Below are 57,061 nucleotides of genomic sequence, written 5' to 3'. Positions count from 1 at the left end.
TTCTTCGGCAACCAGCTGGGCCGGGTACTGCCCGAGCTCGGTGCGGAGCGGTACCTGGTCTCGCTCTTCTTCGCGGTGGCCTTCTACGCCTCCGTCCTGGTCCACGAACTCGCCCATACCGTGGTGGCGCTCCACTACCGGCTGCCTGTCCGCCGCATCCAGTTGCAGTTCTTCGGCGGGGTCTCCGAGATCGAGAAGGAATCGGAGACCCCCGGCAGAGAGTTCGTCCTCGCCTTCGTAGGCCCGCTGCTCTCCCTGGTGCTCGCCGGTGTCTGTTACGCGGGCATGCTCACGGTCGAGAGCGGAACCGTTCCGGGTGTGCTGCTCACCGGCCTCATGCTCTCCAACCTTCTCGTCGCCGTGTTCAACCTGCTGCCCGGCCTGCCGCTGGACGGCGGACGAATGCTCCGAGCCGTCATCTGGCAGCTCACCGGCAGGCCCATGACCGGCACTGTCGCCGCCGCCTGGACGGGCCGAGGGCTGGCCCTCACCGTGCTCATCGGCCTGCCGCTGGCCACCCACACCACCGGGCTGACCGAACGCGAGTCCTTCACCGGGGTCGACTCCCTCATCGACGGCCTGCTGGCGGCTGTCCTCGCCGCGATCATCTGGACGGGCGCGGGCAACAGCCTGCGGATGGCCCGGCTCCGCGAGCGGCTGCCCGCGCTCCAGGCCCGGGTCCTCAGCCGCCGGGGCGTTCCGGTGGCCGCCGGGACGCCGCTCTCCGAGGCGCTGCGCCGGGCCAACGAGGCGGGCGCACGGGCTCTGGTCGTCGTCGGCCCCGACGGTGAACCCCTCTCCCTCGTGCGGGAGTCAGGCATCGCCGGTGTGCCGGAGCACCGCCGTCCGTGGGTGCCGGTGGGCACGCTGGCCCAGGAACTCACCGAGGGCATGCGGGTCCCCGCCGATCTCGCCGGCGAGGCACTGCTGGACCGCCTGCGGGCCACTCCGGTCTCCGAGTACCTCGTGGTCGAGACGACCGGGGAGATCTACGGCGTGCTGTCCGCTGCCGATGTGGAGCGGGCCTTCCTGGACGCCATGGCGAAGCGGCCCGCCGGCCGCACGTCGGACTGAGCCGCCTCGATTACGGTCCGACGTGTCTGCTGGACTACGCTGGCGCACATGTCCGAACCGACCGGTGCCGCGCGCCGCCGCGGGCCCTTCCAGGTCGGGGACCAGGTTCAGCTCACCGACCCGAAGGGCCGCCACTACACCTTCACGCTCGAAGCCGGGAAGAGCTTTCACACCCACAAGGGTGCCTTCCCGCACGACGAGCTGATCGGTGCCCCTGAAGGAACCGTCGTCCGTACCACCGGAAACGTCGCTTACCTCGCGCTGCGCCCCCTGCTCCCCGACTACGTCCTTTCCATGCCCCGTGGCGCTGCCGTCGTCTACCCCAAGGACGCGGGGCAGATCCTCGCCATGGCCGACATCTTCCCCGGCGCCCGTGTCGTCGAGGCAGGAGTCGGCTCCGGCTCGCTGAGCACCTTCCTGCTGAGGGCCATCGGCGAACAGGGGATGCTGCACTCCTACGAGCGGCGCGCAGACTTCGCCGACATCGCCCGGTCCAATGTCGAGCGATACTTCGGCAGCCCTCACCCCGCCTGGCAGCTCACCGTGGGTGACCTGCAGGACAATCTCAGCGACCCTGACGTCGACCGCGTCATCCTGGACATGCTGGCCCCCTGGGAGTGCCTGGACGCCGTTTCCAAGGCCCTCGTCCCCGGCGGGATGGTGTGCGCCTACGTGGCCACCACGACCCAGCTCGCCCGCACGGTGGAGACGATCCGGGAGCACGGCACCTTCACCGAGCCGACGGCATGGGAGACCATGGTCCGGACCTGGCACGTTGAAGGGCTTGCAGTGCGCCCGGACCACCGGATGATCGGTCACACCGGCTTCCTGCTCACCGCCCGGCGCCTGGCGGATGGAGTGGAACCGCCCCTGCGTCGCCGCCGCCCCGCCCCCGGGGCGTACGGCGACGACTACACCGGGCCGGGATCGGGCAGCGGGCGCGGCTGACCGCCCGCCCCCGTAACGAGAAGACCGGCCGGGTTCCGCTGCGCAGGGGACCCGGCCGTTCTCCCCGGTTGTGAGATATGACACGATGCGGCCATCCCCGCTTCGCCGGCTCTCACAGGAGAACTCTCGCGTGCAGCCCACGGCAGGCCCCGACCTCGCGCCCACCCCCACCCGAGCGGTGCACTGGATAGTCACTGCTGCCGCCCTGGCCGTCGTGGCCGGCGGTGCGGCCCTGGTCCAGCCCCCTGATGCCACGGCCAGCCCGGCCGCCGCCTCCGGCGGCCCGAACCCGGAGGCCGCCGCCTATCCGCTGGACTGCCCGGACGGTATCGCGGTGACCGACCGGGCGGTGGGGGATCTCGACGGGGACGGCCGCCCGGAGACGTTCGCGGCCGTCCGCTGCGACACCGGAACGGGCACCCCGCCCAGCGGGCTCTACGTGCTCACCGGCCCGCCGGCCGGCGAAGGGCCGCCGCGGGTGGCGGAGGTTCTGGTCGACCCTGAGGACGGCATGACTGTCCAGCAGCTCACCGTGGAGAACGGCAGCGTTTCGGTCGTATTGCTCGGCTACTCCTCACCGGAGGTGCCCCGCTGCTGCCCCGACCAGGAAGGGCGGGCGAGCTGGCACTGGGAGAACGGCGGGCTGGTCCGCACCCAGGCCACTCCCATGACCACGGCTGACGCCTGAACCGCGGCCGGCCCGCGGACCCGGCAACCGGCGTCCGCGGTCACTCGGCGTCCGGGCCGTAGACCTCCGCCCCGTCCGAGACGCGGCGCACATGGATGCAGTCGCCCGGGCACTCCTTGGCGGACGCCGCGACGTCGCGCAGCAGGGGCAGCGGAACAGGGGCAGCGGCGCCCGGCGCGGTCAGCAGATCCGCTTCCTCGCCGGCCGGGACGGGCGGCTTCACGTAGGCCAGCCCGTCGATATCGAGCTCGAAGACCTCCGGGGCGTACTGGGCGCAGATCCCGTCACCGGTACACAGATCCTGATCGATCCAGACCTCGAGATCTTCGGGGGCTTTGTCCTGCACGGTCATCCTGCCTGCCGTTCCTCTTGCGTACGCTTCCAAAGAGAGCCATACCCGACGGGTGTTGACCGCTTACGACCATACAACCGACAGCTTTCCGATGCCGCTGGGTGGGTATTCCCCTGGCGGAGGGAGTGCGCAAGGGTGAAGATCGGACACAGCCTGACAGTCATTGTTGATCTAGGGGTTTCGAAGGACATCGCTCCAGGTAGGGTCTGGAAGCGTCCAGCTCCCCTTGGAGGAGGTGAGGACCGTGGCATCCCACGATGACGACATGAACCGCGGCATCCGACCCGGTCGGGGGTCCGACGACCCGGCCCGGCAGGTTGCTGAACTTGAGCAGGAGATCACCGCCCTGCGCCGAAAGCTGGCGGACTCTCCGCGGCACACTCGGATCCTCGAGGAGCGGATCGTCGAGCTGCAGACCAATCTGGCCGGTGTCTCCGCACAGAACGAGCGGCTCGCCGGAACCCTCCGCGAGGCCCGGGACCAGATCGTGGCCCTCAAGGAGGAAGTCGACCGGCTCGCCCAGCCGCCGGCCGGCTTCGGTGTCTTCCTGCACGCCAACGACGACGGCACGGCGGACATCTTCACCGGAGGCCGCAAACTCCGGGTCAATGTCAGTCCAGGTATCGAGACGGAGGAGCTCCGGCGCGGCCAGGAGGTGCTCCTCAACGAAGCGCTGAACGTCGTCCAGGCCATGGAGTTCGAGAGTGCCGGCGAGATCGTCACCCTCAAGGAAATCCTGGAGGACGGCGACCGTGCCCTGGTGGTCGGGCACACCGACGAGGAGCGGGTGGTGCGGCTCGCCGAGCCGCTCATGGACGCCACGCTGCGCGCCGGTGACGCTCTGCTCCTGGAACCCCGGTCCGGTTACGTCTATGAGGTCATCCCCAAGAGCGAGGTCGAGGAGCTCGTCCTCGAAGAGGTCCCCGACATCGACTACACCCGGATCGGCGGCCTCGGTGGGCAGATCGAGCTGATCCGTGACGCCGTCGAGCTCCCCTATCTGCACCCCGATCTCTTCAAGGAGCACGAGCTGCGTCCGCCCAAGGGCGTCCTGCTCTACGGGCCGCCCGGCTGCGGCAAGACACTGATTGCCAAGGCCGTCGCCAACTCCCTGGCGAAGAAGGTGGCGGAGGTCACCGGCAAGCCGGCGGGCAAGAGCTTCTTCCTCAATATCAAGGGTCCGGAGCTGCTCAACAAGTACGTCGGCGAGACTGAGCGGCACATCCGCCTGGTCTTCCAGCGGGCCAGGGAGAAGGCGAGCGAGGGCACTCCGGTCATCGTCTTCTTCGACGAGATGGACTCCCTCTTCCGTACCCGCGGCTCGGGCGTCAGCTCGGACGTGGAGAACACCATCGTTCCGCAGCTGCTTTCCGAGATCGACGGCGTGGAGGGCCTGGAGAACGTCATCGTCATCGGCGCCTCGAACCGCGAGGACATGATCGACCCGGCGATCCTGCGGCCGGGCCGGCTCGACGTGAAGATCAAGATCGAGCGTCCGGACGCCGAGGCGGCAAAGGACATCTTCTCCAAGTACCTCACCCCCAGGCTCCCGCTGCACGCCGATGACCTGTCGGAGCACCAGGGGAGCCGGGAGGCCGCGGTCGGCGGGATGATCCAGTCCGTCGTCGAGCAGATGTACGCCGAGAGCGAGGAGAACCGCTTCCTGGAGGTCACCTATGCCAATGGTGACAAGGAGGTCCTGTACTTCAAGGACTTCAACTCCGGAGCCATGATCCAGAACATCGTCGACCGGGCGAAGAAGATGGCCATCAAGGCCTTCCTCGACCAGAACCAGAAAGGGCTGCGGGTCGCCCACCTGCTCGCCGCCTGTGTCGATGAGTTCAAGGAGAACGAGGACCTGCCGAACACCACCAACCCCGACGACTGGGCACGCATCTCCGGGAAGAAGGGCGAGCGGATCGTCTTCATCCGGACGCTCGTCACCGGCAAGCAGGGCGCCGACACCGGTCGGTCGATCGATACCGTGGCGAACACCGGTCAGTACCTGTAAGTGCGAAAGGTCCGGCTGCGGAGCACGCGAAGGGCGGGCTCCGCAGCCGGACGCACTCCCGAACCGTCCACAGGAAACCCGCAGCGCGCTGCCTGTCGCAGCCCGTGCCGCTTAGGCTCGAGGGCACAGCCGGCCGACAAGGGAGCGCTGCCGGGCAAGGAGGGCCGCATGACTGTACGGCGAGTGATGGGCATCGAGACGGAATACGGCGTCTCCGTGCCCGGCCATCCGAACGCCAACGCCATGCTCACCTCGTCCCAGGTCGTGAACGCCTACGCGGCCGCGATGCAGCGGGCCAGGCGGGCCCGCTGGGACTTCGAGGAGGAGAACCCGCTGCGGGACGCCCGCGGATTCGACCTCGCCCGGGAGGGAGCCGACGCCAGCCAGCTCACCGACGAGGACATCGGGCTGGCCAACGTCATCCTGACCAATGGTGCGCGGCTCTACGTCGACCATGCGCACCCGGAGTACAGCGCACCCGAGACCACCAACCCGATGGACGCGCTGCGGTGGGACAAGGCGGGTGAGCGGATCATGGCCGAGGCCGCCCGGCGCGCCGCACAGGTCCCCGGCACCCACCCCATCCACCTTTACAAGAACAACACCGACAACAAGGGCGCCTCCTACGGCACGCACGAGAACTACCTGATGAAGCGGGAGACGCCGTTCTCCGAGATCGTGCGCCATCTGACCCCGTTCTTCGTCTCCCGTCAGGTCGTCTGCGGGGCAGGCCGGGTCGGAATCGGGCAGGACGGCAGCGAGCACGGGTTCCAGATCAGCCAGCGCGCGGACTATTTCGAGGTCGAGGTCGGTCTGGAGACGACCCTCAAGCGACCGATCATCAACACCCGCGACGAGCCGCACTCGGATGCCGAGAAATACCGCAGGTTGCATGTGATCATCGGCGACGCGAATCTCTCGGAGATCTCCACCTACCTCAAGCTCGGCACCACCGCCCTGGTCCTGTCGATGATCGAGGACGGCTTCATCGCGGTGGACCTGGCGGTGGACCAGCCGGTGCGCACCCTGCACAGGGTCAGTCACGACGCCACGCTGAGTGAGCTGATCACCCTGCGCAGCGGTCGCACGCTCACCGCGGTGCAGTTGCAGATGGAGTACTGCGAGCTGGCGCGCAAGTACGTGGAGGAGCGCTGGGGCGCCGACGCCGACGCCCAGACCACCGATGTCCTTGCCCGCTGGGAGGACGTGCTCGGCCGGCTGGAGACCGACCCCGCGAGTCTGTCGGGGGAGCTCGACTGGGTGGCCAAACGGGAGCTGATGGAGGGCTACCGCAGGCGTGACGGTCTCGGCTGGGATGCTGCCCGGCTCCACCTGGTGGACCTGCAGTACGCCGACGTGCGGCCGGAGAAAGGCCTGTACAACCGTCTCGTGGCCCGCGGAAGCATGACCCGGCTGCTGGACGAGGAAGATGTCCGCCGGGCACGGAGCAGCCCTCCGGAGGACACCCGGGCATATTTCCGGGGCCGCTGCCTGGAGCGGTACGCGGACGATGTCGCCGCCGCGTCCTGGGACTCCGTGATCTTCGACCTCCCTGGCCGCGACTCCCTGCAGCGGGTTCCGACCATGGATCCGCTGCGCGGTACACGTGAGCACGTCAAGGATCTGCTCGACCGGTGCGAGTCGGCGGAAGATCTTCTCCGGGCTCTCTCGGGAGGCTGATTCCCCCAGGATCAGGGAATGATCGAGGTGACTCCGGAACGTGGGAGAAACGGAAGGGCCGATGTCAGCCCCTGCTAGTAGGGTCTGATTCTGTACACCGAACTGTGCGGGGTGAGGTACATGGCGACCAAGGACACCGGCGGCGGCCAGCAGAAGGCGTCGCGCACCACCGAGGAAGTCGAGGAGCAGACGGAGGACGCCGAGGCCACCGAGGAGCTCAAGGAGCGCCAGGAGGCGCTCAACGACGACGTGGACTCCGTCCTCGACGAGATCGACGAGGTCCTGGAGGCCAACGCCGAGGACTTCGTCCGGGGGTTCGTCCAGAAGGGCGGCGAGTAGCCGCCGGGCTCCGCAGGGGGTTCCCGCCGGGCAGTCCGCAGCGGTGCGGCCGGCGGGGCCTCCCGGTGCCGCGCGGGCCGGTGACACCGGCCCGCCGTCCCTTTCCGGCCGCAAGTGGATCATCTCCGGCCGTAGGTGGATCACCGCTGCCTGCCGGGTAGGGTCCGTCACGTACTCTGCTTCGGCCCACGGCTTGCCGGGGACCGGGTCGGCCATGATCCAGCGGGCCGTTCTCATCATCTGGAGGGAAATCTGTGGTAGCCAATTCCCAGGGCCAGGGGCGACTCCCGGCTGCTTTCCTCACCCCGGGCTCCGCCTCGTTCCTGGACTTCCTGACCGCGCACGTGCCGGAGCAACTCCCCGGCAACCGGGCCCTGCCGCCGGTGAAGGGGGCTGTCGAGGCCCCGCACGGCACGACGATCGTCGCGGCCACCTTCCCAGGAGGTGTGGTGCTGGCGGGTGACCGGCGGGCCACCATGGGCAACATCATCGCGCAGCGGGACATCGAGAAAGTGTTCCCGGCCGACGAGTACTCGGCCGTCGGGATCGCCGGCACCGCGGGCCTCGCGGTGGAGATGGTCAAGCTCTTCCAGCTGGAGCTGGAGCACTTCGAGAAGGTCGAGGGCGCCACGCTCTCCCTCGAGGGCAAGGCGAACCGGCTGTCCACGATGATTCGCGGCAACCTGGGCATGGCCATGCAGGGGCTGGCGGTCGTCCCGCTGTTCGCCGGGTACGACCTGGTTCGTGGGACGGGCCGGATCTTCTCCTACGACGTGCTGGGCGGCCGGTCGGAGGAGTACGGCTTCACCGCGGTCGGTTCCGGCTCGGTGTTCGCCCGTGGCGCGCTGAAGAAGCTGCACCGCTCGGATCTGACGGAGGAGCAGACCGCCACCGTGGTCGTGCAGGCCCTCTACGACGCGGCTGACGACGACTCCGCCACCGGAGGGCCGGACGTGGCGCGGCGGATCTACCCCATCGTCGCGGTGATCACCGAGGAGGGGTACCGGCGACTCTCCGAGTCGGAAGTCTCCGGGATCGCCCGGACGGTGCTCGACGGCCGCCTGCAGTTGCCCAACGGGCCGCAGGCCCCGCTTCACTAGGCTCGGCACAGCGGTCCGGGTATAGCGGATACCCGGACCACAACGGACAGGAAGGGACGGACAGCCGGTGACGACACCGTTCTATGTGTCACCCCAGCAGGCGATGGCGGACCGCGCGGAGTATGCCCGGAAGGGCATCGCGCGGGGGCGCAGCGTCGTGGTGCTGCAGTATGCCGACGGCATCGTGTTCGTGGCCGAGAACCCGTCCCGGGCGCTGCACAAGGTGAGCGAGATCTACGACCGCATCGCCTTCGCGGCCGTGGGCAAGTACAACGAGTTCGAGAACCTGCGGATCGGCGGGGTCCGGTACGCCGACCTGCGCGGTTACACCTACGACCGGGACGACGTCACGGCCCGGGGCCTGGCCAACGTGTATGCCCAGACGCTGGGCACGATCTTCTCCAGCGCGGCGGAGAAGCCCTACGAGGTCGAGCTCATCGTCGCCGAGGTCGGGGATGCCCCCGAGGACGACCAGATCTACCGTCTTCCGCACGATGGCTCGATCGTTGACGAACACGGCTCGGTCGCGGTGGGCGGCAGCTCCGACCAGATCAGCAGTTACCTCGATGAGCGTCACGAGGACGGCATCACCCTGGCCCAGGCTCTCAAGCTGGCAGTCGCCTCTCTCGCCCGGGACAACAACGGCGGAGAGCGCGAGCTGACCGCTGACCAGCTCGAGGTGGCGGTGCTGGACCGCACGCGCCCCCAGAAGCGCAAGTTCAAACGCATCCTGGGTGGGCAGCTGTCCCGGTTGCTCGACGGCGGCACCACTGCTCCGGACGCGGACGGTGACGGCGAGCCGTCCGTCAAGGAAGCGGCGGAGACGAGCGGCGGCTCCGAGGGCCCGTCGGATCCCGGCCCGTCGGCGAAGTCCGGCGGGCGGCCGGAGAAGGAGCAGCCGGAGAAGCCCGACCGCCCGGAGTAGAAGCCCGGCGCTGGAGGGCAGCTGCCGGGCACCCGGGGTGTGCTCACCGTTCCACGCGGTGTGTCCGAATCGGGGGGCCGGTCCGAAAATGATCGAAACGCGGGCCTCGCCGCCGGTTTCAGAAGGTCCTCCCAGGCGTAATGTTCACTCATGGACCGCCGAATTTTCGGGCTGGAGAACGAGTACGGCGTCACCTGCACGTTCCGTGGACAGCGCAGGCTGTCTCCGGACGAGGTGGCGCGGTACCTCTTCCGCCGAGTCGTCTCCTGGGGCCGCAGCAGCAACGTGTTCCTGCGGAACGGCGCCCGGCTGTATCTGGACGTCGGCTCGCATCCGGAGTACGCGACTCCGGAGTGTGACGATGTCATCGAGCTCATCACCCACGACAAGGCGGGCGAGCGGATCCTGGAAGGGCTGCTCGTCGACGCGGAGCGAAGGCTGCACGAGGAAGGCATCGCGGGCGATGTCTATCTGTTCAAGAACAACACCGACTCCGCCGGCAACTCCTACGGCTGCCATGAGAACTACCTGGTGGCGCGGCACGGGGAGTTCTCCCGGCTCGCCGACGTGCTGATCCCCTTCCTGGTCACCCGGCAGCTGATCTGCGGGGCCGGCAAGGTGCTGCAGACGCCCCGTGGCGCGGTGTTCTGTGTGAGTCAGCGGGCCGAGCACATCTGGGAAGGGGTCAGCTCGGCCACCACCCGCTCCCGGCCCATCATCAACACCAGGGACGAACCGCACGCGGACGCGGAGCGGTACCGACGGCTCCACGTCATCGTCGGCGACTCCAACATGTCCGAGACCACCATGCTCCTGAAGGTCGGCGCCACCGACCTGGTGCTGCGCATGATCGAGGCCGGCACCGTGATGCGGGACCTCACCCTGGAGAACCCGATCCGGGCCATCCGTGAGGTCAGCCATGACATGACGGGGCAGCGCAAAGTACGTCTGGCCACCGGCCGGGAGGCCTCCGCCCTGGAGGTGCAGCAGGAGTACTACGAGAAGGCCCTGGACTTCTGTGAGCGCCGGGGGATGCGCACCGGCCTGACCGAGCAGGTCCTCGAGCTCTGGGGCCGGGCGCTGCAGTCCATTGCGGAGCAGGAGCTCGACAAGATCAACACCGAGATCGACTGGGTGATGAAGTACCAGTTGATCGAGCGGTACCGGGCGAAGCACAACATGGCCATGTCCAACCCCAGGGTTGCCCAGATAGACCTGGCCTATCACGACATCCACCGCCGTCGCGGCCTCTACTACCTGCTCGAACGCAAGGGCCAGGCGCAGCGTGTCTGCAGCGATCTCAAGATCTTCCAGGGCAAGTCCGTCCCTCCGCAGACCACCCGCGCCAGGCTGCGTGGCGATTTCATTCGCCGGGCGCAGGAACAGCGCCGCGACTTCACCGTCGACTGGGTCCACCTCAAGCTCAACGACCAGGCCCAGCGGACGGTGCTGTGCAAGGACCCGTTCCGGTCGGTGGACGAGCGGGTGGAGAAGCTGATCGCCGGCATGTGACGGCTGCCGGGCGCTCGTCCCCGGTCCGAAAACCCCCGGTGCCGGGGCCGGGGGCTCCGTGAGCCGAGGCTTTAGGGTGGTGCGGACAAGCGGGTCCCCCCCGGCCGTCCCTACCGCGAGTTGGACTGATGATCCCCACGAAGAAGGCACGTCGCGCCGTCGCGCTGCTTGCAGTTCCTGCCCTCCTGCTCACCGCGGCCTGCGGTGGGGACAACTCCGACGACGACGCAGGTTCGTCCGACGCGGCCGTCTCCTTCCCCCTGGCCACGGTCTCGGGCTCGTTCGGCGAGGAGCCGGACATCGAGGTCGAAGACGACGCGGAGGAGAGCGAGGAGACTGTCGTCACCGTCCTGGAGGAGGGTGACGGGCCGGAGGTCGGTGAGGGCGACTTCATGCGGCTCAGCGTCTTCGCCAGCGGGCTGGATGAGGATGAGGCCCTGGTCAACACCTGGCAGCCCATCACACCGCCCGTCGAGGAAGGCGCCGAGGAGGAGCCCGCGGAGGAGGAGGACCGGGAGCCGGTGTACGCGGCCGTGCAGGCGGGGACCGAGGAGATCCTCCCGCTGTCCGTCACCGACCCGCTGACCGGCATGGCCGAGGGCAGCCGGGTGGTTGTGCAGGGCAGTGCGCTGGAGCTCATCGGGCCGCAGGCCGACCAGCTCGGTTTCGGCCCCGGAGACAGCGTGGTCTTCGTCTACGACATCGTCACGGTCATCGACGCGCAGGGGAGTGCGGAGGGCGAGCAGGCCGCTTCGGAGGAGGGAATGCCCGAGGTCGAGGCCGGCGAAGCCGAGTCCGCCGGGATCACCATCCCCGAGGGTGCGGACGCTCCCACCGAGCTTCAGCAGCAGGTGCTCGTCCAGGGCGATGGTCCCGAGGTCGCTGCCGAGCAGCAGCTGATCGCCCAGTACACGGGTGTCACCTGGGAGGACGGCGAAGAGTTCGACGCCTCCTGGGACAGGGGCGGTGCCGCCAAGTTCGTCATCGGTGTCGGCCAGGTCGTGCCCGGCTGGGACGAGGCGCTGGTCGGGAAGAACGTCGGTGACCGGGTCCTGCTGGTCCTCCCGCCGGACATGGCGTACGGCGGGCAGGAGGACCACGAGCTCGCCGAGAACACCCTGGTCTTCGTCGTTGATATTCTTGACGCGATCTGACTGCTCTTCGCCGTTCCTGCCGCCGTGCCCCCGCGTGACCTGCAAGACTGGCCCCGCTGTCAGCAATTCCGTCATAGGAGCAATCTCGTGAACATCGAAAAGCCCGAGGTCGACTTCCCGGGCGGCGAGCCGCCGGCCGAGCTGGAGAGCAAGGACCTGTGGGAGGGCGACGGACCCGTCGCCGAGCCCGGGGCTACCGTCGCGGTGCACTACGTCGGTGTCTCCTTCAGCACCGGTGAGGAGTTCGACGCCAGCTGGAACCGTGGTCAGCCGCTGCGCTTCCAGCTGGGTGCCGGCCAGGTCATCCAGGGCTGGGACCAGGGTGTGCAGGGTATGCGGGTCGGCGGCCGTCGCCGGCTGACCATTCCGCCCCACCTGGCCTACGGGGACCGTGGCGCCGGCGGTGCGATCAAGCCGGGCGAGACACTGATCTTTGTCTGCGACCTCGTCTCGGTCTGAGTGCCACCCGGTCTGCCGTAACGGGCAGGGCCGCCGCGGGCCCGCCTCCGCAGGAGGCGGGCCCGCGGCTTTGCTCCCGGTGCCGGGAGGGGTACGGTCGGTCGGCGAGAGTGAAACACGAGAGGGCGGGGCGTGGATGGCCATTGCCAAGGCCGAGCGGCTGATGAACCTGGCACTGTGCCTGCTCGGAACTGGACGCCCGCTGAGCAAGAGGGAGCTGCGGACCTCCATCGAGGCGTACATCGAGGCGGGCAGCGAGGACGCGTTCAACCGGATGTTCGAGCGTGACAAGGACGACCTGCGCGAACTCGGCATGATCATCGAGACGGTGGAAGGCCTCGACGGAGAGGTCGGCTACGTCGCCCGCCGTGCCTCCAACCGGCTCCCGCCGGTGGCACTGGACGCGGCGGAAGCCGCCGCCCTGGGGTTGGCCGCCCGGGTGTGGCAGCAGGCCCGGCTGGCCGGAGCCGCCAGCGGAGCCCTGCAGAAGCTGCGGGCAGCAGGCATGCCGGTCGCCGAACGCGGCCAGGAGCCCTACAGCACCTTGGAGCCGCGCATCCCCGCGGGTGAGGCAGCCTTCGAGCCGCTCATGATCGCCTGCCGGGACCGGCGCCCGGTTGTTTTCGACTACCGCCGCTCCGATGCCGCCCGGTCCGGCACCCGGCAGGTCGAGCCGTGGGCCCTGGAGTGCTGGCGCGGCCACTGGTATCTGGCCGGCTGGGACCGCGACCGGGGAGCCGAGCGGGTGTACCGGCTGTCACGGATCACCGGACGGGTCAAGTCCCGTGCCGGGGCTTTCACCACGGAGGTGCCCGGTCAGGTGGCCCTTCGGGAGACCGTCGCACGGTGGGCGGGGGAGAGCGCCAAGGAACGCGCCAGGGTCCGGCTGCGCGCGGGTTGCGGATACCCGCTGCGGGCCCGCGCCACGGAACTGCTCCGCGTGAACGGGGAGTGGGACGAGCTGGTGATCCCGTACGGTCACGGTCTGGGTGCCTGGCTCGCCGAGTTCGGTCCCGATGTGCTGGTGCTGGAACCCGCGGAGCTGCGGGCCGACGTGGTCGACCGGCTGCGTGCCGTGGCCAAGGGCTGAGAGGGCTACACGACATGGCGGCCAATGCCATCGACCGCACCAGACGGCTGCTGTCCCTGGTCACGTACCTGCGGGATCGGCCGGGAGCCCGGGTCGACGAGGTGGCCCGTGCCTTCTCCATCACCCAGGACGAACTGATCTCCGACCTGAGTGTGCTGCCGATGTGCGGGACCAGTTTCCGAGGCGGGGACCTGCTGGACATCGACACCGACGGTGAGCACATCTGGTGGCACAACGCCGATGCGGTGGGCACCGGTGCGGGGGAGCCGTTGCGGCTCGCAGCCGACGAGGCGACCGCTCTGCTGGTCGCCGCGCGCGCCTGCGCCACTCTGCCCGGTCTGCGTGACAGCGACCGGGACGCACTCCTGCGGGCGACCGCCAAGCTGGAGGCGGCGGCGGGGGAGAGCGCCGGTGCCAGCTCCCGGCTCTCGGTGACCTTCGAGTCCGAGGGCGGCGTCCTCGCCGAGGTGGATCGTGCGATCGCGGAACGTCGCAGGCTGCGGATCCGCTACTACTCACCGGGCCGGGACGAGCTCACCGACCGGGAGATCGACCCCATCCGGCTCTTCGCCGTGGGCCACACCTATGTCGAGGCATGGTGCCGCAGATCGGAGGCGCGGCGCACCTTCCGGCTCGACCGGGTTGCCCGGATCGAGCTGCTGGACACCCCGGCGGACCCGCCGCCGGTGGAGCCGCGGGACCTCAGCGCGGGGCTGGTGCAGCCCTCCCCGGCGGACCCGGAAGTCGTGATCGAGGTGGGCCCTCGCGGCCGGTGGGTCGCCGAGTACTACCCGCACGACACGGCTGAGGAGCTACCCGACGGGGGCCTGCGGGTCACTCTGCGCACGCCCGAGCCCGCCACCCTGCGGCGGCTGGCCCTGCGGCTCGGTGGCGACGGGCGCATCGTCTCCCCGCCCGAGCTGGTGGCCACCGCCCAGGGCGCCGCACGGGCCGCCCTGGCCGGCTACGAGGAGGCCGGGCTCGCCTAGCCGGAGCTTTCCGGCTCCTGCGGGGAGAAAAACGGGGCTGTCCGCGAGTGCTCCTCCCGCACGGTACGCCACGCCGGAACGGCCCTCCTGCAGGTGGCAACGCGTCCGGCTCCCGTCGGCACCGGGGCCGCCCCGCGGAAACCGCCAGGGGCATCGCCTAAGCTTCTGGCCATGTTCTGGCCGATGCTGCATCTTGCCCTCGCCTTCTGCGGAGTCGCCGTTCTCGGGGTGCTCGCGGTGCGGGTCGGGCTCGAAGTCCGCAGATTCTCCCGGGCCGTGGGGGACAGCGCGGAGCGCATCACCCGGGCCGCCGACGACCTGGAACGCGCCGCCGGACCGCTGGCCGCGCGGGGCGAGTCCCTGCGCCGGGAGACCGTGCGGCGCGGCGAGGGCTGAGGATGACGGCCGCCCGGGCATTGCCCAGTGCTCACCCCCGCACGTTAGGATTGGTCCGTGTGCCGACCGGCCGGGGCGAGGAACAGCACCGTTCCACCGGCGCAGAGGAAGCCCGCACATCCCGGATGAGAAGGTAGACGGAAATTATGGGCCAGATCGGACCGTGGCAGATTGTCATCATCATTGCCGTCATCGTTCTCATTTTCGGAGCGAAGCGGCTGCCGGACACCGCTCGGGCGCTCGGCAAGTCACTCCGCATCCTGAAGAGCGAGACCTCCGCCCTCAAGACGGACGGTGAGTCCAGGACGGACACCCCGGCATCGGAGGACTCCGAGCCGCCGGCCCCGCCGAAGACCATCCGTGCCGCCCCCGGGGACGTCGCCAGTTCCCGGCCGGTCGAGGAGCCGAAGGGCACCACCCAGGGCTGACCCTCGTCCCTGGCAGAACACGGGCGACCGGACCGGCTCCGGCAGCCGTACGAGATGAGGACGTGGGGTGCTCAAGGCCGCTCGCAGCAACGAGAGGAAGCCACGGGATCCCGAAGGGCGGATGCCCCTCGCGGAACACCTGCGTGAGCTGCGCAACCGGCTCGCCGTGGCGGTGCTGGCGATCGTCGTGGTGACGGTCGTCGCGATGTTCTTCGCTCAGGACATCATCAACCTTCTCACCGAACCGCTGCCCAAGTGCTTCCAGATCGAGGGCGCGGAGAGCACCGGCGGACGGTGCGCCACCTTGACCTATGAAGGGCTCACCTCACCGTTCACCACCTACGTCAAGGTGTCCCTGCTGGCGGGGCTGGTGATCGCGGCACCGGTGTGGCTCTACCAGGCGTGGGCCTTCATGGCCCCCGGCCTGCACCGGAACGAGCGCAAGTACTCCCGGACCGTGGTGGCGGTCGGCGCACCGCTGTTCCTCGTCGGCGTGTACTTCGCCTACTGGCTGCTGCCGCGCGCGATCCCGGTGCTGCTCAGCTTCACCGCACCCGACGCGGAGAACCTGGTCTCGGTCGCCAATATCCTGGACATCACGGTCCGGATGGCGATCGCCTTCGGCTTCGCCTTCGAACTGCCGCTGATCCTGGTGCTGCTGAACCTCGGCGGGGTCGTCAGCGGCCGGCGGATGCTCAGCTGGTGGCGGGCCATGGTGATCGGCATCGCGGTCTTCGCCGCAGCGGTCACCCCCACCGACCCGATGTCCATGATCGCACTGGCCATTCCGGTCACCGCGCTGTACTTCCTGGCCACCGGCATCTCCCTGGCCAACGACTACCGGCGGCGTCGCCGGGACCCGGACGCGATGCTGAGCGACGACGAGGCGTCCGACCTCGATCTCACTCCCTCGGTGCTCGACGGCCCGGAAGGGGGCTCCGGATCCCGGCCCGACGCCGGGGAACCGCCCCGCCGCAACGGCTACGACGATGCCACCTGACCGGCCGGACCCGCACGCGTGACCAATGAGATCTCCCTCTTCGTCAACCCGACGGCCGGCCGCGGACGTGGTGCCGGAGCCGCCCTGCCCGCGGCGCGGGTGCTGCGGGACGCCGGGTACGTCGTGCGGAGTGTGGTCGGTACCGATGCCGCGGACGCCCTGAGGCGCGCCCGGGAGGCGGTTGCGGCGGGCACCGGAGCGCTCGTCGCCGTCGGCGGCGACGGCATGACCTCGCTCGCCCTGCAGGCGACCGCCGGCACCGGGACCCCGCTCGGGATGGTCGCCATCGGCACCGGGAACGACATCGCCCGGGCCTGTGGCCTGCCGCTGCGTGACCCGGTTGCGGCGGCCCGGCTGATCGCCGAGGCGCTGAAGGGCGGTCACACCCGGGCGGTGGACCTCGGACGGACCGGCCGGACCTGGTTCGGCTCCGTACTTGCCTCCGGCTTCGACTCCCGGGTCAACGACCGGGGGAACCGCATGCGGTGGCCTGCCGGGCGGCTGCGCTACGACCTGGCGATGCTCGCCGAGCTCGCCGGGCTGCGGCCCATCCCCTACCGCCTGAGACTGGACGACGGCCCCTGGCAGGAGTTCGAGGCCGTCCTGGTGGCGGTCGGCAACGGTCAGAGCTACGGCGGCGGTATGCGCATCTGCCCCGGTGCCCGGCTGGACGACGGACGGTTCGACATCACTGTCGTGGAGGCCTGCGGCCGGGCCACCCTGCTGCGGGTCTTTCCCCGGGTCTACCGCGGGACACACACCGGACACCCGCGGGTGAGCGTGCTGCGTGCGGCCAGGGTCGTCCTGCAGGCCGACGGGGTCACCGGCTATGCGGACGGTGAGCCGCTCGGGCCGCTGCCGCTGACGGCCGAGTGCGTGCCCGCGGCCGTGCAGGTGCTCGCACCCGCGCCCGAGCCCTCACCATGATCAAGCGGACTGACGGCCCCGGCCGGTAGGCTCGGTACACAATGACCGAGGACATGCCCCCCGCTGAGCGTTACACCGCCGCCCGGATGCGCAGCACCGAGCAGGCCTCCGCTCTCGCCCCGTTCCGTGAGATGTACGACTTCGAGCTGGACGACTTCCAGACCGAGGCCTGCCAGGCCCTCGCCACCGGTAAAGGAGTCCTGGTCGCGGCGCCGACCGGATCCGGCAAGACCATCGTGGGCGAGTTCGCGGTTCACCTGGCCCTCACGCAGGGCCGCAAGTGCTTCTACACCACACCCATCAAGGCGCTGTCGAACCAGAAGTACACGGACCTGGCCAAGCGCTACGGGCCGGAGAACGTCGGCCTGCTCACCGGTGACAACAGCGTGAACGCGGAAGCTCCGGTGGTCGTCATGACCACCGAGGTGCTGCGGAACATGCTCTATGCCGGGTCCCGGGCGCTGATCGGCCTCGGATATGTGGTGATGGACGAGGTGCACTATCTCTCCGACCGCTTCCGCGGCGCGGTCTGGGAGGAGGTCATCATTCACCTCCCGGAGTCCGTGACTCTCGTCTCGTTGTCCGCCACCGTCTCCAACGCGGAGGAGTTCGGCGACTGGCTGGACACCGTGCGGGGCGACACCCAGGTGATCGTCTCCGAGCACCGTCCGGTGCCGCTGTGGCAGCACGTGTTGGCCGGCCGGCGGATGTACGACCTGTTCGAGGAGCGGGAGGACAAGCGGGAGGTCAATCCCGATCTGGTACGGATGGCCAGGCTGGAACACAGCCGGCCCGGAGGTCCGCGCGGCCGGGGCCGGCCCAGGCGGGAGGCCGACCGGGAGCGCGAGCGGCGGCAGCGCGAACGGATCTGGACCCCCAGCCGCCCCGAGGTGATCGACCGGCTGGACTCCCAAGGACTGCTCCCCGCCATCACCTTCGTGTTCAGCCGGGCCGGCTGCCAGGCGGCGGTTCAGCAGTGTCTGGCGGCCGGCCTGCGGCTCAACGACGCGGAAGCGCGGCTGCGGGTGCGGGAGATCGTCGAGGCCCGTACCTCCGCCCTCGAGGACGAGGACCTGCACGTCCTGGGCTACTTCGAGTGGCTCGAGGGCCTGGAGCGCGGCATCGCCGCACACCACGCCGGGATGCTGCCCACCTTCAAGGAGGTGGTGGAGGAGCTCTTCGTCCAAGGTCTGGTCAAGGCCGTCTTCGCGACCGAGACACTGGCGCTGGGCATCAACATGCCGGCCCGCTCCGTGGTGCTGGAGAAGCTGGTGAAGTGGAACGGCGAACAGCACGCCGACATCACCCCCGGCGAGTTCACCCAGCTGACCGGACGGGCCGGCCGGCGGGGCATCGACGTCGAGGGGCACGCCGTCGTGCTGTGGCAGCGAGGCATGGACCCCGCGGCCCTCGCCGGCCTCGCGGGCACCCGCACCTACCCTCTGCGGTCCTCCTTCAAGCCCTCCTACAACATGGCCGTGAACCTGGTCCACCAGTACGGGCGGCACCGCTCCCGGGAGCTGCTGGAGACCTCCTTCGCCCAGTTCCAGGCGGACCGCTCGGTGGTGGGCATCTCCCGGCAGGTGCAGAGGAACGAGCAGGGGCTGGAGGGCTACCGCGCGTCCATGACCTGTCACCTGGGCGACTTCGACGAGTACGCCCTGCTGCGCAGGGATCTGAAGGACCGCGAGAACGAGCTGGCCCGGCACGGTGCCGTGCAGCGCCGCGCCCAGGCGGCCGCCGCACTGGAGAAGCTCCGGCCCGGCGACGTGATCCACGTGCCCAGCGGCAAATTCGCCGGACTGGCCCTGGTGCTCGACCCCGGGCTTCCCGGCGGCCGAGGGCAGGGCCGCCGCGGCTTCGAGAGCCTGGAAGGGCCGCGGCCCCTGGTGCTCACCGCTCAGCGGCAGGTCAAGCGGCTGAACGCCGTCGACTTCCCCGTACCGGTGGAGCCGCTGGAACGGATGCGGGTCCCCAAGTCCTTCAACGCCCGCAGCCCGCAGTCCCGGCGGGAGCTGGCCTCCGCGCTGCGCACCAGGGCGGGCCACTACGAACCGCGGCGACAGCAGAGGCAGCGTGCGGAGGCGGCCGACGACACGGAGATCGCACGACTCCGGGCCGAGATCCGTGCCCACCCCTGCCACGGCTGCGCCGAGCGCGAGGACCACGCGCGGTGGGCCGAGCGCTACCACCGGCTCACCCGGGACACCCGTCAGCTGGAGCGGCGGATCGAGGGGCGGACGAACACCATCGCACGGACCTTCGACCGGGTGTACGCGCTGCTGTCGGAGCTCGGTTACCTCCGCGGTGACACCGTCACCGAGGAGGGCCGCAGGCTGGCCCGGCTCTACGGCGAGCTCGATCTGCTGGCTGCCGAGTGCCTGCGCGACGGCGTGTGGGAGGGCCTCGGGCCCGCCGAGCTGTCCGCCTGCGTCTCCGCTCTGGTGTACGAGTCCCGTGCGGCCGAGGACGCCCTGCCGCCGGAGCTGCCCGGCGGCCGGACGAAGGAGGCGCTGCGCGAAATGGTACGCATCTGGGGCCGGCTGGATGCCCTGGAGGAGGACCACCGCATCGCGCGGACGGCGGGCGTCGGCCAGCGTGAGCCGGATCTCGGCTTCGCCCTGCCGGTCCACCGCTGGTCGCAGGGCACCCGACTGGACACGGTGCTGCGCGACTCCGACCTGCCGGCGGGCGACTTCGTGCGCTGGTGCAAGCAGGTCGTCGACGTGCTCGGACAGGTCGCTCACGCGGCGCCGGAGGGCAGCACGGTCGGGCCGAACGCCCGGAAGGCGGTCGACACCCTGATGCGCGGCGTGGTCGCGTACAGCTCGGTCGGCTGAGCCGCGGACGCTCCGCTCGGATCAGCGGGCGGTCCTGGCCAGCACCGCCAGGAGCCGCTCGAGGGAGCCGCCCAGCCCCCAGCGTCCGGCGAGGGCGTCCAGCGCTGCGGGGTCCCGCGGGGCGCGGGGCAGCGCCGGGTCGGTGTCCGGCAGCGGCACGGCGGTGGCGACCCGGACCACCGTGGGCGCGACCGCCAGATACCCCGCGGCGGCCACCAGGTTCCGCCGCCGGGCCGGCGTCAGCTTCGAGAGCGGGTCCGCGGCCGCGGCCCGGACCCCCGCCAGATCCCCGTACTCCGCCAGTAGTTGCGCGGCGGTCTTCTCGCCGATGCCCTTCACCCCCGGCAACCCGTCGCTCGGGTCGCCCCGGAGCACCGCGAACTCCGTGTACTGCCCGGGAGAGACCCCGTAGCGCTCCCGCAGCACGTCGCCGGTGATGAGGTCACAGTCGCCCACGCCCTTGCGGGGGTAGAGGACCCGCACGCCACGGGCATCGTCGACCAGCTGAAACAGATCACGGTCCCCGGTGACGATGTCGGCGGGCCCGGCCGCCCGGGTGGCGAGCGTGCCGATCACGTCGTCCGCCTCGTATCCGGGCGCGGAGAGCCGCGCGATGCCGATCGCGTCGAGCACCGCCTCGATCACGGGGACCTGCGGCGCCAAGGTGTCCGGAACCTCCTCCGCGTCCGGGCCGCCCGGCACCTCCTCGGCCACCCGGTGTGCCTTGTACGAGGGGATCAGATCGACCCGCCACTGCGGGCGCCAGTCGGCGTCCATGCAGGCGACCAGCTCGTCCGGCCGGTGGTCCTGAACCAGCCGGGCGATGAAATCCAGCAGTCCGCGCACGGCGTTGACCGGCGTGCCGTCCGGGGCACGCACCGAATCCGGCACGCCGAAGTAGGCACGGAAGTAGAGCGAGGCGGTGTCGAGCAGCATCAGGCGTCCGGTCACCCCATGGATCATGCCGTATCGGCCCCGCACGGCTCGACCCCCGCTCCGGAGGAGTCTCACCGAACCGGGGAGGGCGACCATCCGCCGACTTGACACTTAGGTAAGCTTTACCTTATTCCTTGAGTTGCTCGTCCAGGGAACGCTCCGCCTGGCGAACCCCCCCCGGCACCGAGCCGGACCACGGAGCATCCGAGAAAGGCACACCTCCATGCGACGCCACCGTCGGCTTGTCACCGCCCTTGCCGGGGCCGCCCTGCTCATACCCGCCGTCGCGGCCTGCGGCAGCGAGGAGCAGGACACGGCCGACGACAACGGCTCCGCCGAGCAGGCGGACGAGGCGGGCGAGGGCTCGGAGCTGCTGATCTACTCCGGCCGCAACGAGGAGCTCGTGGCGCCGCTGATCGACCGGCTCGAGGAGGCCACCGGCCTGGAGGTCACCGTCCGGTACGGCGACAGCGCCGAGCTCGCCGCCCAGCTGCTGGAGGAAGGCGAGCGCACCCCCGCCGGCCTCTTCCTGTCCCAGGACGCCGGTGCGCTCGGCGCGCTCGCCAAGGAAGGTCTGCTCGAGCAACTGCCCGAAAGTGCTCTCGAGGAGGTCGACCCGGCCTTCCGCGCCTCCAACGGAGAGTGGGTCGGCGTGTCCGGCCGCGCCCGGGTCCTGGTCTACGACCCGGAACAGGTGGAGGAGAGCGAACTCCCCGACAGTGTCCATGAGCTGACCGAGCCGCAGTGGAAGGACAAGGTCGGCTACGCCCCGGCCAACGCCTCCTTCCAGGCATTCGTCACCGGGATGCGCATCCTGGAGGGTGACGACGCCACCCGCCAGTGGCTGACGGACCTGCAGGAGAACGGCGCCCGGCAGTACGACAAGAACGGCCCGATCCTGGACGCCGCGCAGAGCGGCGAGATCGCCGTGGGGCTGGTCAACCACTACTACTGGTACGAGCGGACCGACGAGTTCGGCGAGGAGAGCGTCTCCACCCGGCTGCACTATCTGCCCGGGGGTGACCCCGGCGCGCTCATCAACGTCGCCGGGATCGGTGTCCTGGCACACGGCGGCCAGAGTGCCGAGGCGCAGGAGGCCGTCGAGTTCTTCCTGTCGGAGGAGGCACAGAGCTACTTCGCCGAGGAGACCAAGGAGTACCCGCTCGCGGCCGGCGTCGTCAGCCCCGAGGAGAACCTGCCTCCGCTGGAGTCCCTGGAGGCCCCCGAAATCGACCTGACCGACCTGGACTCCCTGCAGCAGACCCTCGAGATGCTGCAGGAAGTCGGAATGGTCTGATAGGCAGCATGAGCATCAAGGCCCCGCCGACCGTTGCAGCAACCGCTGCCGGCGACGGACCGACGGACCGCCCGGCCGACATCTCCACGTCGGCCGGGCGCCGGCCTGCCGCGCGGAGGATACCCGCGGTGCTCGCCCTCCCGGCAGCCGTCACCGGCCTCTTCGCCCTGCTGCCCCTGGTCTACCTCGGCATCCGGGCAATGGAGCGGGGCCCGTCCTACGCCTGGGACATCATCGCGGCCGACCGCACGGCCGGTCTTCTGCTGCGCAGCCTGGCACTCACCGCGGTGGTGGTCACCGTGGCGGTGGTGCTCGGGGTTTCCCTCGCCTGGCTCACCGAACGGACCGCCCTGCCGGCGCCCCGCCTGTGGGCGGTCCTCGCCACTCTCCCGCTGGCCGTCCCCAGCTATGTGATGGCCTTCAGCTGGCTCTCGGCGTTCCCGTCCCTGGCAGGGTTCAGCGGCGCTGCCCTCGCTCTCAGCCTCGCCTGCTATCCCTATGTCTACCTGCCGGTCGCCGCCGTGCTGCGCGGCATCGACCCGGCCCAGGAAGAGACTGCCCGGTCACTGGGACACAGCGCATTCGGTGCCTTCCGCAGGGTGACACTGCCCCAGCTGCGTCCGGCCGCCGCCGGCGGGGGCCTGCTCGTGGCGCTGTACGTCATCTCCGACTTCGGTGCCGTCTCCCTGATGCGCTACGACACCTTCACCCGCGCCATCTACCTCTCGTACCGGGCCAGTTTCGACCGCACCCCGGCCGCCGCCCTCAGCTGCGTCCTGGTGCTCCTCACCGTGCTCCTGGTGATCGCCGAGCGCCGTACCCGCGGGCGGGCCCGGCACGCCCGCAGCGGACGCGGCACAGCCCGCCCCCATGTCCGGCTCCCGCTGGGCCGGCTGCGGGTCCCGGCTCTCGCCTGGTGCGGCCTGATCGCGGCAGCGGCGGTCGCCTTCCCCGTCGCCACCCTCGGCTTCTGGATCGTCAGCGGCAACTCCGCCACCTGGCAGCCGGCCGCCCTGGCGAGCACCGCTCTGACCACCGCGGCCGTCGCCGCGGCGGGGGCCGCCCTCACGGTGCTGCTCGCCCTGCCGGTCGGCATCATCGCGGCCCGCCACCGGAGCCGTCCCGCCCGGCTGCTGGAGCACGCCTCCTACGCGGGACACGCGCTGCCCGGAATCACCGTCGCGCTCGCCCTGGTGTTCCTGTCCGTGCGCTACGCCTACCCGCTCTACCAGCAATATCCGCTGCTGATCATCGCCTACGCGATGCTCTTCCTGCCGCTGGCCGTCACCTCGATCCGGGCCGCGGTCCTCCAGGCCCCCCCGGAGCTGGAGGACATGGCCCGGTCCCTCGGCCGCAGCCCGGCCCGTGTGCTCCGCGAGGTCACCCTGCCGCTCGCGGCCCCCGGAGTGGCGGCCGGCGCCGCCCTCACCTTCGTCGTGATCATGAAAGAGCTTCCCGCGACCCTGCTGCTGCGCCCCAGCGGCATGGACACCCTTGCCACCCGGCTCTGGACCCAGACGGACGTCGGGGCCTACGCGGCCGCCGCTCCCTACGCCCTGGCTCTGATCCTCATCGCCGCCGTACCGTCCTACCTCCTCGGAAGGCACCGTTCATGACCGAGCTGCAGATCCGCGGACTCACCAAGGCCTACGGGCCGGGCGAACCGGTGCTCGACGGCGTCGACCTGGAGATCTCCGCGGGTGAGCTCGCCGCGGTACTCGGCCCCTCCGGCTGTGGCAAGACGACGCTGCTGCGCGTCGTCGCCGGCTTCCTGCCTGCCGACCGCGGCACCGTCACGGTGGGCGGACGCGTTGTCAGCGGCCCCGGCGTCCATCTGCCTCCCGAGCGCCGCGCGATCGGCCTCGTGGCCCAGGAAGGCGCACTCTTCCCGCATCTGAGCGTGCGGCGCAATGTCGCCTTCGGTCTCCACGGGCTGCGCCGGGCCGAGCGCCGTTTCCGGGCGGAGGAGATGCTGGAACTCGTCGGCCTGGCGGGGTTCGGTGAGCGGATGCCGCATGAGCTGTCCGGGGGCCAGCAGCAGCGCGTCTCGCTGGCCCGGGCGCTCGCCCCGCGCCCCGCCCTGGTCCTCCTTGACGAGCCCTTCAACGCTCTGGACAGCGCCCTGCGCACCGGGTTGCGCGCGGACGTCCGGACCGCGCTGCGCGCCACCGGTGCCACCGCCGTGCTGGTCACCCACGATCAGCAGGAAGCACTGTCCACCGCCGACCGGATCGCCGTTCTGCGGGGCGGCCGGGTCGCCCAGTGCGGCACTCCGCAGGAGGTCTACAGCCACCCGGCGGACGCGTGGGTCGCCCGGTTCGTCGGTGATGCCGTCCTGCTCCCCGGGAGGGTGGAAGGCACGGCCGCCAGCACCGCGCTGGGCCGCATCCAGCTGGTCGGCGGGGTGACCGACGGCCGGGGCACCGTCGTGCTCCGGCCCGAACAGCTTCTGCTGTCCGAGCCGGGAAGGTCCGCGATCCGGGGCCGGGTCGCCGATGTCTGCTTCTACGGCCACGACGCCGTCGTCTCGGTCGCGGTCGACGGTATGGAGGGGACGGTCGACGTCCGGCACCCCGGGCCCGTGCTGGTCCGGCCGGGTGAGGAAACCGGCCTCACCGTCACCGGCCGGGCGGTGCTGCACCCCGGAGCCGTGGCCTGATGAAGCGGGTCGTCTCGCTGGTTCCGTCCCTGACCGAAGCGGTGGCCGCGACTGCTCCGGAGCTGCTCGTCGGAGCCACCGCGTGGTGCAGTCACCCCGCCGGGCTGGACGTCGTCCGGGTGGGCGGGACGAAGAACCCCGATGTCCGGCGCGTCCTCGCCCTTGCCCCCGACCTCGTGCTCGCCAATGAGGAGGAGAACCGCGAGGTGGACCTGGCCGCTCTGCGCGCGGCCGGTCCGACGGTCCTGGTGACCCGCATCCGCACGGTGGACGAGGCCTTCGGGGAGTTGCACCGGATGCTGACCGAGAACTGCGGGCTGCCCCGCCCCGCCTGGCTGGACGAAGCCGAAGCGGCCTGGCGGAACGTCCCCGTAGTGACGGACGCCGCCGCGTTCGTGCCCATCTGGCGCCGCCCCTGGATGGTGCTCGGCCGGGACACCTTCGCCGGTGACCTGCTCGCCCGCCTGGGCGTCCGCAACATCTGGGCCGGGCACGCGGACCGCTATCCCCGCATCGCGGTCCAGGAGCTCAACTCCTGCGGCGCCGACCTCGTCGTGCTCCCGGACGAGCCGTACGCGTTCACCGCCGCGGACGGCCCCGAGGCGTTCCCCGGGATCCCCGCCGCCCTGCTCAGCGGCCGTCATCTCACCTGGTACGGCCCCTCGCTGACCGAAGCTCCCGAGGTTCTGGGCGCCGCCCTGCGGTCCGCCGCGCCACCCTGACCCGCCGCCCGGGGTGCACCCGACCGCACCTGACAGTGGTCTCTCACCGGGAGGGGACGGCCGGAGCCGTCCTCGTCGCCGGGGGAGGTGGGCCGTATCGTCAAGGGCCTGCGGGCTGTTCCGAGGACCGGACCCGGTGCCGGTGTCCGAAGCGCCGACCGTAGAGTGAGCGCGATGAGCAGGACGGACGGTGCGGGGGGCGTGCGGATGGACACCGGCGAGAAACCACGGGTCCCGCCGCTTCCACGGACGGCCCCACCGGCGCCCCGGGCCCGCCCCGCCACGGAATCCGGCGCTCCGCGCAGTGACGCAGCTCCGCCCCCCGCCGTCCCCGCCCCGCCCACGCCCGCCCTGCCCCCGTCCCCGCCCCCGCTCAGCCGGCTCCGGATGACGGTCGCGGTGGTCTGCCTGGTGCTGGGGACCGGCCTGCTGGGCGGCGCGGCGGTCGGCACCTGGCTGGCCGGAGGCGGCACCGGACGTCCGGCTGCCGAATCCCCGTACCGGGAAGGACGGGAGCTGTGGCGCGAACTGCCCGTCGACGAGCTGTTCCCGTCCGAGCTGACCGGGGAGGGAACCGGCCCGGGCAGCGCCGACCGCCGCTGGATACGGGTGGCGGTCGCGCCGGACAGCGACTGCGAGAACGCGTTCGATGCCCGCTTGTACGAGATTCTTGCCCCGGCCGGCTGTCACCGGCTGCTGCGGGCCAGCTACTCCGACGAGACGGAGACCAGTGTGACCACGGTCGGGCTGCTGTTCACCGAGGCGGAGCAGGAGGACATGCGGGCGCTGCGGAGCCGGTTCACCGACGGTGGGCTGGACGAGCGCCCCGATCTGCTGCCCCTGCCTTACGCGGCACCCGGCACGGTGGCCGCCGGGTTCGGGCCGCAACAGCGTGCGACCTGGACTCTGCGGGTGCTCACCGACGTTCCGGTGGTTGTGTACTCGGTGACCGGATTCGCGGACGGCCGGACCGTCCCCGAGGCCGAACCCGCCGGCCCCGCACGCGCGGACGGCCGGACGTCAGCCGTGGCCCTCTCCGGCCTCGGGCACGAGGCCGAGGCCCTCGCGGACCTGGTGGAACGGCGGTTGCGCGGGCCGGCAGCCGGGACGGAGCAGGGGCGGGAGGAACACCGTGCTCAGAGGTGAGCGAGGAGCGCTCCGCCGGCTCCGGGTGCTGGCCACCGGCGTGGTGCTGACCCCGTTGCTGCTTCTGGAGGCCGTGCCCGGCGTCGCTGTGGCACAGGCGGAGACCATCCGGGAACAGCAGCGCTGGGCGCTGGACGCCATCAGGGCGCCCGAGGTCTGGCCCACCACCCGTGGGGCGGGTATCACGGTCGCCGTTCTGGACACCGGAGTGGACGCCGCGCACCCCGATCTGGCGGGTGCCGTTCTCGAAGGTGAGGACTTCGTCGGCAGGGGCGCCGGCCCGGGGGACGCCGAATGGGCGGCGCACGGCACTGCCATGGCCGGGATCATCGCCGGGCGCGGACACGGTCCCGGGCGGGAGAAGGGGGTCCTGGGCGTCGCACCGGAGGCTGAGATCCTGCCTGTGCGGGTGCTGCTGGAGGACAACGACCCGGCCCGGGAAGAAGCGCGCCGGGCACCGGGAAATGCGCTGGCGGAGGGCATCCGCTGGGCCACGGATCAGGGCGCGGACGTCATCAACCTGTCGCTCGGCGACGACAGCGAGTCGGCGCACCCGGACCCGGAGGAGGACGCCGCGGTGCGGTACGCCCTCAGCCGGGGTGCCGTGGTCGTCGCCTCGGCGGGGAACGGCGGTGAGGACGGTGACCCGGTCTCCTATCCGGCGGGCTATGCCGGTGTCATCGCGGTCACGGCCGTGGACCGCAGCGGCAGCCGCGCCCCCTTCTCGACCCGGCGCTGGTACGCCACCGTCAGCGCCCCCGGCCAGGACGTGGTCGTGGTCGATCCGGACGGCAAGTACTACACCGGCTGGGGCACCAGCGCGGCCGCCGCCTTTGTCTCGGGGGCGGTCGCACTGGTCCGGGCCGCCCATCCGGATCTGTCTCCCGCGCAGATCAAGCGGTTGCTGACGGAGACCGCCCAGAACCCTCCCGAGGACGGCCGCAGCGACGGGCTGGGGAGCGGTCTGGTCGATCCCGCTGCGGCGATAGCGGCGGGTGCCGGAGTGGAACCGCGGCGTCCCGAGCCGGCCGCCCAGCCGTATCCAGGTACGCACTTCGGTCCCGGTCCCCGGCCGGTCCCGGCGGAGGACCACGGCCAGGGATGGCTGGCTCCGGGAGCGGCGACCCTCGGCCTGGTACTGCTCGCGGTGTCGGTGGCGCTGTTCCGCCGGGTCAGACCGCTGACCCGCTCCGGATGACGGCCACCGCCGCCCGCGCCGCCTCCTCCACGGCCGCGACTCCCTCGGCGTGCGTGGAGTGCCCGTCGGAGATGACCGCCAGCAGATAGGTCCGGCCCGCCACGGTGACCCGGCCGATGCTGTTGACGTCCCACAGTTCGGTGTGGCTGCGTGGCAGCCAGCCGTTCTTCAGCGCGACCGGCCCGTCGGACGCCGCGGAGACACCCCACCGCTGGTCCTCGGCCACCTCGGACATGAGCGCCCGCAGAATGGCCCGGGAAGCGGGGTCGAGGGCCGAATCCGTACCGAAGACCGCCCGGAGCAAGGTGATCTGGTCATCTGTCGTGGTCTGGGTCAATCCCCAATGGCCGTCGGGGCCGCCCCGGGTGGAGGTGAGACCGAGGCGGGCGTTGCCGGCGTCGAAGCCGTGCTCACCGCCGATGGCCGCCCACAGTTCATGGGTGGCGTCGTTGTCACTGAACCGGATCGCGGCGGAGGCGTGTTCCTTTTCCTGGTCCGTGAGTTCGCGGCCGGCGTCCTGTGCCTGCAGCAGCAGCACCGCCAGCACGTTGACCTTGACGATGCTTGCCGTGTCGAACGTGCCACTGCCGAAGCCCGCGCTCCGGCCGGTCCCGGGCTCGAACACCGCGACCGACAGCCGTACCCCGTGCGCGGCCGTCAGGGGGGCGAGGGCAGCCGCCAGTTCGGCGTCGGGCCCGGGCGTACGGGCCGGGCGGCGCTCCGGAGGTACCGGCTGCCCGGTGTGGGCGCGGCGGATGCCCTCGCGAACCTCCGGCGCCGGGTCCTCGGTGTGCACGGTGACCTCCGTTCCCCGGGCCTGCGCGGGTACCCGGACCGAATCACCGCTCGCGGTGACCGCCAGCAGCGTAGTCGCCAGGGCGGCGTTCACCAGTACCACGGGGGCACCCCTCCGGGAGAGCCGCGGGGGTATCGGAGGGGTCATGAACCTGACGCTATCGCCCGCATCCTCCCCCGTCACCGGGAGGTGATCAAGAACAGGTAACGGTCGGTGCGGGAGCCCGGCGGATGGGGCCGGCGCGATCCCCGTTACGCTCGTGGGGTGGCGCTCAAGAACATCCCGCAGCCCGGGTTCGCAGGCGACGACGGCTCGGCGGATCCCGGGCTGAGCCGGGCCCTCGCCGCTTGGTCACGGGATCCGGCGGCTGAGCCGCAGCTCCTCGCCGTGCTGGCCCGTTCCCGTCTGCTGGTTCCGGTGGTCGCGGTTCTGGGGGAGGCCGTGACCGGGCCCGACGGGCTGCGCCGGGAGAAGAGCAGCGACATGGCGGTGCTCACGCTGCAGGTGCCGGACGGCCGCCGGGCCCTGCCGGTGTTCACGTCCACTGCCGCACTGTCCCGCTGGCGGCCGGATGCCCGGCCGGTCGCGGTCGCCCCGGCGCAGGCGCTGCAGGCCGCCGTCCAGGAGGGGGCAGGCACCCTGGTGGTCGACCTGGCCGGTCCGGTCACCTACGAGCTGACGAGCCGGGGCCTGCGCGTCCTGGCGTCCGGAGGATCGCCGGCGGACAGCCCCGCGGTGGTCTCTGCCCTGCGCACCCTGCTGGCCGCTGAGCCCGCCGTGCGTGCAGCGCACCTGGTGCCCGGCGGAGAGGCCGACGGGACCCTTGCGCTGCATCTCGGCGAGGGGACCGATGCCCAGGGCGCCGCGCGGCGGCTGGCCCGTGCCCTGGCCGGGGACGAGGTGCTCCGTGCCCACCTGGTCCGCGGGCTGCAGCTGGCGGTGCTGCCGGTGTCCCGGCCCCTCCCCGGAAAGCCCTTCTACCGCGGCTGACTCAGCCGAGAACGGGTCCGGTGTACTTCTCGCCAGGGCCCTGACCCGGTTCGTCCGGGATCACGGAAGCTTCCCGGAACGCCAGCTGCAGGGACTTCAGACCGTCGCGCAGCGGCGCCGCGTGGTACGTGCCGACCTCGGTCGCGCTCGCCGAGACCAGTCCGGCCAGTGCGGTGATCAGCTTCCGCGCCTCGTCGAGGTCCTTGTGCTCCGCACCGTCCTCCGCCAGCCCCAGGTTGACCGCGGCCGAACTCATCAGGTGCACCGCGACCGTGGTGATGACCTCCACCGCGGGAACATCCGCGATGTCGCGGGTCATGTGATCGAAATCGGGTGCCCCTGAAGGGCCGGCGGGAGGAGTGGCGTCGCTCATGCCGACAGCCTACGGGCCTGCCGGTGCCTCCCCGGGCCGGGCGCCCGTCGTCGTGGGGGGCGCCTGCTCCTGGTATGCTGGTGCCTTGACCGGCTGTCCCGCAGGAAATTCTGTGGAGGGCAGCCCGCAAGTGGAGGCTCCGCTTCTCCCACCTGACCGGCCCCCGGGTCGGCAGGTCCAAGGTCAGGTTGCGCCCCGTGCACCTCACGGCGGTGCTCCAGGTCTGTCCGAGGAGCCCTGCCTGCGTATCGTCCGGGGCGTTCTGCGCGTTCGGGCGGTGGTCGAGCCACTACTGACTCATGCGCGGCTGTCCGCCAGGCAACCGTGCGGCGCAACCTAGGAGGCCCCATCAGCGCCGAGCCCCGCATCAACGACCGGATTCGCGTCCCCGAGGTGCGACTCGTTGGTCCCAGCGGCGAGCAGGTCGGCATCGTGCCGCTTGCCAAAGCCCTGGAGCTTGCCCAGGAATACGACCTGGACCTGGTCGAGGTCGCGGCGACCGCCCGTCCGCCGGTCTGCAAGCTCATGGACTACGGCAAGTTCAAGTACGAGTCGGCCATGAAGGCCCGTGAGGCGCGCAAGAACCAGGCGCACACGGTCATCAAGGAGATGAAGCTCCGGCCGAAGATCGACCCGCACGACTATGACACCAAGAAGGGTCATGTCGTCCGGTTCCTCAAGCAGGGTGACAAGGTCAAGATCACGATCATGTTCCGCGGGCGCGAGCAGTCCCGCCCCGAGCTGGGCTTCCGGCTGCTGCAGCGGCTCGCGGAGGACGTGCAGGACCTGGGGTTCGTGGAGTCGAACCCCAAGCAGGACGGCCGGAACATGATCATGGTTCTCGGACCGCACAAGAAGAAGACCGAGGCCATGGCCGAGGCCCGTGAACTGAAGGCTGCCCGCAAGGCCGAGCAGCAGGGCAACGCGCAGAGCTGATCGCGCCGGGTCCTGCCGCTGCCGACCGGCAGCAAGTGATCCATCAGGTGTACCCGCCCGGCCCGCAGCGGCCGGGCGAGCACCACGGAAGAGGAGAGTACGGCGACATGCCGAAGAACAAGACGCACAGTGGTGCCAGCAAGCGCTTCAAGATCACTGGCTCCGGCAAGGTGATGCGCCAGCGCGCCGGTCGCCGTCACTACCTGGAGCACAAGTCGTCGACCCTGACCCGTCGGCTCGCCGGCACCACGGAGACGGCCCCCGCCGACGTCAAGCGCATCAAGAAGATGCTCGGCAAGTGAGCCGGCTTCCGCAGCCCCACCGGGCCGCGGGCCCTCCGGCCGAGGCCGGGACCATCCGTTCCCGGGCCGTGTGAGCACTCCATGGCCCCCCTACAAGGAGTTCACCAGTGGCACGCGTCAAGCGGGCAGTCAACGCCCACAAGAAGCGCCGGGCGATTCTCGAGCAGGCCAGCGGCTATCGCGGTCAGCGTTCCCGCCTGTACCGCAAGGCGAAGGAGCAGCTTCTCCACTCCTACGTCTACAACTACAACGACCGCAAGAAGCGCAAGGGTGACTTCCGGCAGCTGTGGATCCAGCGGATCAACGCCGCCGCCCGCGCGAACGGCATCACCTACAACCGGTTCATCCAGGGCCTGAAGGCCGCTGAGATCGAGGTGGACCGCAAGATGCTGGCGGAGCTCGCGGTCAACGACCCGAACGCGTTCGCCGCGCTGGTCGAAGCCGCCCGCAAGGCCCTTCCCAGCGACGTCAACGCCCCGAAGGCCGCCTGACCCGCCCAGCGGTTTCGCGGCTGCGGCCGCAGGCGCCACCGGACCCGCAGGCCCCGCCTGCGGGTCCGGCGTGTTCCCGCCCTCCCGGGGGCACCCCCCGTGACAAGAAGTGAGCTGCCCGCCATGGCCACCGCTGCCGAGCTGACCTCCCCGCGCTCCCCGCGTGCCGTCGCCGCTCGCCGGCTCGCCCGGCGCAGTGCCCGGGGCAAGGAGCGGCGCTTCCTCGCGGAGGGCCCGCAAGCGGTGCGGGAAGCGGTCGCCCACCGCACCGATGGGCACAGCACGCTGGTCGAGCTGTTCACCACCTGCGAGGCGGCCGGCCGCCATCCGGAACTCATCGCCGCCGCCCGGGCCGCCGGAACCCGCGTCACCACGGCGAGCGAGGAGATCGTCACCGGTCTCTCGCAGACCGTGACGCCTCAGGGGCTCGTCGGCGTCTGCCGCTTCCTGGACCGTCCGTTCGAGGAGCTCGTCGCCGCCGGGCCCCGGCTCGTCGCGGTTCTCGCCCACGTCCGCGACCCGGGCAACGCCGGCACGGTGCTGCGCTGCGCGGACGCTGCCGGAGCCGAGGCGGTGATCCTCACCGACGCCTCCGTCGACCTCTACAACCCGAAGGCGGTGCGGGCGTCGGCCGGCAGTCTCTTCCACGTCCCGGTGGCCGTCGGAATCCCCGTCGAGGAGGCGGTCCGCGGCCTGGCGGACGGCGGTCTGCGGGTGCTGGCCGCCGACGGCTCGGGGGACCGGGACCTGGACGCCGAGCTCGACGGCCCGGCCATGGGCGGGCCCACGGCGTGGATCTTCGGCAACGAGGCGTGGGGGCTCCCCGGGCCGACCAGGGAGCTGGCTGAAGCGGTCGTCCGGGTTCCGATCCACGGACGGGCGGAGAGCCTCAATCTGGCCACGGCCGCCGCCGTCTGTCTGTACGCCTCCGCCCGCGCCCAGCGGTCTCCCGGTGGCTGCCGCTGACGCCGGACCACTTGTAGGGTGACCCGCGCGGGGACTGAGAGGGGCGGTACGGGGATGGACAGGCGCTCCGGTGCCGGGGAGCTCGATCTGCGGCCGGACGATTTCCCCGACGGGCTCGTGATCGCGGACGCCCGGGGGCAGGTCATCTGCTTCAACGCGGAGGCGGCCCGGCTCACCGGGCAGAACCCGGCGGAGGCAGTGGGAAGCCCTCTTGAGCGGGCTCTGCCCCTGGAGGATGCGGACGGCCGCCGATGGTGGCGGGTCACCGACCCGTACGGCGGGCTGCGTACACGCTGCGGCCAGCCCGAGCGGCATCTGCTGCTGCCCGGTGGACGCGAGGTGCTGGTCACGGCGCGCTACGTACGGCCGGTCGCGGGCGGGCCCCTGCGGCGCCTGGTCGTCACGCTCCGCGGGACCGAGGCCCGGCAGCGCATGGAGCGCAGCAACGCCGAGCTGATCGCCACCGTCGCCCACGAGCTGCGCTCGCCGCTCACCTCGATCAAGGGATTCACCGCCACCATGCTCGACAAGTGGGAGCGCTTCACCGACGACCAGAAGCGGCTGATGCTGCAGACCGTGGACGGCGACGCCGACCGCGTCACCCGGCTGATCACCGAGCTGCTTGACGTCTCCCGGATCGACTCCGGACGGCTGGAGATCCGGCGGCAGCCCCTGCGGCTGGACGAGGCCGTGCACCGCCAGGTGAAGACGCTCGTCAACGGCGGCTGTCCGGAGGACCGGTTCGACCTCCGGGTCGCGGAGGAACTGCCACGGGTGTGGGCCGACCCCGACAAGATCGCCCAGGTGCTCGGCAACCTGCTCGAAAATGCGGTGCGGCACGGCGAGGGCACTGTCACCATCGAGGTGGACCCCGCGCCGCCGGGCAGGAGCCGTCAGAAGGGGACAGCAGTCACCGTGAGCGATGAAGGGCCGGGCATCCCCGAAGAAGCCCTGCAGCGCGTCTTCACGCGTTTCTGGCGCGGCAGCACCCGAGGGGGCACGGGGCTGGGCCTCTACATCGTCAAGGGCATCATCGAGGCGCACGGTGGCACGGTGACGGTCGGGCGCTCGGCCGGGGGCGGGGCCCGGTTCCGCTTTGTCCTGCCGGTGGGCACTCCGGCCGTTCTGGTCTGAGCGGGGCCACCGGCTCCACCAGGCACGAGCCACCCGGCGGGCCCTTTAGACTCGGCCTGCGGCACCCACGTCGCGGGATGCGGCGCGCAGCCAGCCAATCGGAAGTACGGGAAGAGATGTCGGCACCGAACAAGTCGTACGACCCGGTCGAGGTCGAGGCACTGAAACCGGAAGAGATCGAGCGGGCGCGGGAGGCGGCGCTCGCCGCGATCGCGGCTGCGGACGGTCTCGGGGCCCTGCGCGAGGTGAAGGCCGCCCACGCGGGCGACCGCTCCCCGCTGGCGCTGGCCAACCGGGAGATCGGCGCCCTGCCCCCGCAGGCCAAGGCGGAGGCCGGGAAGCGGGTCGGTCAGGCCCGGGGGGCCGTCAACAAGGCACTCAAGATCCGCCAGGAGGAGCTCGAGGCCGAGCGGGACGAGCGGGTGCTGGTGGAGGAGGCGGTCGATGTCACGCTGCCCCATGACCGCGTGCCCGCAGGTGCCCGGCATCCGCTGACCACGCTCTCGGAGCGCATCGAGGACGTTTTCGTGGCGATGGGCTACGAGGTTGCCGAGGGGCCCGAGGCCGAGGCCGAGTGGTTCAACTTCGACGCCCTGAACATCCCGCCGGACCATCCGGCCCGCACCATGCAGGACACGTTCTTCGTACAGGGCCGCGCCCACGGCAGGCAGCCCGACTCCGGAGTCGTGCTGCGCACCCACACCTCTCCGGTGCAGATCCGCAGCCTGCTCGACCGTGAGCCGCCGGTCTACGTCATCTGCCCCGGCCGGGTGTTCCGCACCGACGAACTGGACGCCACGCACACCCCGGTGTTCACCCAGGTCGAGCTGCTCGCCGTCGACGAGGGTCTGACCATGGCGGATCTCAAGGGCACCCTGGACCACATGGTCCAGGCGCTCTTCGGGGGCGAGGGCATGCGCACCCGGCTCCGCCCGAACTACTTCCCCTTCACCGAGCCGTCCGCGGAAATGGACATGGTCTGCTACAAGTGCCGGGGGGAGTCCGTGGGCAACCCGGACCGTCCCTGCCGTACCTGCTCCAGCGAGGGCTGGATCGAACTGGGCGGCTGCGGCATGGTCAACCCGAGGGTGCTGACCGCCTGCGGCGTGGACCCGGACAAGTACAGCGGTTTCGCGTTCGGCTTCGGCATCGAGCGGATGCTCATGTTCCGCCACAACGTCGAGGACATGCGAGACATGGTCGAGGGTGACGTCCGGTTCACCCGGCCCTTCGGGATGGAGATCTGATGCGCGCCCCGCTTTCCTGGTTGCGGGAATACGTCGACCTGCCGGCCGGTGAGACCGGCCGTGACGTCGCGGCCAGGCTGATCGACGCCGGGCTGGAGGTCGAGACCGTCGAGCAGCTCGGCACCGGCCTCACCGGGCCCCTGGTCGTCGGGCAGGTCCTTGCCATCGAGGAGCTGACGGAATTCCGCAAACCGATCCGGCACTGTCAGGTCGACGTCGGCACCGCCAACGGCACCGGTGAGCCGCAGAGCATCGTCTGCGGCGCCCAGAACTTCGCCGTCGGGGACAAGGTCGTGGTGGTTCTCCCCGGAGCCGAGCTGCCCGGCGGATTCGCGATCTCGGCCCGCAAGACGTACGGCCGGGTCTCCGAAGGCATGATCTGTTCCGCCGCGGAGCTGGGGCTCGGCGATGACCACGACGGCATCATGGTGCTCCCGCCCGACCACGAGCCGGGGACCGACGCCATCGCACTGCTGGAGATCGTGGACGAGGTCCTCGACATCGCGGTCACGCCCGACCGCGGATACTGCCTCTCCCTGCGCGGCATCGCCCGGGAGGCAGCCACGGCCTACGGAGTGCCCCTGCGTGACCCGGCGCTGCTGGACGCGGCGTCTCCCAACGCTGACGGCTTCCCCGTGGAGGTCACCGACGGGGCCGCCTGCGACCGCTTCGTCGCCCGCACCGTCACCGGCGTGCGGCCGAAGGCCCCCTCACCGGTCTGGCTGCAGCGGCGTCTGCAGAAGGCCGGGATGCGGCCGATCTCGCTGGCCGTGGACATCACCAACTACGTGATGCTCGAGCTCGGGCAGCCACTGCACGCGTATGACCGTGCCCGTCTGAGCGGCCCGATCGGGGTGCGCCGGGCCGAGCCCGGCGAGAAGCTCACCACGCTCGACGGCACTCAGCGGGAGCTGGACCCCGAGGACCTGCTCATCACGGACGAGAACGGCCCCATCGGGCTGGCCGGAGTGATGGGAGGTGCCGACACCGAGATCGCGGGCGCCGGGCCCGCATCCGGCACGGGAGGCACCACCGAGATCGTGGTGGAGGCGGCGCATTTCGACCCCGTCACCGTGGCCCGCACCGCACGGCGCCACCGCCTGTCCTCCGAGGCGTCCCGGCGTTTCGAGCGGGGAGTCGACCCGGAGGCCGCCGCGGCTGCCGCCCAACGGGCGGTGGACCTGCTGGTCCTGCTCGGCGGCGGCACCGCCGAAGCCGGCGTGACGCACGTCAGCGTGCCCAGCACCCCGCGCACCGTGCGGATCCCCGCCGACCACCCCGACCGGGTGGCGGGTCTCTCCTACGGCCGGGAGACCGTCGTCCGGCGCCTCCAGGAGGTCGGCTGCGACGTTCACGGCTCCGACGAGCTGACGGTCACCGTGCCCAGCTGGCGCCCCGATCTCCGCGAGCCGAACGACCTCGCCGAGGAAGTCATCCGGCTCGAGGGCTACGAGGCCCTGCCCGCCACGCTGCCCCGGCCTCCCGCCGGCCGGGGGCTGACCGAGCGGCAGCGGCTGCACCGCCGAGTGGGCCGGGCACTGGCCGGGGCGGGATACGTCGAGGCGCTCAACTACCCCTTCCTCGGACAGGCCGCCTTCGACCGGCTCGGCCTCCCTGCCGACGACAGCCGCCGGCGCACCGTCGCCCTGGTCAACCCGCTCTCCGACGAGGAGCCGGAGCTGCGCACCACGCTGCTGCCCGGCCTGTTCGCCGCCTTGCGCCGGAACCACGGCCGCGGCAGCCACGACCTCGCGCTCTTCGAGACCGGTCTGGTGTTCCGGCCGACCGGGGACGAGACGGAGGCGGTACGGCTGCCGGTGACCGGACGTCCCACGGACGAGCAGCTGGCCGGCCTCGACGCGGCCCTGCCACGGCAGCCGCGCCGGGCAGCCGTGGCCCTGGCGGGCTCCCGTGAGCAGCCCGGCTGGTGGGGAGCCGGCCGTCCCGCCGACTGGGCGGACGCCGTGGAAGCGGCCCGCACCGTCGCCCGGGAAGCCCGCGTCGTCCTTGAGGTCACCGCCGACCGGCACGCCCCGTGGCACCCCGGCCGGTGTGCGGCGCTGCATGCCCGGATCGACGGTGCGCGCACGCTCGTCGGGCACGCCGGTGAGCTGCACCCCCGGGTCGTCAAGGCGTTCGGCCTGCCCGAGCGCACCTGCGCGGCGGAGGTCGACCTCGACCTGCTGCACCGGGCCGGTGCCGGGAGTCTCCCGGCTCCGCGGATCTCCACCTTCCCGGTGGCCACCCAGGACGTCGCCCTGGTGGTGGATGCGGCAGTGCCCTCCGCCGAGGTGGCGGAAGCGCTGCGGGCCGGAGCGGGAGAACTGCTGGAGTCGCTGCGGCTGTTCGACGTCTACAGTGGCGAGCAGCTCGGGGAGGGCCGCAAGTCCCTCGCGTACGCGCTGCGCTTCCGGGCTCCGGACCGGACCCTGACGGCGGACGAGGCGACTGCGGCCCGGGAGGGCGCGGTGGCCGAGGCAGTGGCCAGGACCGGCGCGGCACTGCGCGGAGCCTGAACCCGGGGCGGGGGCGGCCGCAACTCCGGCCGCCCCCGCCGCATCCGTACCGGTGCCGGCACCCGGCCGGCGGGACCGACCGGCACCTCGCCCGTGCTCCGGCAGCCGGAGCACGCGACGCCACGGCAGCTCACGGCAGCGGACGGGCTCGCAGCGGGTCGAGCAGGCCGGCCAGAAGATCTCCGTGCTGCTCGACGCGGCCGGCGATGTCGGGCAGCTCGAAGTGCAGCTCGCGCGGGTCGGTGCAGTCGCCGACCTCCTGCCACGTGACGGGAGCCGACACGGCGGGTCGGGTGCGTGCACGCAGCGTGTAGGGGGCAGCGGTGGTTTTCGCGGCGGCGTTCTGGCTGTAGTCGATGAACACCCGGCCCGGACGTGCGGAGCGCGCCATCGTGGTGATGGCCAGTCCCGGCAGTTCCGCGGCCGCCTCCGCAGCCAGCCGTCTGGCGTACGCGCTGACCAGCCGGGCCGGAGCCGGCCGCAGCGGGCTGAGCAGGTGCAGCCCTTTGGACCCCGAGGTCTTGGCGTGCACGCGGAGGCCGTCGGCGGTCATCCGGTCGTGCAGCCACTCGGCGACCCGGCAACAGCTGACGATGTCAGCGGGCGCACCCGGGTCCAGGTCCAGGATCAGCCGGTCGGCCTCCCCGGGGGCCTCCGCGAGCCACTGCGGGGTATGGAACTCCACCATGAGATTCGCCGCCCACATCAGGCTCGCCAGATCCTGCACCATCACCTGGACGGTGGTGCCGCCCTCTCGCCGCGGCACCTCGCAGGTGCTCACCCAGGAGGGGGTACCGGGGGGCACCCGCTTGGTGAAGAACGTCTGCCCTCCGGGGCCGTCCGGGTAGCGCAGCAGGCTCAGCGGACGGCCGTGCAGGTGGGGGAGGAGTGTGCCGGCGTGCTGCGCGTAGTAGCGCAGTACCTCACCCTTGGTCGTTCCGGTGTCGGGATAGATCACCTTCTCGAGCCGGGTGAGCGGCAGACGACGTCCCTCCACCTCGGTGACAGGCATACCCTGAGAGTGGCATGAAAGGGGCAAATAGTGCGAGCTATATGGAAAGGTGCCATTTCCTTCGGTCTGGTGAGCATTCCCGTCAAGGTCGTGGGCGCCACCGAGAGCCACAGCGTCTCCTTCCGGCAGTTGCACACTGCCGACGGAGGCCGGATCCGCTACCGGAAGGTGTGCGAGCTCGATGAGGAGGAGGTGACCGGTGAGGAGATCGGTAAGGCCTACGAAGCTCCGGACGGCACTCTGGTGCAGCTCACGGATGAGGATCTGGCCTCACTGCCGCTGCCCACCGCGAAGACGGTGGAGATCCTGGGCTTCGTGCCGGTCGAGAGCATTGATCTGATTCAGCTGGACCGTTCCTATTACCTGGAGCCCGAGACCGGTGCGGACAAGCCCTACGTCCTGTTGCGGCGGGCCCTCGGCCGCAGCGGCAAGGGAGCCATCGCCAAGCTGGCGATGCGTGGCCGGGAGAACCTCGCGTTGCTGCGTCCGCTGGAGGACGATGTTCTGGGCCTGCACACGATGCTGTGGCCCGACGAGATCCGCTCGGCCGCGGGCATAGCGCCCGATTCCCGGGTCACCGTCCGGGATGCCGAGCTCGACCTCGCGGACGCCCTGATGGACTCACTCGGGGAGATCGATCCGAACGAACTGCACGACGACTACCGGTCCGCGGTGGACGCACTCGTCACGGCGAAGCTCGCCGGCACCGAACCCTCCCGGCCAGGTGAGCCAGCGGCCGCCGGGGGAAAGGTCATCGACCTGATGTCCGCGCTGGAGGACAGTGTCCGGGCCGCCCGGGAGTCCCGTGGTGATGGTGCCGAGGCCACCGTCACCTCGCTCAGACAGCCGTCGGCGGAGGACGAGGCGGTGGAGGACGAGGCGGAGTCCGCGGAGCCGGCCGGCGCCGGGAAGGCTGGTCGGCAGTCTGCCCGGGGGCCGGCGAAGAAGAAGCCTCCGGCGAAGAAGGCGGCACGGAAGCCGGGGAAGGAGGAGACGGCGAAGGAGGAGCCGGCGAAGAAGGCGGCGGGGAAGAAGGCGGCGGGGAAGAAGAACGCGGAAAAGAAGACCACCACCGGGAAGAAGACGGCCGCGAGCAAGAAGGCGGAGGAGAAAACCGCAGCCCGGAAGCGGGCGGGCCGGGCATCCTAGGGTCAGCGACACCCTACGGCGCGTTTCCACGCCGAGACGTCCCTCGCGGGCGGGGCAACGCGTCCGCTCCTCCTGCCCCCGCCGGCTCAGCTGCAGATGTAGCGACGGCCGTGCCCGGTCGTGCTCCGCAGAAGCGGGACGGAGCGGTCGTGCGGGCAGCCGTGGCAGCCACCGGCATGGGCGTGCCAGAACCGGGCGGGCGGGGTCCGGCAGGTGGTGCACACCGGAAGTGGTGGCCGGCTCTGCACGGTCACGTCCGGCCACAGCGCGCTCCCGCACCGGCCGCAGTGAGCACGCGCACGGTTCGAGACCAGGGCATGTCGTGGATCGCTGCGCATACCCGCATCGTCCCGGCGGACGGGCGGCGGGGTGGCGACTGCGGGAGATATCACCCGACAGGGTGATATCTCCCGCCCCAGGGCGGAGGCCGGAGCCTACCCGCCCAGGAGCAGGCGCCCCGGGGCAGGCAAGGCCTCCCTCACTCAGTGGTACGGGTAGAACCCCGCGGAGGCCTTGCGGCCCAGGTGGCCGGCTGCAACCATCCGCTGGAGCAGCGGGGGAGCGGCGTACAGCGGCTCCTTGAATTCCTCGTACATCGAGTCCGCCACCGACGCGACGGTGTCGAGGCCGATGAGGTCGGCGAGCTTGAGCGGCCCCATGGGATGGGCGCAGCCGAGCTCCATTCCGTTGTCGATGTCCTCCCGGCTCGCCGCACCGGATTCGTACATCCGGATGGCCGCCAGCAGATAGGGGATGAGCAGTGCGTTGACCACGAACCCGGAGCGGTCCTGGGCCCGGACGGTGTGCTTGTCCAGCACCTGGGTGACCAGAGCATCGGCCCGCTGGACGGTCTCCTCACTGGTGGTCAGTGCGGGGATCAGCTCGACGAGCCGCTGCACCTGCGCCGGGTTGAAGAAGTGGATACCGATCACCCGGTCCGGCCGGGAAGTGGCCACGGCCAGCTTCACCAGCGGGATGGACGAGGTGTTGGATGCCAGGATCGCGTCCGGGCGGGTCACCACCTGATCCAGGACCTGAAAGATCTCCGTCTTGACCTGTTCGTTCTCCACCACGGCCTCGATCACCAGGTCGCGGTCGGCGAACTCGCCGAGGTCGGTCGTGAAGGTCAGACGCTGCAGCGTGGCCTCCTGCTCCTCCTCGGTGATCTTGCCGCGTTCCGCGGCCTTGCCGAGGGAGTTCACGAGCCGGGTGCGGCCCAGTTCCAAGGCCTCTCCGGTGGTCTCGGCAACCGTGACCTCCAGCCCGGCCCGCGCGCACACCTCCGCGATGCCGGCGCCCATCTGGCCGCAGCCCACCACTCCGACGCGTTCGATGTCGGTCACACCGTGCCCTTTCGCTGGTCCTCGTCCGGGCGACGGGCGTCAGGCCGCACCGTCGCCACCGGGGTCCGACGGTACTCCGGGCCTCCGGGTGGGGGACCGACCGGGGTCGGTCCCCCACCCGGCCGGCTAGCCGGTGAGGCAGGTCGAGTTATCCACGGAGAAGCTCTCCGGGGCGGTATTGGAGCCGGACCAGGTGCCGATGAACCCGAAGGTCACCGAGGCGCCCGGTGCGATCCGGTGGTTCCATGACGAAGGAGTGATCACCACCGAGGAGCCGGCCTGAGTGTACTCGGCGTTCCAGATCTGGCCGATCTGCTGACCCTGCGGGAAGGACCAGCGGAGTTCCCAGTTCTCCAGGGCGGCGGAGCCGGTGTTGGCCACCGTGACGTCACCCTGGAACCCGCCGTGCCACTCGTTCGTCACCCGGTAGGTCACCGAGCAGTCGGCGTCCCCGGGCGGCTCCTCACCGTTCCCGCCGTTGTCGCCACCGCCGTTGTCGCCACCGCCGTTGTCCGAGCCGCCGTTGTCGCCGCCGCCGTTGTCCGAGCCGCCGTTGTCGCCGCCGCCGTTGTCCGAGCCGCCGTTGCCGCCGCCGCCGTTGTCGTCACCGCCGTCCTCCGAACCGGCCGTCTCGCCGACGATGATCCCCCGGCCGTTCGTTCCCACGTAGACCCGTCCGTGCACCCGCGGGTCCCCGGCAATGGCGCCGCCGGTCCAGGCCCACTGCCGGCTGTCGTCGTTGATCCGTACCCAGCTCTCGCCGGTGTTGTCCGACCGGTAGATGCCGCGGACCCCGTCGATCATGGCGCTGGTGTACAGCGAGTGGTAGTCCGACCCGGGTGCGCCCCGGCCGAACCCGATGGTGTCGGCCGCGTCGAAGCCCGGCATTGCGGTGAGGGTGCTGCCCGCGTCGGTGGAGCGCCACAGTCCGTAGGCCGAGGATTCGGTGCCGCCGGCCAGCCAGAGGTCCCCGCGTTCCCCGGGAGCAGCCGCCAGGCGGATGTTGCCCTCCTCGGGGAGTCCGCCGCTCGCGCCGGCCGTGAAGCTCGCGCCGCCGTCGGTGCTCACGTAGAGCGTGCCCTCGTGGAATGCGTAGAACAGGTCGGGATCCACCCGGTCGGCTGCCACTGCCGCGCCCTGGGGGATGCCCGTCGAAGCGGTCCAGGAGTTGCCGAAGCCGGAGGTGTGGTGCACAGCTGCGTTCTCCGGGCTCCACACGAAACGCGCGCCGTCCGCGGCAGCCGCGACCGTTCCGCCGTGCGCCCCGTCCGGAGGATTTCCGGCGAACCAGTTGGCTCCGCCGTCGGTGGAGAAGCCGATCGTGGCGGCATCGCTGTCGCCGACGTGGGTGCCGACCCGCACCACGGTCTCCGGGCGGAGCTCGGCGAAGTCCAGACTGGTTGTCGAGCCGATGAACGGCGACTGATACATCAGGTCCGGCACCGCGTCGAGGTCGGTGTGCCGGAAGCCGCCGATGTCCCCGAGCGCGCTGAGCAGCGGGGCACCGCTGGGCGGGCTCGCCAGGTCGTTGACCGCCGTCTCCTCCAGCCCTTTGACCATGGGCCGCACGGTGAAGGTCTCGTCGCGGTCCCAGCGGGTCAGCTGGGTGGTCCCGTAGATGGTGGCCCCGGTTCCGTACATCATGCGGTCGGGGTTGTGGGGGTCGATCTCCAGACCCTCGGTCATCCAGCCGAGCGGCGGTGCCTCCTCCGGAGGCTGCGGGTTCTGGCCGAAGGTCAGCCACGGCACCGAGGACACATCCATCGCGTACCGCTTGTTGAGCTGCGGGTAGGTGCTCATGTCCCAGGCACTGGTCCAGGAGCCGCCGCTGTCCGTGCTGCGGAATATCTGCGTGTCCGGCCACCACGAGCTGTATCCGGTGACCATGAGGGTGCCGGGGTTCTGCCGGTCCACGGTCAGGCCGCTGAAGCCGAAGTAGCGGTCGTCGCCGGCGGGGACGGGGGAGACGTCCTCCCACTCGCCGCTCGCTGTGTCGAGGCGCCAGACCTCACCGTCGCCGCCCGCGTACGGTCCGGGGTTGTCGCTGGTGGCGAGGTAGAGATGCCCGGTCTCCTCGTCCAGCACCCCCTTGTGGGGCAGATAGCCGGTCGGCTGGCCGGGGACCCGCTCCCAGCTCTCCCCGCCGTCGGTCGAGCGGTAGACGTTGTTCTCCAGATCGGCGACGCCTGCGTAGAGCGTCTGCGTGGGGCTGCCCGGTGTACCGGTGGCCGGGTCGAAGGTCACCCAGACGACACCGATGGGGTCGTTCTCGTACCCCCAGGAGTCGTCCGGGTTGAGTACGTAGTCTCCCGGGTTGGGGAAGGAGGTGACCTCCGACCAGCCGGCTCCGGAGTCGTTGCTGCGCCACAGTCCGTTGCCGCTGGGGGCCGCGAGGTAGAGCACCCGGTTGTCATTCGGGTCCACGGCCAGCCGCTCGCCCATCCCCCGGCCGGGCATGTTCCCGCCGAGTTTGAACGGGAGGTCGGTGGTCTGCCAGGTCTCCCCGCGGTCCGCGGACCGCATCACGGCGCCGTTGTTCGGGTCCCAGTCGTTGGTGTAGATACCGACTGCGGCATACACCCGGTCCGGGTCGACCGGGTCGGTGGCGATCGAGGCGACACCGGAGTGTCCCCAGTTGTCCCAGCCGACGGAGTCCAGCAGCGGGATCCACTCCTGGCCCGCCTCGTTCCAGCGGTAGGCACCGCCGATGTCGGTGCGGGCGTAGGCCAGGTCGGCTTCCGTCCGGTTGAACACGATGCTGGGAACGAATCCTCCGCCGTCAATACGGACGTTCTTCCAGCTGTAGTCCTCTGCCGATACCGCGACGGTCTCCTCGGCACCTGTGGCGACGGACGCGGTGGCGAGCAGCCCACCGGTGAGGGCCATACCGGCCAGTACGGAGGTGACAGTTTTCCATCTGGGCACGTGAGCACTCCTCTCCTGACTCGACCGCCCGGAAGGCGGCGTGGGGGATGGGTGCAGTGGGAGCGCTCCCACTGTGTGTCCGTGATGTTAACTGTCGAACGTTGTTCGCATAAGGGTGTGTCAAGAGGACGTATGGATGGGGGCGTTGGGCTGACTGTGCGGCGCGTCGCCTTGTGCGTGCCCCGGCCGGGCCCGGAGGATCGGGCGAGCCCGGACCGGCCGGAACAGGGCCCGGCCGGGCCGGGAACAGGGCGCCGGGCACGCCCCGCGTGCCGTTCACCCACCACCCGAGGGGCACGACATGGGACGCCTCACCCGAAGGGGCTTCACGCTCGCGGCGGCCGGAGCGCTGTCCGGGGCACTCACCCTGCACCGGGCACCGTCCGGTGCGGCGGATCCCGGCCGGCCCGAGCTGCGCGGTACCTGGATCGCCTCCGTGGCCAACATCGACTGGCCGACCGGGCAGGGCTTGCCGGAAGCGGTTGCGCAGGCCCAGTTGCTGGAGCGGCTGGACAACGCGGTCCGCTGGAACCTGAACACCGTGTTCCTCCAGGTGCGGCCCAGCGCCGACGCGCTCTGGCCGTCACCCCACGAGCCGTGGTCGGAGTGGCTCACCGGTGAGCAGGGCCGTGACCCCGGCTGGGATCCGCTGGAGTTCGCGGTCACGGAGGCCCACCGGCGAGGGCTGGACCTGCACGCCTGGTTCAATCCGTACCGCATCGCCATGCACGACGACCTCGGCCGACTGGTGCCAGGCCATCCGGCCCGGCAGCACCCTGAATGGGTGGTCCCCTACGGCGGCAGGCTCTACTACAACCCGGGTCTGCCGGAAGTGCGTGCCTTCACTCAGGAAGCGATGCTCCACGCCGTGGAGAACTACGACATCGACGGCGTGCACTGGGACGACTACTTCTACCCCTATCCGGTCGGCAGCGAGGAGTTCGACGACAACGACGCGTTCGCGCGCCACGGAGACGGCTTCACCGACCGGGCGGCCTGGCGGCGGAACAACATCGACTTGCTCGTCAGTGAGATGCGGCAGCAGGTGAAACGGGCAAAACCGGATGCCGCATTCGGAATCAGTCCGTTCGCCATCTGGCGGAACCGCTCCACCGATCCGCGGGGTTCGGACACCCAGGGCCTGGAGACCTACGACGCGCTGTACGCCGACACCAGGAGCTGGGTCGAGAAGGGTTTGCTCGACTACATCGCACCGCAGGTCTACTGGCACATCGGGTACCGGGCGGCTGACTACGCCGAGCTTGTCCGGTGGTGGGCCGAGGCGGTGGACGGTACCGGAGTCCGGCTGTTCATCGGGGAGGCGATGTACAAGGTGGGTGATCCGGAGCAGCCGGAGCAGTGGCAGGACCCGGCCGAGCTGTCCCGCCACCTGACGCTGTGCGGTGAGCACGCGCAGGTGGCAGGCCACATCTTCTTCTCCGCCTCGGGTGTCGCGGACGATCCCCTCGGCGCGATGACCCGGGTCTTCGACGACCACTACCGGGACCCGGTGCGGCCGGTCGGCGGCTGAGAGCCCACTGCCCTCAGCCGCGAGTGATCACCGGGGTTCGTCGCGGTGTTCCACCACTGTGTCGGGGCCCGGCGACAGCACTGTCTCATGTCCGTCCTCGGTCCGGACCCGGTAGGGCGGTGCTCCGTCCTCGCCCAGCACTTCCACGACCTCCGCGGTCCGGTCGTGCCGGCCCACGGTCCTGCCGTGCGTCACCACTCTGTCTCCTGACTTCGCGCGCATCTGGACATCCTCCTGTTCGCCGGGATACAGCATACTTTCCTCCATTTTATGGCTTACTGTCCGGCTAGGCGCGGGTGAGGGAGTGGTTTCTGGCGAGGGAGTGGTCTCTGCTTGACTGACTCCCCCGACGGCTGCCGGGCTCCCGGCCGCGAGGGCTGTCCGCCGGCACTCGCACGGCGATGGCCCGCGGCCGGGGAAGCGAGCCGTGATCACCGGACCGCTCAACTCCGTTATGCGAGAGCACGCTTCGCGAGTGCAAGGCTGAGGCCTCGATAGCGGGCCGGCCGGAGCGGTGCGCGAGACGTCGGCCCTACGGGGAGTCCGGCGTTCCGGCTGGGGGAGAGTGCCGGTGAGCGGAGGCCGGACGTGCGGTCAGTGGGGCAGTCTCCTGCGCTTCCAGGATTTACGTACGAGTAGGGTGCAGGCTTTCGAATTGCTCGTACCATCTCCGCATGCTGGTCACGCTCATCGCCGCTGCCCGCAGCTCCTCGCTCCTCGACGCCCGTTTCGACGACGACCGCCCATTGGATTTCGCGGGCTGGCAAGCGGTCGAACGGGCGGTGCCGGCGCTGGCCCCGCTGGCCGCGGCTGAGCTGCGGTACTGCTCGCCGACTCCGAGTTGTCGGCAGACCGGTGACGTGCTGGGGCTGGCGCCGCTGGCGCAGCCCGCCCTGCGTGACTGTGACATGGGCCGCTGGCGCGGCTGCACCCTTCAGGAAGTGGCTGCCCGGGAGCCGGCCGCTGTCGACGCCTGGCTGGCGGACCCACGTGCGGCCCCGCACGGAGGAGAGCCCCTGCTGTCCTTCGTCGCCCGGGTCGGCGGCTGGCTGGACACCCGCCCGGTCGGCCGGGACGGCCGGATCGTGGCGGTCACCGAGCCCACCGTGATCAGAGCGGCGATGCTTTATGCCCTGAAAGCACCGCCGTACGCGTACTGGCGCACCGAGGTGCACCCGCTGTCGGTGGTGAGCCTCAGCGGCGGCGGCGGGGCCTGGAACCTGCGGCTGGGCTGACAGACATCCCATGCGGAGGTGTCAAGCGGAGAGCGCGCTGGCGCCCGCACGGTTCTTGCGGGCCTTGGCCGAGGCATAGCGGTGGGGGTCGTCGGCGAACTCCGCGAGCACCCGGGCGCCGAGAAGTGGGCCCGGTCCGGGCTGAGAGGTGAGGATCTCAGCGGCCGGGTGCCGGCCGCGTGTCACCGGCGAGGGACGCAGCTGGTGGGCGTCGGTGCGGACCATGTCGGCAAGCGTGTGCGCGTCCGCCTCACCGCCTCACCGCTTCACCGTCCGCACTGGCCGCACTGGCCGGAGCCGCCGGAGCAGGTCGGGTGCGGCGGCCGGCGGGGCAGTGCGCTTCCACAGTTGCGCGACGACGAAGGCCAGCACCAGGGTGGCGCCGATGACGTCGGCCAGGATGGACGGAGTCAGCAGCAGGACTGTCGCGGTTCCGGTGGCGAACCGCTCCACCAGGGTCGTCCGGCGCAGCCAGTACCCCTCGATGGTCACCGCGAAGGCGAGCAGGCCGATCATGCCGGAGACCACGGCGAGTGCGATCGCCCCCGTCGAGCCGTTCAGCAGCAGCGGTGAGTAGGCCATCAGCAGCGGGATCAGGTAGAGGCCCTTGGAGAACTTCCAGGCCGCGATGCTGGTCCGCATCGGGTCGGCACCCGCGACACCGGCCGCCGCGAACCCGGAGAGCGCCACCGGAGGCGTGACGTTGGAGTCCTGGCTGTACCAGTAGACGATCATGTGGGCGACGATCAGCGGTACGCCGAGGTCGAGCAGTGCCGGGCCGGCCAGCACGATCAGCACGATGTACGAGGCCGTCACTGGCAGCCCGAGGCCGAGCACCAGGGAGGCGATGGCGATCATCAGCAGGGTCGGCAGCAGGTGGCCGCCGCCCCAGCCGACCATCATGCTGGAGAACTTCAGGCCGAGACCGGTCAGCCCGACCATGCCGACCACGATGCCCGCCGCCGCGCAGGCGACCGTGACGGACAGGGTGTTGCGGGCTGCCAGCATGAAGGCCTCCGCGACGTCGCGCAGGCTCAGCCTGCTGCTGGCCCGGAACATGGCGACCACGGCCAGCAGCACCGTGGCATACAGGCCGGCGATCAGCGGCTCGTAGTACTGCGTGAGCATCACGATCAGCAGGATGAAAGGCAGCAGGAAGTGGAAGCCGCCCGCCAGCACGTCGCGCAGCCGCGGCAGGTCCGCCGCAGGGATGCCCATGATGCCGTGGCGCCGGGCCAGAATGTCGACGAACAGGAAGATCACCGCGAAGTACATCAGCGCCGGGATGATCGCCACCTTGACGATCTCCCAGTAGGGGACGCCGATCAGCTCGGCCATCACGAAGGCTCCGGCTCCCATGATCGGCGGCAGCAGTTGTCCACCCGTGGAGGCCGCTGCTTCCACGCCTCCGGCCTCATGCGGCCGGTATCCCACTTTCTTCATCATCGGAATGGTGAAGGACCCGGTGGTGACGGTGTTGGCGATCGCGCTGCCGGACACCGAACCCATCAGTGAGCTGGCGACCACCGCCCCCTTCGCGGGCCCGCCGCGGTACTTGCCGGTGAGCGCGTAGGCGATGTTGATGAAGAATGCCCCGCCACCGGTCTTCTCCAGGACCGCGCCGAAGAAAATGAACATGAAGACGAAGGTGGCGGCGACGCCGAGCGCCAGACCGTAGATGCCTTCCTGGAAAAGGTAATTGTGGTAGACGATCCGCTGAACGGTGTAGCCCCGGTGGGACAGCAGGCCGGGCAGCAGCGGCCCGAGCCAGGCGTAGCACAGGAAGCAGCTGACCAGCACGGCCATGAAGAGTCCGATCACCCGCCGGCACGCCTCGATCAGCAGCAGGATCGCCACCGTGCCCATCGCCAGGTCGATGTCGGAGGGGGCCCCGGTACGGGTGACGATCCCGTCGTAGAAGACCACCGGGTACAGGCTCACGGCGAGTGCCACGAGCACCAGGGAGAGATCGGCCAGGGCCATGACCCGGGTCTTCGCCCACCTGCCTTTCCCGGCCGGACGCAGGGCGAAGACCAGTACGAGGACGAACATCAGGTGCAGCACTCGCTGCCGGTAGGAGTCGAGCTCCAGGCTCACCGCGGTGTAGATCTGGAAACCGCCCAGGGCCAGGGCGATGAGGAGTACCGTCCATCCCGCGACGGTGCCCGCCCGACCCTGCCCCCAGCGGTCGGCGGCGAGCCGGTGCCACAGGGGCGGCTCGTCCCCGGCCGGCCCGGCGGCGGGGCCGCCGGGCTGCGACGTGGTGTTCTGTGTCATGTCTCGTTTCCCTCCCGGGCCGGGGTGGTTCAGCTCCCTCACCCGGTGCCTGCGGTTTCGTTCTCGGTCCGGTGTCACAGCTGTGCTCCGCAGTCGGTTCCCCGCAGCCGGTCCACTGCTCGGGCGGCCGTGGACTGCCGCACGGGCCGCATGGCGACGCGTTGGCCGCCCCACCGTTGGGAGAGGGAGAGCTCACCGCCCGGATGGGAGAGCCGGTGACCGATCCGTGGGCCGCCCACGCGCAGCGTCAGGTCTCCGACCTGCCGCGCCATGCCGGTGATCTCCCACCAGTCCCCGTCCTCACGGCCCACACCGTCGCCGCTGATATGGCCCATCCCCGCGCCGAACTGGCGGAGCCGGGTCGAGTCCTGGACGATCTTTCCGTTCTCCACGTGGTACCGGTCCTGGACCGGAAGCCGGTCCACCGAATGGGTGAAGCTCAGCGTGAACGAGTCACCCGTGGCCAGCGGCAGACGGCATCCCGGTCCGTCCTCCGGCCCGACGGCCAGCCCTGGCCACACCGGCCAGGCCAGGGCTGCCAGAACCGCCGCCAGCGCGGTGAGCGCCGGGACGGCCTGCCGCGGCATTCCCGGCAAGCGCACCGCGGTCAGGGGCGGAGCTCGTCGGGGATCTCGACGTCGTGCTCCTCCGCGTACCGGATCACGCCCGGGTGCAGGGGCACCGGGCTGTGGCGCAGAGTCTCCAGCACGAGGTAGTCCGACCCCGCCTCATAGACCTGGTTGATGAAGTCGGTGTTCTCGTACAGGGCGACGGCGAGTTCGTAACCGCGCTCCTCCGACATCTCCTCGGGCACCGACAGCACGTTCCACAGGGCGACCGTCCGCACGTCCTCCTCCACCGTGGTGTAGGTGCCGCCGACAATGGTGTGCGGAGTGTAGAAGGGAAACTGCCCGGCGACCTCCGCCAGCTCCGGCTCGCACAGCGGGACCAGATGGATCGGGTTGGTGGCCTCCAGCTCACGCAGCGAACCGTGTCCCTCCCCGACCACCCAGGAGCCCGCGTCCACCTGTCCCTCGCGCAGCGCCCGGGCGGTCTCGGCGTACGCGTAGCGCTGGCGGGTGATGTCCTCGTCGGGCGACATGCCCAGTGCTTCGAACACCAGATTGGTGGCGAGTTCGTTGCCACTTCCCGGGGCACCCACCGAAAAGCGCTTGTCCTTGATGTCACTGAAGCAGTCCAGGTTCTCCTTCGCGTGAACCGACTGCAGGGAGACGGCGTGGTAGACGTTCGGGTACAGGACCATGAGTGACTGGGTCCGGATCGCGCCGTCCTCGAACTCCCCCTCCCCGTGGTAGGCCTGATAGACCACGTCGCCCTGCGCGATGGCCAGGTCGCTCTCCCGGCCCTCGATCAGCCGGAGGTTCTCCACCGAGGCGCCGGTGGCCTCCGCGCTGGCGTCCACACCGTCCACCTCGCGGTCGATGATCTCGGCCATCGCTCCGCCCACCGGGTAGTAGATGCCACCGGTGGTGCCGGTGGCGATCGAGATGCTCGACCGGTCGCCCGGGTCGTCGCGTCCGGCCTCGGCCGGCTGGCTGCAGGCACTCACCAGCAGGGTGGCACAAGTGCCCAGGGCGACAGCGGAAGCAAGACGGCGGCGCTGGTGTCCCATGACGCGCTCCTCAACGGTGGTGATGATCAAGAGGTGACCGCCGTGCTACGGCTCAGCGAGGCGGTGCCAGGGAAGGTAGCGAGACCGGACCGGTTCTGCTTCCCCCCGGGATGGCGGTTGAGAAACCTTTGAGGTTTGGGCCGGCGCGCCCTGCATTTCGGACTACTGTCGGGCCGCATGAGACGCGTACTGGCCGCCCTCGGGGCGGCCCTGCTCCTCGGGCAGTCCGCCTGCACCGAGGGGCCGGCGCCCGCTCCGGCCGAGCTGCGGATAGCGACGGGCGGGCCGGGGGGCGTGTACTACGAGTACGGCCAGGGCATCGCCGAGGCGGTACGCACGCACCTGCCCGGGCTCGAGCCGGAGGTGCTGGCCACCGCCGCTTCCCTGGACAATGTGCGCATGATTCTCGGCGGTGAGGCCGAGGTGGCCTTCAGCCTCGCCGACTCGGTTGCCCTCGCCGTGGCCGGGGAGCCGCCGTTCGAGGAGCCGCAGCCGGTGCGCACGCTCGCCCGGCTCTACGACAACTACGTGCACCTTGTGGTGGCGAGCGACTCGGACATCAACTCGCTGGCCGACCTGCGCGGTCATCCGGTGTCGACCGGCGCGGAGGGCTCGGGGACCGAGCTGATCGTGGACCGGCTGCTGGAGCTGGCGGGTATCGACCCCGGCACGGATCTGGCCCGGCAGCGGCTCAACATCGACGGCTCGGCGAGCGCGCTGGCGTCCGGGGAGCTCTCGGCGTTCTTCTTCTCCAGCGGACTGCCCGCCGGTGCGATCCACGCGCTTGCCGACGCCGGGCGCATCCGGCTCATCGACCTTTCGCGGGAGGTGACGCCGATGCGCGAGCGCTACGGAGAGCTGTACACCGAGCGCAGCATCCCGCAGTCCGTCTACGGACTCCCGGCCACCGGGACCATCGGCGTGCCGAACTACCTGGTGGTCGGCGCCGATCTGGACGACGACCTGGCACGCGCACTGACCGGTCTGCTCTTCACCGCGCGGGACGAGCTGGCCGAGGCGCATCCGGAGGCGCGCCGGCTGAATCTGCGGGCGGCCTACTCCACTTATCCGGCGGAGCTGCATCCCGGGGCGGTGCAGTACTACCGGGAGACCCGCACGGGGTAGCGCCCACAGGCTGTCCGGCCCCACCGCTGAGCCGCAGCCGCAGCCTGGCGTCGAGACCTCCGCCCGCCGCGGCACACAGGATCAGTTCTCCCCCGCAGGCAGCCATCAGGGCCTCGACGACGGACAGCCCGAGGCCGCAGCCGGTCACATTCTGGTGTGCCGGACTGCGCCAGAAGCGCTCCGTGGCGCGGGCCCGGTCCGGCGCCTCCAGCCCGGGGCCACGGTCGACGACGTGGATCTCCGCCGTGTCCGGGCCGCTGGTCAGGTGCACCAGCACCATCGCGCCGGCGGAGCCGTACTTCAGGGCGTTGTCGATCAGCGCGTCAACAGCCTGCTCCAGAGCCTCCGGAGCGGCCAGTACCGGGGGAGCGCCGCCGCCGGCCTGCAGCCGGACACCCAGCTCGGCTGCCATGGGCTCCCACGCCGTCACCCGGTCCCGTACCAGCCGGCCGGCGTCGGTCTCCCGCACCTCGTGACGGCCGCCCTCTGCGCGGGCCAGCGCCAGCATGCTGTTGAGGATTCCGGACAGCCGCACGGTCTCCGCCAGGGTGCGGCTGTGCTCCCGCTGCCCGCCCGGCCGCAGGTGGACGCCGAGGTTCTCCACCCTCAGCCGGAGCACGCCCAGCGGCGTGCGCAGCTGGTGGCTGGCCTGGGCCACGAAGGCGCGCTGCTGCGTCAGAGTGCCGGTGACGGTATCGGCCATGCGGTTGAAGGAGTTGGTCAGCTGGCGGAGCTCGGCGGGGCCGGTGTTCGCGGGCACCCGGGAGTCCAGGTCGCCCGCGGTGATCCGGTGGGCCGCCGCGTCCAGGTCCCGCACCGGACGCAAAGTCCACCGGGTCAGCGCCACCGCGGCCAGTGCGGCGAGCGCCAGCGCGCTGCCCCCGGCAGCCCCCACCAGGGCCCAGTGCCGGATGATCCCGGCCCGCAGCGCGTCCGTCGGGGCCTCGGTCACCACCACCCCGATCACCTCGCCGCCGCGGCCGACCGGCTCGGCCAGCACCAGGGGGTCGTCCTGCCAGGGCCAGATCACCCGGTCGAACCCGGAGCGCTCCCCGGCCAGTCCGGCTTCGGTCCGCTGCCGAACGCGCTCTCCGGTGAGTGACAGGGACGGCCGGGACGCCGCCTGGACCTCGCCGTTGATGTCCAGGACCGCGGCACTGACCCCGAAGAGTTCGTCGTAGCGCCGCAGCTCCGCCTGCAGGGTCACCGACTCCCCGTTGCGCAGGGCGGGCTCGGCCAGCGAGGCGAACCGTGCGGTGTCGTTGAGCTGGCCGATGAAGACGGTCTGAGTGTCGCGGGCGGCGGTGGCCGCCGTGTACGGCACCGCCACGGCGACGAGGGCGGTGGCGAACATCAGCAGATAGACGACGAGCAGCCGACGGCGCATCTTCCGGTCAGTCTCCGCTCCGGTCGGGCCGTGCCGACAGCCGGTAGCCCACGCCGTGGACGGTCCGGATGAGCCCTGGCTCGCCGAGCTTCCCCCGCAGATTGGCGACATGCACCTCGAGGGAGCGTGCCACGCCGCTCCACGTGGTCTGCCACACCTCGGCCAGGATCCGCTCCCGGCTCAGCACCGCGCCCTCGGCCCGTACCAAGGCGGCCAGCAGATCGAACTCCTTGCGGGTCAGCGCCACGGGTGCCGCATCACGGTACACCGCGCGCTGCGCGAGGTCGATCTCCACCGCGCCGAGCCGGACACGGTGTCCGGGCGGGGGGATGGCGGGGCCCGCCCGGCGCAGGACCGCGTCCATCCGCGCCGCCAGCTCGGCCATTCCGAAGGGTTTGACGAGGTAGTCGTCGGCGCCGTTGCGCAGCCCCAGGACCCGATGACGTTCCTCGCCCCGGGCCGTCACCGCGATCACCCCCACCCGGCTGCGCTGCCGCAGCCGGCGCAGCACCTCGATGCCGTCCAGATCGGGGAGCCCGAGATCGAGCAGCACCAGGTCCACGAGGGGCGCGCTCAGGGCGTCGGCCCCGCAGTCCGTCCTCAGCACGGCATGGCCGTGGCGGCGCAGAGCGGTGCTCAGCGCATCGGCGAATTCGTCGTCGTCCTCGACCAGAAGTACCCGCATGGCCCGCCCAATATGGCGTCGGCGCGCCGGGACCGCCACCCCTTCGGCACGGGTGACAGGGATTGGCCGGCTGGTCCGCCCGAAGACCGGGCCCGCCTCCGTCGAAAGTGCGGAGGGAGACCCGGGTGAGGGGGACAGGACACGCAAACACCGTTGCATAAAACTGCTGGACTACGTATAGTCATACTCTTACCGAGGAGGAGACGATGACAGTGCGTGCTGCCGTGGCGGGAGCCAGTGGCTATGCCGGGGGCGAGATCCTGCGCCTGGTGCTCCGGCACCCCGGGGTCGAAATCGGTGCCCTCACCGGGAACGCCCAGGCCGGCCGGGTGATGGGGGAGATCCAGCCCCAGCTCGCCCCGCTTGCCGAGCGTGTGCTGGAGCCGACCACCGCGGAGGTGCTGACCGGGCACGAGGTCGTCTTCCTCGCGCTGCCGCACGGCCACTCCGCAGCGGTCGCCGAGGAGCTGGGCGAGCAGGTCCTGGTCATCGACTGCGGGGCCGACTTCCGGCTGGCCGACGCCGCGGACTGGCAGCGCTACTACGACTCCCCTCACGCCGGAACCTGGCCCTACGGACTGCCGGAGCTGCCCGGCGCCCGCGCGGCGCTGCAGGGGGCCCGGCGGGTAGCGGTACCCGGGTGCTACCCGACCGCCGTCACCCTCGGGCTTTTCCCGTCGTATGCCGCGGGGCTCGCCGAACCGGAGGCGGTGATCGTCGCCGCCACCGGCACCTCGGGAGCGGGCAAGGCACTCAAGCCGCATCTGCTGGGCAGCGAGGTGATGGGCAGTATGAGCCCTTACGGCGTGGGCGGCGTCCACCGGCACACACCCGAGATGATCCAGAACCTCTCGGCCGTCGCCGGAGAGCCGGTCACGGTGTCCTTCACTCCTACCCTTGCCCCGATGCCGCGCGGCATTCTCGCCACCTGCACGGCAAAGGCGAAGCCGGGTGTGACGGCGCCCGAGGTCCGCGAGGCCTATGCCAAGGCGTTCGCCGGTGAACCGTTCGTGCGGCTCCTTCCCGACGGCCAGTGGCCTTCCACCGGTTCGGTGTACGGCGCGAACACTGCCCAGCTGCAGATTGCCCTCGACGAGGCGGCCGGCCGGATCGTCGTCGTCTGTGCCCTCGACAATCTCACCAAGGGGACGGCGGGCGGGGCGGTGCAGAGCATGAACATCGCCCTGGGCCTGCCCGAGGAGCTCGGTCTTCCCACGGTCGGGGTCGCACCGTGAGCGCCGCGGAGCGCGGCCCCGACGGAGAGACGAACGGAAGACGCACCGTGACCTGCACGGCCGGCGTCCTCAGGCCCTCCCGTCGGCCGTTGTGGCAGCCGCCCACGTCCCTCCCCAACGGAAGTCGGTCATGACGGACCAGCAGTTCTCCGCGACGCACCGCGTCCCCCGCAAGCACACCGCGCTGCCCAAGGCCCGCACACTCATCGAGGCGCTGCCCTGGCTGACCCGCCACCACGGCAAGACCGTCGTCATCAAGTTCGGCGGCAACGCCATGGTGGACGAGGATCTGAAGGCCGCCTTCGCGCAGGACGTCGTCTTCCTGCGCCATGCCGGCCTGCGTCCGGTGGTCGTGCACGGCGGCGGCCCGCAGATCAGCGCCCAGCTCGACCGGCTCGGCATGGTGTCCGAGTTCAAGGCAGGGCTGCGGGTCACCACACCGGAGACCATGGACGTGGTCCGCATGGTCCTGGCCGGGCAGGTGCAGCGCGAACTCGTCGGCCTGCTGAACCGGCACGGCCCACTGGCGGTTGGGATGACCGGCGAGGACGCCCACCTGATGACCGCCACTCAGCGGTACGCCCGCATCGAGGGAGAACAGGTGGACATCGGCCGGGTCGGCGAGGTCACCGCGGTCGAGCCCGGTGCCGTCCGCGCGCTGCTGGACGACGGCCGGATCCCGGTCATCTCCTCCATCGCCCGCAGCCTGGACGACCACCACGTGTACAACGTCAACGCGGACACCGCTGCCGCGGCGCTCGCCGCCGCGCTGGGAGCCGAGACGCTGATGGTGCTCACCGACGTGGAAGGGCTGTACGCGGACTGGCCGACCAGCGACGAGGTGATCAGCGAACTCACCGCCGGTGAGCTGGAGAAGCTGCTGCCCGGCCTGGCGAGCGGCATGGTCCCGAAAATGGAGGGCTGTCTCCACGCGGTGCGCAACGGCGTCCGCACCGCGCGCGTGATCGACGGGCGGGTTCAGCACTCCATCCTGCTGGAGATCTTCACCGACGAGGGCATCGGCACCATGGTCGTGCCCGACCCCGAGCATGAGGAGGAGAACCGGTGACGGGCGGTCAGGCACACGTGCGGGGTACGGAGGGGCAGGAGCCCGGGGTGCACCCGGGCGGGGACGGCGATCAGGAGCTGCGACGGCGCTGGCAGGCTTCCCTGATGGACAACTACGGAACCCCGCGCCTTGCGCTCACCCGGGGGGAGGGCGCCCGGATGTGGGATGCCACCGGACGGAGCTATGTCGACTTCGTCGCGGGGATCGCCGTCAACTCCCTCGGTACCGGGCACCCCGCGGTGGTGCGCGCGGTGTCGGACCAGATCGCCACCCTGGGGCACGTCTCCAACCTGTTCATCGCGGAGCCGCCCGTCCGCCTGGCCGAGCGGCTGCTGGACCTCGCGGGACGGCCCGGCCGGGTCTACTTCTCGAACTCCGGGGCGGAGGCGGTTGAGGCCGCGTTCAAGATCGGCCGGCTCACCGGACGGCCGCACATGGTCGCCACCCTGGGCGGGTTCCACGGCCGGACCATGGGCGCGCTCGCGCTGACCGGCCAGCCGGCGAAGCAGGAGGGCTTCCACCCGTTGCCCGGTGATGTCAGCCACGTCCCGTACGGGGACGCGGATGCGCTGCGTGCCGCCGTCACCCGGGACACCGCGCTCGTCATCATCGAGCCCGTCCAGGGGGAGAACGGCGTCATCGTGCCCCCCGAGGGGTACCTCTCCGCTGCCCGCGAGATCACCGCCGCCACCGGGACGCTGCTGGTCCTCGACGAGGTGCAGACCGGTATCGGCCGGACCGGTCACTGGTTCGCCTGCCAGGCGGAGGGAGTCGAGCCCGACGTCATCACCCTGGCCAAGGGCCTGGCGGCAGGGCTGCCCCTCGGGGCCACGC

The 57,061-nt window shown here is 70.9% G+C and carries 52 protein-coding genes and 1 pseudogene (2 of these 53 running past the window's edge); 39 read left to right on the top strand and 14 right to left on the bottom strand.

What is annotated here, in order from left to right; all coding sequences use genetic code 11:
• The 3 genes from PJ985_RS15805 to PJ985_RS15795 form a co-directional block, all read left to right on the top strand.
• Positions 1-1,074, top strand: partial view of a site-2 protease family protein gene (locus PJ985_RS15805; RefSeq protein ID WP_271684400.1) — the 3' portion only. The gene continues 171 nt to the left of window position 1, outside the view; 1,074 of the gene's 1,245 nt are visible here — the last part of the coding sequence; the start codon falls outside the window, past its left edge; its stop codon occupies positions 1,072-1,074.
• A gap of 48 nt (positions 1,075-1,122) precedes the next feature.
• The gene (locus PJ985_RS15800; protein ID WP_271684399.1) at positions 1,123-2,022 is read left to right on the top strand and encodes a tRNA (adenine-N1)-methyltransferase; all 900 of its coding nucleotides are present in this window, start codon (positions 1,123-1,125) and stop codon (positions 2,020-2,022) included.
• Positions 2,023-2,152: 130 nt separating this feature from the next.
• On the top strand, positions 2,153-2,710 hold the full coding sequence (locus PJ985_RS15795) for a hypothetical protein (RefSeq protein WP_271684398.1): 558 nt from the start codon (positions 2,153-2,155) through the stop codon (positions 2,708-2,710).
• A gap of 40 nt (positions 2,711-2,750) precedes the next feature.
• Here PJ985_RS15795 and PJ985_RS15790 read toward each other — a convergent pair whose 3' ends face one another.
• Positions 2,751-3,062 (bottom strand): ferredoxin, encoded by a 312-nt coding sequence (locus tag PJ985_RS15790; RefSeq protein WP_271684397.1) that lies wholly within the window; start codon positions 3,060-3,062, stop codon positions 2,751-2,753.
• A gap of 244 nt (positions 3,063-3,306) precedes the next feature.
• Between PJ985_RS15790 and arc the strand changes: the two genes are divergently transcribed.
• From arc to PJ985_RS15715, 15 genes are all read left to right on the top strand, one after another.
• The gene (gene arc / locus PJ985_RS15785; protein WP_271684396.1) at positions 3,307-5,073 is read left to right on the top strand and encodes a proteasome ATPase; all 1,767 of its coding nucleotides are present in this window, start codon (positions 3,307-3,309) and stop codon (positions 5,071-5,073) included.
• Positions 5,074-5,241: 168 nt separating this feature from the next.
• Positions 5,242-6,753: a depupylase/deamidase Dop gene (gene dop / locus PJ985_RS15780; RefSeq protein ID WP_271684395.1), complete on the top strand. Its 1,512-nt coding sequence runs from the start codon at positions 5,242-5,244 to the stop codon at positions 6,751-6,753.
• 120 nt (positions 6,754-6,873) lie between these two features.
• Complete coding sequence (locus PJ985_RS15775; RefSeq protein ID WP_271684394.1) at positions 6,874-7,092, top strand: ubiquitin-like protein Pup; 219 nt, start codon at positions 6,874-6,876, stop codon at positions 7,090-7,092.
• Between the two features lie 254 nt (positions 7,093-7,346).
• On the top strand, positions 7,347-8,192 hold the full coding sequence (gene prcB, locus PJ985_RS15770; protein WP_271684393.1) for a proteasome subunit beta: 846 nt from the start codon (positions 7,347-7,349) through the stop codon (positions 8,190-8,192).
• 67 nt (positions 8,193-8,259) lie between these two features.
• Complete coding sequence (gene prcA / locus PJ985_RS15765) at positions 8,260-9,117, top strand: proteasome subunit alpha (protein WP_271684392.1); 858 nt, start codon at positions 8,260-8,262, stop codon at positions 9,115-9,117.
• 150 nt (positions 9,118-9,267) lie between these two features.
• Positions 9,268-10,629, top strand: coding sequence for a Pup--protein ligase (gene pafA, locus PJ985_RS15760; protein ID WP_271684391.1), 1,362 nt, complete (start codon positions 9,268-9,270; stop codon positions 10,627-10,629).
• 128 nt (positions 10,630-10,757) lie between these two features.
• Entirely contained in the window at positions 10,758-11,783 is a 1,026-nt protein-coding gene (locus tag PJ985_RS15755; RefSeq protein ID WP_271684390.1) for an FKBP-type peptidyl-prolyl cis-trans isomerase, read from the top strand.
• A gap of 87 nt (positions 11,784-11,870) precedes the next feature.
• Positions 11,871-12,242 carry an FKBP-type peptidyl-prolyl cis-trans isomerase gene (locus PJ985_RS15750; protein WP_271684389.1) on the top strand — a complete coding sequence of 124 codons (372 nt, stop codon included), beginning with the start codon at positions 11,871-11,873 and terminating at the stop codon, positions 12,240-12,242.
• A 136-nt stretch (positions 12,243-12,378) separates the two neighbouring features.
• A complete protein-coding gene (locus tag PJ985_RS15745; RefSeq protein WP_271684388.1) occupies positions 12,379-13,332 on the top strand; it encodes a helix-turn-helix transcriptional regulator in 954 nt (317 codons plus the stop codon).
• A gap of 14 nt (positions 13,333-13,346) precedes the next feature.
• Positions 13,347-14,321 carry a helix-turn-helix transcriptional regulator gene (locus PJ985_RS15740; protein WP_271684387.1) on the top strand — a complete coding sequence of 325 codons (975 nt, stop codon included), beginning with the start codon at positions 13,347-13,349 and terminating at the stop codon, positions 14,319-14,321.
• A gap of 171 nt (positions 14,322-14,492) precedes the next feature.
• Positions 14,493-14,717 (top strand): hypothetical protein, encoded by a 225-nt coding sequence (locus PJ985_RS15735; RefSeq protein ID WP_271684386.1) that lies wholly within the window; start codon positions 14,493-14,495, stop codon positions 14,715-14,717.
• Positions 14,718-14,860: 143 nt separating this feature from the next.
• Entirely contained in the window at positions 14,861-15,145 is a 285-nt protein-coding gene (gene tatA, locus PJ985_RS15730) for a Sec-independent protein translocase subunit TatA (RefSeq protein ID WP_271684510.1), read from the top strand.
• 121 nt (positions 15,146-15,266) lie between these two features.
• Complete coding sequence (gene tatC, locus PJ985_RS15725; RefSeq protein ID WP_333909861.1) at positions 15,267-16,145, top strand: twin-arginine translocase subunit TatC; 879 nt, start codon at positions 15,267-15,269, stop codon at positions 16,143-16,145.
• A gap of 18 nt (positions 16,146-16,163) precedes the next feature.
• Positions 16,164-17,072, top strand: coding sequence for a diacylglycerol kinase (locus PJ985_RS15720; protein WP_271684384.1), 909 nt, complete (start codon positions 16,164-16,166; stop codon positions 17,070-17,072).
• A gap of 41 nt (positions 17,073-17,113) precedes the next feature.
• Positions 17,114-19,912 carry a DEAD/DEAH box helicase gene (locus PJ985_RS15715; protein WP_271684383.1) on the top strand — a complete coding sequence of 933 codons (2,799 nt, stop codon included), beginning with the start codon at positions 17,114-17,116 and terminating at the stop codon, positions 19,910-19,912.
• Between the two features lie 21 nt (positions 19,913-19,933).
• Here PJ985_RS15715 and PJ985_RS15710 read toward each other — a convergent pair whose 3' ends face one another.
• Positions 19,934-20,875: a 5'-3' exonuclease gene (locus PJ985_RS15710; protein WP_271684382.1), complete on the bottom strand. Its 942-nt coding sequence runs from the start codon at positions 20,873-20,875 to the stop codon at positions 19,934-19,936.
• A 196-nt stretch (positions 20,876-21,071) separates the two neighbouring features.
• On the opposite strand from PJ985_RS15710, the gene PJ985_RS15705 reads away from it, so the two are divergent.
• The 6 genes from PJ985_RS15705 (at position 21,072) to mycP (ending at position 27,870) form a co-directional block, all read left to right on the top strand.
• Positions 21,072-22,145 (top strand): iron ABC transporter substrate-binding protein, encoded by a 1,074-nt coding sequence (locus PJ985_RS15705; protein ID WP_271684381.1) that lies wholly within the window; start codon positions 21,072-21,074, stop codon positions 22,143-22,145.
• 8 nt (positions 22,146-22,153) lie between these two features.
• Complete coding sequence (locus PJ985_RS15700; RefSeq protein WP_271684380.1) at positions 22,154-23,761, top strand: ABC transporter permease; 1,608 nt, start codon at positions 22,154-22,156, stop codon at positions 23,759-23,761.
• Positions 23,758-24,804, top strand: a complete 1,047-nt coding sequence (locus PJ985_RS15695; protein ID WP_271684379.1) for an ABC transporter ATP-binding protein — start codon at positions 23,758-23,760, stop codon at positions 24,802-24,804. Before PJ985_RS15700 ends, PJ985_RS15695 begins: the two co-directional genes overlap by 4 nt.
• The gene (locus PJ985_RS15690) at positions 24,804-25,526 is read left to right on the top strand and encodes a helical backbone metal receptor (protein ID WP_271684378.1); all 723 of its coding nucleotides are present in this window, start codon (positions 24,804-24,806) and stop codon (positions 25,524-25,526) included. The genes PJ985_RS15695 and PJ985_RS15690 overlap by 1 nt, the downstream gene beginning before the upstream one ends.
• Before the next feature lie 174 nt (positions 25,527-25,700).
• Positions 25,701-26,672 carry a hypothetical protein gene (locus tag PJ985_RS15685; RefSeq protein ID WP_271684377.1) on the top strand — a complete coding sequence of 324 codons (972 nt, stop codon included), beginning with the start codon at positions 25,701-25,703 and terminating at the stop codon, positions 26,670-26,672.
• Positions 26,659-27,870, top strand: a complete 1,212-nt coding sequence (gene mycP / locus PJ985_RS15680; RefSeq protein ID WP_443033494.1) for a type VII secretion-associated serine protease mycosin — start codon at positions 26,659-26,661, stop codon at positions 27,868-27,870. Before PJ985_RS15685 ends, mycP begins: the two co-directional genes overlap by 14 nt.
• Here the strand turns inward: mycP and PJ985_RS15675 are convergent.
• Complete coding sequence (locus PJ985_RS15675) at positions 27,845-28,813, bottom strand: serine hydrolase (RefSeq protein WP_271684376.1); 969 nt, start codon at positions 28,811-28,813, stop codon at positions 27,845-27,847. The genes mycP and PJ985_RS15675 overlap by 26 nt on opposite strands.
• Before the next feature lie 117 nt (positions 28,814-28,930).
• Between PJ985_RS15675 and PJ985_RS15670 the strand changes: the two genes are divergently transcribed.
• The gene (locus tag PJ985_RS15670; RefSeq protein ID WP_271684375.1) at positions 28,931-29,656 is read left to right on the top strand and encodes an SseB family protein; all 726 of its coding nucleotides are present in this window, start codon (positions 28,931-28,933) and stop codon (positions 29,654-29,656) included.
• Position 29,657: 1 nt separating this feature from the next.
• Here PJ985_RS15670 and PJ985_RS15665 read toward each other — a convergent pair whose 3' ends face one another.
• A complete protein-coding gene (locus PJ985_RS15665; RefSeq protein WP_271684374.1) occupies positions 29,658-30,029 on the bottom strand; it encodes a DUF1844 domain-containing protein in 372 nt (123 codons plus the stop codon).
• 324 nt (positions 30,030-30,353) lie between these two features.
• Between PJ985_RS15665 and infC the strand changes: the two genes are divergently transcribed.
• The 7 genes from infC to pheT all read left to right on the top strand — a co-directional run bounded on the left by infC (position 30,354) and on the right by pheT (position 37,621).
• Complete coding sequence (infC, locus tag PJ985_RS15660) at positions 30,354-30,965, top strand: translation initiation factor IF-3 (RefSeq protein ID WP_271684373.1); 612 nt, start codon at positions 30,354-30,356, stop codon at positions 30,963-30,965.
• Between the two features lie 107 nt (positions 30,966-31,072).
• Positions 31,073-31,267, top strand: coding sequence for a 50S ribosomal protein L35 (rpmI, locus tag PJ985_RS15655; RefSeq protein ID WP_271684372.1), 195 nt, complete (start codon positions 31,073-31,075; stop codon positions 31,265-31,267).
• 107 nt (positions 31,268-31,374) lie between these two features.
• Positions 31,375-31,758 (top strand): 50S ribosomal protein L20, encoded by a 384-nt coding sequence (gene rplT, locus PJ985_RS15650; protein WP_271684371.1) that lies wholly within the window; start codon positions 31,375-31,377, stop codon positions 31,756-31,758.
• Positions 31,759-31,881: 123 nt separating this feature from the next.
• Positions 31,882-32,724 carry a TrmH family RNA methyltransferase gene (locus PJ985_RS15645; RefSeq protein WP_271684508.1) on the top strand — a complete coding sequence of 281 codons (843 nt, stop codon included), beginning with the start codon at positions 31,882-31,884 and terminating at the stop codon, positions 32,722-32,724.
• A 54-nt stretch (positions 32,725-32,778) separates the two neighbouring features.
• Complete coding sequence (locus tag PJ985_RS15640) at positions 32,779-33,858, top strand: sensor histidine kinase (RefSeq protein WP_271684370.1); 1,080 nt, start codon at positions 32,779-32,781, stop codon at positions 33,856-33,858.
• Between the two features lie 116 nt (positions 33,859-33,974).
• On the top strand, positions 33,975-35,105 hold the full coding sequence (gene pheS / locus PJ985_RS15635) for a phenylalanine--tRNA ligase subunit alpha (protein WP_271684369.1): 1,131 nt from the start codon (positions 33,975-33,977) through the stop codon (positions 35,103-35,105).
• Positions 35,105-37,621, top strand: coding sequence for a phenylalanine--tRNA ligase subunit beta (gene pheT / locus PJ985_RS15630; protein WP_271684368.1), 2,517 nt, complete (start codon positions 35,105-35,107; stop codon positions 37,619-37,621). Before pheS ends, pheT begins: the two co-directional genes overlap by 1 nt.
• Before the next feature lie 130 nt (positions 37,622-37,751).
• Here the strand turns inward: pheT and ligD are convergent, their stop codons facing one another.
• Positions 37,752-38,633: a non-homologous end-joining DNA ligase gene (gene ligD / locus PJ985_RS15625; protein ID WP_271684367.1), complete on the bottom strand. Its 882-nt coding sequence runs from the start codon at positions 38,631-38,633 to the stop codon at positions 37,752-37,754.
• Between the two features lie 30 nt (positions 38,634-38,663).
• Here ligD and ku point away from each other — a divergent pair, with 30 nt between their 5' ends.
• Complete coding sequence (gene ku / locus PJ985_RS15620) at positions 38,664-39,782, top strand: non-homologous end joining protein Ku (protein WP_271684366.1); 1,119 nt, start codon at positions 38,664-38,666, stop codon at positions 39,780-39,782.
• A gap of 482 nt (positions 39,783-40,264) precedes the next feature.
• Here ku and PJ985_RS15615 read toward each other — a convergent pair whose 3' ends face one another.
• Positions 40,265-41,125, bottom strand: a complete 861-nt coding sequence (locus tag PJ985_RS15615) for a 3-hydroxybutyryl-CoA dehydrogenase (RefSeq protein WP_271684365.1) — start codon at positions 41,123-41,125, stop codon at positions 40,265-40,267.
• Positions 41,126-41,251: 126 nt separating this feature from the next.
• On the bottom strand, positions 41,252-44,011 hold the full coding sequence (locus PJ985_RS15610; RefSeq protein WP_271684507.1) for a cellulose binding domain-containing protein: 2,760 nt from the start codon (positions 44,009-44,011) through the stop codon (positions 41,252-41,254).
• 340 nt (positions 44,012-44,351) lie between these two features.
• Here PJ985_RS15610 and PJ985_RS15605 point away from each other — a divergent pair, with 340 nt between their 5' ends.
• Positions 44,352-45,581: a glycoside hydrolase family 10 protein gene (locus PJ985_RS15605; protein WP_271684364.1), complete on the top strand. Its 1,230-nt coding sequence runs from the start codon at positions 44,352-44,354 to the stop codon at positions 45,579-45,581.
• Between the two features lie 27 nt (positions 45,582-45,608).
• Here the strand turns inward: PJ985_RS15605 and PJ985_RS15600 are convergent, their stop codons facing one another.
• Complete coding sequence (locus tag PJ985_RS15600; RefSeq protein WP_271684506.1) at positions 45,609-45,803, bottom strand: DUF1918 domain-containing protein; 195 nt, start codon at positions 45,801-45,803, stop codon at positions 45,609-45,611.
• A 452-nt stretch (positions 45,804-46,255) separates the two neighbouring features.
• Between PJ985_RS15600 and PJ985_RS15595 the strand changes: the two genes are divergently transcribed.
• Positions 46,256-46,816, top strand: coding sequence for a histidine phosphatase family protein (locus PJ985_RS15595; RefSeq protein ID WP_271684363.1), 561 nt, complete (start codon positions 46,256-46,258; stop codon positions 46,814-46,816).
• A gap of 21 nt (positions 46,817-46,837) precedes the next feature.
• On the opposite strand, the gene PJ985_RS15590 is transcribed toward PJ985_RS15595, so the two are convergent.
• The 4 genes from PJ985_RS15590 to PJ985_RS15575 all read right to left on the bottom strand — a co-directional run bounded on the left by PJ985_RS15590 (position 46,838) and on the right by PJ985_RS15575 (position 50,726).
• Positions 46,838-47,041, bottom strand: a complete 204-nt coding sequence (locus tag PJ985_RS15590; RefSeq protein WP_271684362.1) for a hypothetical protein — start codon at positions 47,039-47,041, stop codon at positions 46,838-46,840.
• Positions 47,042-47,074: 33 nt separating this feature from the next.
• Entirely contained in the window at positions 47,075-49,093 is a 2,019-nt protein-coding gene (locus PJ985_RS15585; protein ID WP_271684361.1) for a TRAP transporter permease, read from the bottom strand.
• Between the two features lie 74 nt (positions 49,094-49,167).
• Positions 49,168-49,680, bottom strand: coding sequence for a DUF1850 domain-containing protein (locus PJ985_RS15580; RefSeq protein ID WP_271684360.1), 513 nt, complete (start codon positions 49,678-49,680; stop codon positions 49,168-49,170).
• A 20-nt stretch (positions 49,681-49,700) separates the two neighbouring features.
• Positions 49,701-50,726 carry a TAXI family TRAP transporter solute-binding subunit gene (locus PJ985_RS15575; protein ID WP_271684359.1) on the bottom strand — a complete coding sequence of 342 codons (1,026 nt, stop codon included), beginning with the start codon at positions 50,724-50,726 and terminating at the stop codon, positions 49,701-49,703.
• A gap of 177 nt (positions 50,727-50,903) precedes the next feature.
• On the opposite strand from PJ985_RS15575, the gene PJ985_RS15570 reads away from it, so the two are divergent.
• Positions 50,904-51,851, top strand: a complete 948-nt coding sequence (locus PJ985_RS15570) for a TAXI family TRAP transporter solute-binding subunit (RefSeq protein WP_271684358.1) — start codon at positions 50,904-50,906, stop codon at positions 51,849-51,851.
• 40 nt (positions 51,852-51,891) lie between these two features.
• Here PJ985_RS15570 and PJ985_RS15565 read toward each other — a convergent pair.
• Both PJ985_RS15565 and PJ985_RS15560 read right to left on the bottom strand, forming a co-directional pair.
• Positions 51,892-53,205: pseudogene (locus tag PJ985_RS15565) on the bottom strand (ATP-binding protein); the annotation flags it as partial.
• A 40-nt stretch (positions 53,206-53,245) separates the two neighbouring features.
• Positions 53,246-53,923: a response regulator transcription factor gene (locus PJ985_RS15560; RefSeq protein WP_271684357.1), complete on the bottom strand. Its 678-nt coding sequence runs from the start codon at positions 53,921-53,923 to the stop codon at positions 53,246-53,248.
• Between the two features lie 206 nt (positions 53,924-54,129).
• On the opposite strand from PJ985_RS15560, the gene argC reads away from it, so the two are divergent.
• The 3 genes from argC to PJ985_RS15545 form a co-directional block, all read left to right on the top strand.
• Positions 54,130-55,158, top strand: coding sequence for an N-acetyl-gamma-glutamyl-phosphate reductase (argC, locus tag PJ985_RS15555; protein ID WP_271684356.1), 1,029 nt, complete (start codon positions 54,130-54,132; stop codon positions 55,156-55,158).
• Positions 55,159-55,288: 130 nt separating this feature from the next.
• Positions 55,289-56,227 (top strand): acetylglutamate kinase, encoded by a 939-nt coding sequence (gene argB / locus PJ985_RS15550; RefSeq protein WP_271684355.1) that lies wholly within the window; start codon positions 55,289-55,291, stop codon positions 56,225-56,227.
• 47 nt (positions 56,228-56,274) lie between these two features.
• Positions 56,275-57,061, top strand: partial view of an acetylornithine transaminase gene (locus tag PJ985_RS15545; RefSeq protein WP_271684505.1) — the 5' portion only. The gene runs 437 nt beyond the window's last position; the window shows 787 of its 1,224 coding nt (coding positions 1-787); its start codon is at positions 56,275-56,277; the stop codon falls past the right edge of the window.

This window comes from Streptomyces sp. ACA25, from assembly GCF_028200735.1.
Lineage (GTDB): Bacteria > Actinomycetota > Actinomycetes > Streptomycetales > Streptomycetaceae > Streptomyces.
Note: the sequence above shows the minus strand (reverse complement) of the source record. Positions and strands in the feature narration are given on the sequence as shown.

Bases quoted from the DNA above. Each gene is read 5' to 3' on its own strand.
- PJ985_RS15645 (WP_271684508.1), top strand. From the start codon at position 31,882: ATGGCCACCGCTGCCGAGCTGACCTCCCCGCGCTCCCCGCGTGCCGTC.
- PJ985_RS15605 (WP_271684364.1), top strand. From the start codon at position 44,352: ATGGGACGCCTCACCCGAAGGGGCTTCACGCTCGCGGCGGCCGGAGCG.
- pafA (WP_271684391.1), top strand. From the start codon at position 9,268: ATGGACCGCCGAATTTTCGGGCTGGAGAACGAGTACGGCGTCACCTGC.
- PJ985_RS15675 (WP_271684376.1), bottom strand. From the start codon at position 28,813: ATGACCCCTCCGATACCCCCGCGGCTCTCCCGGAGGGGTGCCCCCGTG.
- PJ985_RS15740 (WP_271684387.1), top strand. From the start codon at position 13,347: ATGGCGGCCAATGCCATCGACCGCACCAGACGGCTGCTGTCCCTGGTC.
- PJ985_RS15600 (WP_271684506.1), bottom strand. From the start codon at position 45,803: ATGCGCGCGAAGTCAGGAGACAGAGTGGTGACGCACGGCAGGACCGTG.
- PJ985_RS15690 (WP_271684378.1), top strand. From the start codon at position 24,804: ATGAAGCGGGTCGTCTCGCTGGTTCCGTCCCTGACCGAAGCGGTGGCC.
- ligD (WP_271684367.1), bottom strand. From the start codon at position 38,633: ATGCCTGTCACCGAGGTGGAGGGACGTCGTCTGCCGCTCACCCGGCTC.
- pheT (WP_271684368.1), top strand. From the start codon at position 35,105: ATGCGCGCCCCGCTTTCCTGGTTGCGGGAATACGTCGACCTGCCGGCC.
- PJ985_RS15570 (WP_271684358.1), top strand. From the start codon at position 50,904: ATGAGACGCGTACTGGCCGCCCTCGGGGCGGCCCTGCTCCTCGGGCAG.
- PJ985_RS15790 (WP_271684397.1), bottom strand. From the start codon at position 3,062: ATGACCGTGCAGGACAAAGCCCCCGAAGATCTCGAGGTCTGGATCGAT.
- PJ985_RS15705 (WP_271684381.1), top strand. From the start codon at position 21,072: ATGCGACGCCACCGTCGGCTTGTCACCGCCCTTGCCGGGGCCGCCCTG.
- PJ985_RS15640 (WP_271684370.1), top strand. From the start codon at position 32,779: ATGGACAGGCGCTCCGGTGCCGGGGAGCTCGATCTGCGGCCGGACGAT.
- pheS (WP_271684369.1), top strand. From the start codon at position 33,975: ATGTCGGCACCGAACAAGTCGTACGACCCGGTCGAGGTCGAGGCACTG.
- PJ985_RS15735 (WP_271684386.1), top strand. From the start codon at position 14,493: ATGTTCTGGCCGATGCTGCATCTTGCCCTCGCCTTCTGCGGAGTCGCC.
- argB (WP_271684355.1), top strand. From the start codon at position 55,289: ATGACGGACCAGCAGTTCTCCGCGACGCACCGCGTCCCCCGCAAGCAC.
- PJ985_RS15560 (WP_271684357.1), bottom strand. From the start codon at position 53,923: ATGCGGGTACTTCTGGTCGAGGACGACGACGAATTCGCCGATGCGCTG.
- PJ985_RS15710 (WP_271684382.1), bottom strand. From the start codon at position 20,875: ATGATCCATGGGGTGACCGGACGCCTGATGCTGCTCGACACCGCCTCG.
- PJ985_RS15775 (WP_271684394.1), top strand. From the start codon at position 6,874: ATGGCGACCAAGGACACCGGCGGCGGCCAGCAGAAGGCGTCGCGCACC.
- PJ985_RS15595 (WP_271684363.1), top strand. From the start codon at position 46,256: ATGCTGGTCACGCTCATCGCCGCTGCCCGCAGCTCCTCGCTCCTCGAC.
- PJ985_RS15685 (WP_271684377.1), top strand. From the start codon at position 25,701: ATGAGCAGGACGGACGGTGCGGGGGGCGTGCGGATGGACACCGGCGAG.
- rpmI (WP_271684372.1), top strand. From the start codon at position 31,073: ATGCCGAAGAACAAGACGCACAGTGGTGCCAGCAAGCGCTTCAAGATC.
- argC (WP_271684356.1), top strand. From the start codon at position 54,130: ATGACAGTGCGTGCTGCCGTGGCGGGAGCCAGTGGCTATGCCGGGGGC.
- PJ985_RS15700 (WP_271684380.1), top strand. From the start codon at position 22,154: ATGAGCATCAAGGCCCCGCCGACCGTTGCAGCAACCGCTGCCGGCGAC.
- PJ985_RS15715 (WP_271684383.1), top strand. From the start codon at position 17,114: ATGACCGAGGACATGCCCCCCGCTGAGCGTTACACCGCCGCCCGGATG.
- dop (WP_271684395.1), top strand. From the start codon at position 5,242: ATGACTGTACGGCGAGTGATGGGCATCGAGACGGAATACGGCGTCTCC.
- PJ985_RS15755 (WP_271684390.1), top strand. From the start codon at position 10,758: ATGATCCCCACGAAGAAGGCACGTCGCGCCGTCGCGCTGCTTGCAGTT.
- PJ985_RS15665 (WP_271684374.1), bottom strand. From the start codon at position 30,029: ATGAGCGACGCCACTCCTCCCGCCGGCCCTTCAGGGGCACCCGATTTC.
- PJ985_RS15800 (WP_271684399.1), top strand. From the start codon at position 1,123: ATGTCCGAACCGACCGGTGCCGCGCGCCGCCGCGGGCCCTTCCAGGTC.
- tatC (WP_333909861.1), top strand. From the start codon at position 15,267: ATGCCCCTCGCGGAACACCTGCGTGAGCTGCGCAACCGGCTCGCCGTG.
- PJ985_RS15745 (WP_271684388.1), top strand. From the start codon at position 12,379: ATGGCCATTGCCAAGGCCGAGCGGCTGATGAACCTGGCACTGTGCCTG.
- PJ985_RS15575 (WP_271684359.1), bottom strand. From the start codon at position 50,726: ATGGGACACCAGCGCCGCCGTCTTGCTTCCGCTGTCGCCCTGGGCACT.
- PJ985_RS15580 (WP_271684360.1), bottom strand. From the start codon at position 49,680: ATGCCGCGGCAGGCCGTCCCGGCGCTCACCGCGCTGGCGGCGGTTCTG.
- PJ985_RS15585 (WP_271684361.1), bottom strand. From the start codon at position 49,093: ATGACACAGAACACCACGTCGCAGCCCGGCGGCCCCGCCGCCGGGCCG.
- PJ985_RS15590 (WP_271684362.1), bottom strand. From the start codon at position 47,041: ATGGTCCGCACCGACGCCCACCAGCTGCGTCCCTCGCCGGTGACACGC.
- PJ985_RS15610 (WP_271684507.1), bottom strand. From the start codon at position 44,011: ATGGCCCTCACCGGTGGGCTGCTCGCCACCGCGTCCGTCGCCACAGGT.
- PJ985_RS15695 (WP_271684379.1), top strand. From the start codon at position 23,758: ATGACCGAGCTGCAGATCCGCGGACTCACCAAGGCCTACGGGCCGGGC.